Origin of the sequence: Gluconacetobacter asukensis (assembly GCF_014174375.1) — a bacterium.
GTDB classification, from domain to species: domain Bacteria; phylum Pseudomonadota; class Alphaproteobacteria; order Acetobacterales; family Acetobacteraceae; genus Gluconacetobacter; species Gluconacetobacter asukensis.
In genome coordinates, this window is record NZ_JABEQE010000012.1 from 1 (window position 1) to 57,671 (window position 57,671).

Sequence of the window (57,671 nt, forward strand, 5' to 3'; positions counted from 1 at the left end):
TCATCTCCGGGTCGAACTGACCCAGCATGTCCGCCGACATCGCCCGCAGCACGCGCGGATGCACGTTCACCGGGCCAGGCCCCATCAACAGCCGGTGCGGCGGGTCGATCTCTGCAAACATACTATCATTCCTCGTTATTTCGGCAGGTCTTCAGAGTGTGAAATTTACCCGCCCATAATAATATCCACCCGTCATCGGAACCTGGGACGAGAACGTATCATACGGGTTCCCGCCCAGCTGATTCAGCTCGCCCGGCAGCTTGCGTGGGCGGACGTTGAAAATATTGTTGGCACCGACTGCGATATGCCACCGCGGGCTGACACGGTAACCGATCTCCAGGTCGGTCAACCAACGGGGCGTATTCTTGAACTGCGCGAAACAGACACTCGACTGTTCCAACTGCCCACCGCCCGGACATGTGGCGGCCGAAGGCGTCCAGTCCTGATATGTCATCATGCCCGTCGTTTCGCCGTACCGGGTCTGGCGCAGATTGATATCCCACGCCCCCATGGTCCAGTAGGCATTCAGGATGATCTTGCTGCGCGGGAAACCCGTTGTCAGATAACCGATATTCTGCGCATTCAGCAGCGGCGAACCGGTGCTGGACAGACCGTTATGCGTCAGCCGGGTACGGTTCAGGTCCAGCGCCATCGACAGGGCAAGATTGCCGTACTGATGCATGTGCACCATGTAATCCGCCTTGATGTCCAGACCTTGCGTCCGAGTGCTGGCGCCATTCGTGAAATAATAGGTCTGAACCGCATTTTCCGACTGCTGCGTCAAGGCCGGCAGCGAGACTCCCATTTGTTCCAGCGCAGCGACAGCCGCCGGACCAGTAACGTTGCCACCCTGTACCACACGGTCCCGAATGTTGATCTGGTAGACGTCCGCCTCGACATGAAAGCCATCGACCGGTTCCAGAACGATACCACCGCTTGCACTCGTGGACCGTTCCGGCTTCAGGGGCGAAGCGCCCGTCGCCGCTGCCTCCGGCGACGAGACAGGCAGCAGCCCCAGAACGGAAGTCGGCCCGACATTGATCGCACTGTAATGCTGTTCGGCCATCGTGGGCGCACGAAAACCGTTGCTGATGGTCGCCCGCACCCCGACCCGGCGGGTGAAGTCGTAGCGCGTCGAAACCTTGCCGTTTTCGGTGTTGCCGACATCGGTATAATGTTCGAAACGTCCGGCGAAATCGAGATCCCATTTCGACGTGGGATGGAAATCGCCGTCCAAGTATGCCGCCCAGATATCGCGATTCCACTTCCCGGCATCCTGCGGCGTCAGCCCCGCCAGCGCAGACGTACCGCCATATTCATAAGATGCCGGTTCGCCCGCGACCACGGTGTACTGCTCCAGCCGGTGTTCGCCGCCAAATGCCAGCGTCATCGGCACGGCGTTGGCAATTCTGAAATTCCTTCGGAAATCCAGATTGTTCGTCCATTGCGCGAGCCGGAAATTCTCGTTGCGGACGGTCGTCGGCGTATAGCCCGTCGCGGCATACATATTAGGATTGGTGGTGTGCTTCGTGCTGATCTTGTCCAGGTCTTCCCCCCAGGTCGTACTCAGATCCCAATCGAAGCCGAACAGTCTCTTCCCTTTCAGACCCAGCGTGGCGGCATAGTCGTTCTCGTCGATCGTCTCCAACGGCGAATAGCCATTGGGAAACAGCGCCGGATTGCTGGCGCTGGTGCCGGAGGGCAGACGATAATTCTCATACGCTTCGGCATGACGGTGCCCGTACGTGACCTGTCCATAGAATTGGACATCATCCGTAATCGGCTTGCCGAAATCGATTCCGAGATTCTCGCGCGTCTCCTCCGGCGTGCTCATGATCTTGTTGGAATCACCAGGAACCTTCAAGGAGCCTGTATACAGTTCGTCCTGCACGCCGGTTGGTGTGTAGCCGGCCAGGCGATGATCAAGCGTCTTCGTTACGAAATGGTCGGTATGATAGACTTGGGCGGCAATATGCATATAGCCGTCCTGGCCCAGCTTGAACCCGCCGTCGGCATTGACCTGATACTGCCAGCCATCGCCATTATAGGCGTTCGCACCGGTCTGGGAACTGATGTCGAGACCATGATCCTGCTTCTTGGTGATGATATTCACCACGCCGGCGATCGCGTCGGACCCATACATCGCAGCGGCGCCGTCTTCCAATACCTCGATATGGTCGATCATGTTGGACGGAATCATGTTGAGATCGACCGGCGTCGAACCGAAATTCGGTCCCGCGTCGGCATTGATGTTGGCAGTCGTGTGGCGGCGCTTGCCATCGACCAGAACCAGGACCTCATTGGGGTTCAGCCCCCGCATGCGGATGGAGGCCGTCAGGGCTCCCGCATCGTTGCCCATCGTACTGACATTGATCGACGGATAGGTTCTGGTCAGGGCGTCCGACAGGTTCAGCATGCCCGAACGACGCAGCGTCGCAGCGGAAAGAACTGTGACGGGGCTCGTACTTTGGCGCGCATGGCGGTTGCTCGCATGCGTACCGGTCACGATCACGCTTTCTTCGCTGGCGGCCACATGGCGGGGGGCGGCCTTGGCCTTCTTCACATGCGCGGAACTTTTCGAATCCTGGGCACTCCCGTCTGCAGTCGCCGCGACGGCTCCCCCGTTCCAGAGACCAAAGGACAGAATCGTGGAATAAAGCGCAAGCTTCCTGATGTTCATGTCGACTCCATCGGTCCATTCCGTTCCGGAGGACCTGCGTTGCAGGCAAAAGGATGTTTTCAGATCGTTTTCGTTATGATTTGGTGCAGGGATGCCCCAGCAGCCGCCACAGGGCGATCGCCACCACTTTCGTCGCCCGGCGCATGTCTTCCAGCACCACATGTTCGTCCGCCCGGTGGCCATTCGCGTCCTGAAGGCGACGTGGCCCCGCCCCATACAGAACGGTCGGGCATCCGGCATTGCTGTAAAGGCGGGCGTCCGTGAACAGGGCCATGCCCTCTGCCGGAATCCGCTCGCCGATCACGGTCTCGGCCGCGTCCTGTAGCGCCGCGACCAGCGGTGCCTGCCGGCTTTCGGGCACCAGCGGAAGCGCCAGAAGATGACGGCGCACGGCGCAGGTCACGCCTTCTACCGTCGCGGCCCGGACGACGATGTCGCGCAGTTCGCGCTCCACCTCATCCGGATCCTCATGCGGCAGGATTCGCCGCTCCATTCGGAATGTCGCCTGTTCCGGCACGACATTCGCGGCCACGCCGCCGCCGACGGTGCCGATGACGAGCGTCGGCGCGCCGATACCGGGAATGGCAGACGACCGGGAGGCCAGCTCGTCCCGATGGGCATACAGCGCCGCCATTACGCCACACGCCGCCTGAATGGCGTCGCAGCCGGTATCGGGCCAGGCGGAATGCGCCGCCTTTCCCACGAATGTCACGTCAAGCTGCAGGCTTCCCTTATGCGCGATCATCACCCCGTAGGTGAAACCGGCGCTGATGACATAATCGGGACGCGTCAGCCCCTCTTCCAGCAACCGGCCCGGCCCCGCGCTGCCCCCCGTTTCCTCGTCGTAGGTGAAATGCAACTCCACCTGCCCCTGTAAGCCTTCGGCATGGGCGTTCAGGGCCCGCAGGGCAAAGGCGAAGGTTGCAAAATCGGATTTCGAAACCGCTGCCCCCCGCCCATACAGGCGCCCGCCTTCGATCACCCCGGCATAGGGATCGTGCGTCCATCCACCTCCCGGCGGCACCACATCGCCATGGGCGTTCAAGGCGACGACCGGGCCGTCCCCGTTTCCGAAGCGCTGCCGTATGATCAGGTTCGTGGCGCTGCGCAGGCCGCTCCGCGCCAGGACGTCCGCCGGCACCACGTCCCGCTCCACCACGAACCCCAGCGCCTCCAGGCGCTCGGCGGCAAAGCGGCCGTGCGGCGCGCAATCTCCCGGCGGATTGTCCGACGGCACGCGTACCAGTTCGCGCAGAAACGCGACCTGCAACGTGTCGAAATCACGGTCGACGGTGCATTCGATCCCGTCGCTCGGAATTTTCTCATCACTCAGGATCTCAGACATCGGCCGCCTTTCGCTCGGATACGCATCACGGTCTTCGTTCTATATGCGATTTGTATACCAATCGAATTCAATCGTAAAGCGGAACAATGGCCATTCGTTTTTTTGTGAATCTTCTGTTTGCGGCAGCCCTGCCGGAAAGCGCCCGGCAAGCGCCGGTTCAGCAAGCGCTGCTCAGGAACGCCTGCGCGCGCGGGCTGCACCGGCCGGCGAAGAAATCCCGCGACGAACAATCGTCGACGATCTCGCCCCGGTCCACGAACAGGATTCGGTCCGCGACCTGGCGGGCAAATCCCATTTCATGGGTCACGCACATCATGGTCATGCCCTCGCGCGCCAGTTCACCCATCACGGCCAGGACCTCGCCGACCATCTCGGGGTCGAGCGCCGAAGTCGGTTCGTCGAACAGCATGATCGAAGGACGCATCGCCAGCGCCCGCGCGATCGCCACGCGCTGCTGCTGTCCGCCGGACAGGGCGATCGGATATTTCATGGCATGCTGTGCCAACCCCACGCGTTCCAGCAGGCGCATGCTCTCCTCGCGCACCGACTGGGCAGGACGTTTCTGCACCAGACGCGGGGACAGCATGACATTGTCCAGAATCGTCAGGTGGGAAAAAAGCTCGAAGCTCTGGAACACCATGCCGGCCTTCGCGCGCAGGGCCTGCAGGCTGACATCCGACGACCGGACGGCCATGCCGTCGACCACGATCTGGCCGCCCTCGAAAGGTTCGAGCGCGTTGACACACTTGATCAGAGTCGATTTCCCCGACCCCGACGGCCCACAGATCACGACCACCTCGCCCCGCCGGATGGTCGCCGAACAGCCATTGAGGACGCGAAACCCACCATAGGATTTCGTCACATTGTCCAGAACGATCATGCGCAGCCTCCATGAAAGCGCCGGGGGGAAAAGATATCGAGGTCCGCGCGCCGCCCGGTGCCCAGCACCATGTCGGCGACGCTACGCCCCATGGCCGGCGCCAGCGTGACGCCATTGGCCGTGACGGCATTGTAGAATCCGGGCACGTCCGGGCTTTCGCCCAGGATCGGCGCCCCGTCGATATCGATGTTCATGGCCGCCCAGCTCCGTACCACGTGCACGCTGCCCAGCGCCGGCACCAGCTTTCGCGCGACCCACAGATTGCCTTCCAGACTGTCCCGCAACGGGCGCGGATGGCCATGCACGGCATCCAGCCCGGCGCTCCATCCTCCGCCGATCAGCAGCGTGCCGTTGGCCGCCTGCTTAAGCGTCAGGTGACGGCTGGCATGGGCCAGCAACGAACCGACCAGCGGGGCCACCGGTTCGGTCACCACCATCTGAAGCGGCGCACCGAAGACCGGCAGGCGCCGGCCGACCAGGCCCGCGACCTCACCGGCATACGCACCGGCCGCGTTCACCACCGCACCCGCCGACCAGGCCCGACCGTCCTGCGCGACGATGCGGAATCCGTTCGTCTCGCGCGTGATCGCCGCGACGGGGGACAGCGGCCGGATGGTGACGCCCACGTCCTTGGCGCGCGCCATCACCGCTAGCGTGGCCGCCATCGGATTGATCTTGCCTTCCTCGGAACAATAGGCGCCCCCCGGAAACCCCGCCCCCAGCGCCGGCTCGATCGCACGCAATTCCTGGCTGTCCACCATGCACGAGGCCACACCCAGCGACTGCTCGACGGCCACTTTCGCCCGCAGGCGCGCCATGTCGGCCTCGCTTTCGGCAACGGCCAGGCCGCCACACACCTTGATTTCCAGGTCCCGGTCGAAGAACGGCACCATGGATTGCCACATCCCGATCGATTCCCGCTGCAAGGCCAGCGTCCGCGCCGGCAGCGACGGACCATCCGCCCCGGCGCTGTCGTCGAAGGCCATGAGCTGGGCATGAAGGCTGCCGGCATTGCCGCCCGACGCCAGGGCACCGGGGCGTCCGCGTTCCAGCACCACGACCCGACGCCCGGCCTGCGCCAAGAACAGCGCGGTGAACAGGCCCACGATCCCGGCCCCGATCACCACCACATCCGTCACCTGCACGTTGCCCGATACCGGGGCCGAGACGCCGCCTTTCGGCAGGGCGGAGGGAATCTCCACCCGCCGGTGCCCGCGCCATTCGGGCTTTTCCACCGCCAGGGCGGCCAGCGGGATCGGGCGCAGCGGCATCTGCGGCGCGGCGAAATCCATCTCGCCGGTCGGGGCGGGCAGCATCGCGGCCAGCGCCGGCTGGCAGAACCGCCCCTGGCACCGCCCCATGCCCGATCGGGTCGCCCGCTTGAGCGTTGCGATATCCTGCACCTCGTCGCGCGCGCATTGCGCGCGGATACCGGCTGCCGACAGGCCCTCGCAACGGCACAGGATGGTATCGTCCGCCGGCACCGGCAGATCCGCGACAGGGGCATACAGCCGCCACAGCAGGTCCTGGAAACGCTCTGCGTGCCGGAAACGCCGCCGCGCCGCACGACTCTCCGCCGCCGGTCCCGTCTTCCCGAACAGGGACAGAAGGCGCCCGGCACACAGCGCGCCCTGCGCCTGCGCCAGGGCCGCGCCCCCGAACCGTCCGGCCTCACCGATGATCGAGACATCGGCCTGGTCGGTCGTCCCCTCCGCCAGCCGCCCCGCCTCGGGATGCGGCACCGGCCAGCCGGAGACGGAATGGGCGCAGCCAAGCAGGCGGGCCAGTTCGTTGGCAGGAACGAACCCATCTCCCAGGCAGACGGCATCCGCCTCCAGACGGCACTCACGCCCGTCCGGTTCCGCGACGATCGCTACCTGCGCCCGCCCCGCCCCCTCGATACGGACCAGGCGGCTTCCCCAAAGCACGGGTACGCGGGCGGCCCGCAGCCGGGACAGGTGCCGCCCGCCGGCCGCAGCCAGCAGGGGGGAGGCAACGCTCAGGCGCGCGGCCAGCGCGGGGCGCGTCCAGGGGGGCGCCGCCGCCTCGACCAGCGCCACGACCGATGCCCCCCGCCCGATCAGCTCGGCGGCCAGTTGCAGGTTCAGCGGCCCGTTCCCCGCGATCACGATCCTGCCCGGCAGGGGGGTATCATAGGCCCGCAGCATGGTCTGCGCCGCGCCGGTGGTCATCACGCCGGGCAAGGTCCAGCCGGGGCGCGGGCGCGGCATCTCCTGCGCCCCGGTCGCAATCACGACATGGCGCGGCACGATGTAGCCGGCCCGCCCGCGCCGCAGGATACCGACACGCAGTTCCGTCCCTTCGCGAAAAGCCCCCCAGACCAGCGTGTCGGTCCAGATCCGCGCGCCGCTGTCCTTCAGCGCCGCGACGGCCTTGCCACCCTGCCGCGCCTGCCCGTCGGGCGCCCGCCCGCTGACCGCGTCCTGCTTGAAATATTGCCCGCCGGGCCCGTGCCGTTCGTCCACCACCAGCACGTCCAGCCCGCCGGCCGCCATCAGGCGGCCCGCCACGATCCCCGCCGGCCCAGCTCCGACGACCAGCACGTCGCATCGTTCCACGCCGATCGCATCGGGCACGGCGCCCAGCGGCACGGCCTCCCCCGCATCCGGCAGGCTCCTGGCATGCCGGACCTCCATACCCGCGCACACCGTGGTCATGCAGCCGCGCTGGGACAACCGCCCGTCGATTTCCAGAAGACATTCGTGACAGGCGCCGATTCCGCACAATGGCCCGCGCCGCGTGCCATCGCGGACCGTGCGATGGGCGAGGACGCCATGCATCAGCAACGCCGCCGTCACGCTCTGCCCCGGCCGGGCCGCCAGGTCCTGCCCTTCGAAACGAAAGGCGATCCCGCCTTCCATCACCGTGCGTCCCTGCTTGCGGCGGCCAGGTCCGGCGGCAGGCCGGCGCCCCCAGCCGACGACAGACGGCGATACGGCCGTTCGGCACGGCGTTCGATACGGCGCTGCAGGAAATCCCACGCCGTCGTCATGAAGAGGTAATACAGGGCCGCGACCGAGAAGAGTTCCAACACCATGAACTGGTCCTGCACCAGGATCTGGCTGCGCTGCATCAGCTCTTCCATGGAAATGACCGACGTCACGCTAGTCGTCTTCAGCAAGCCATTCACCGAATTGCCCAGCGGCGGGATGATCAGGCGAAAGGCCTGCGGAAAGGCGATGCGGCTGGAAATCTGCCACTCATCCATGCCCAGGGCGCGCGCGGCCGCGATCTGGCCAGGCGGCACGGCGTTCAGCCCGGCCCGGATGATTTCGGCCAGGTAGGCGGCTTCGTTGAGGCTGAGGCCGATCACCGCGCAGGCCGTCACGCTCAGGCGGATATCCAGCTTCGGCAGGCCCGCATAGATCACGACGAGTTGCACCAGCAGCGGCGTGCCGCGAAACAGCCAGACATAGAACCGCGCCGGCACCGACAGCGCGCGATGGCGCGACCGCTTCATGACCGCCAGCGCCAGCCCCAGCAGACAGCCGAACACCATCGCCGCGAAGGTCATCCACAACGTGACCAGCGCGCCACGAAAGATGTAAGGGCTCGTAAGGTAAGTAAAGAAACCGTGCCAGTTCCAGACCTGCATGTCGGATGCCCTGTCGTTCAGTAGCGGTTTGAAAGGCGGCCAGGACCCGACGCCTCGATCCTGCCGGAAATCGCGGAAACGCCATACGGCGCCATGATCCGTTCGAGCGTACCATCGGCCCGCATCGCGCTCAGGGCGCCGGCGACCCGGTCCGCCAGCGCGGCGTCACGCAACGCCAGCGCCACCGGCGTGGGATAGAGGCCATGCAGGTCCCGCCGGACACCGCCCTGCGCCACCCCCCGCTGCGCCACGGCATCGATCGAGAAGACGGCGAACACCTGGTGCGCACGCAGCGCCGCGAAGGCGATGCCCACATTCTGGAACGTCTTGATATCCAGCCCCGGTTTTCCCGCCTCCCGCAGGACGCGGTCGATCTCGCGGGCATGGCGTTCCTCGATTCCGCCCATCTCGACGCCCAGCGACCGGCCCGCCAGGTCGTCGACGCCGCGCACGACCATGGGCGCGTCATCCGCCACGCTCAGGCTGATGGCCTGGATCTCGTACGGCACCATTTCCATCAGCGTCGCCCGCTGGGGGGTGTAGAACATGCCGGTGTCGATCACGTCCCATCGCTTTTCCAGCAACCCCAACGTCAGTTGCGCAAAGGAGGTGGAAAGAAAGGCGGGCTCCAGGCAGAGCCTGCGCGCGACTTCCCGCCCCAGCACGATCCGCATGCCCGACAGATCTCCGTCCACGCTCATATATTGCAGCGGCGGAAGGGTCGGGTTCGTCGCCATCGTCAAATGCCCCGGCGCGACAAGTCCGGGCACCACGGGGCACGGTGCCGCGCGGCAGGGGGCGATCGCCACCAGCAGCGACGCCGCCATCCAGACCTGGACACGGACCTGCCGCGTCGCCTTCATGCCGCGACGAAACGCAGTTCGAGATCGCGCACGATCTCGAACGCCTGCGCATCCTGCGCCGCCGGCAGCGGCAGGCGCGGCGGACGCGGCCCCCCCACGTCGAATCCCATATGCCTCAGCAGCGCCTTCGATCCCGCCACATACCCGCCGCCGCCCACGAAGCGGATCAGCGGCACATGCCGCCGATAGATCTCGCGCGCCGCGCCGATATCGCGGAACCCGTCGCACAGGGCGAAGATCTGGCTCATGGCATGGGGCGCGACGTTCGACGCCACGGCGACCCACCCGACAGCGCCTTCGAGAAAGCTTTCGAATCCCATGATGCCGCCGAACACGCTCATCCGGTCGCCGCACAGGCGGATGATGTCCCGCACGCGCGTGACATCCATCGTCGATTCCTTGATCAGGCGACAATTGTCGATGGTGCCCAGCCGCGCCACCAGTTCGGGCAGCAGGTCGACATTGGCGGTCGCGGGATTGTTGTAGAGCATGATCGGCAGGCCGATCGCATCCGAAACACGGCGATAATGGACGAACAGTTCATCCTCGGTCGGCGTCGAATAGAATGGCGGAATGATCATCACGCCGTCCGCCCCCAGCGATTCGGCCTCCCGGCTGTAGCGGATGACATCATCCGTGTTCTCGGCACCCGTTCCGATGAAAACCGGAACCCGCCCGGCAGCCTGTCCGATCACCGTCTCGGCGACCAGCGTGCGTTCATCGTCCGTCAGCGACAGGAATTCGCCCGTCGAGCCCAGGGGGATCAGCCCGCGAATGCCCTGCGCGATCTGCCAGTCGGTAAAACGCCGCAGCGCCGGCACGTCGATGCGACCCTGCCCGTCGAAGGGCGTGATCATGACGGTGTAGGTTCCTCGAAATTCCACGATATTTCCTTTCCTGCCCAGCCAGGGCGACATCCTAGCGATGGGCGTTCATGAAGGCCGCGATCGACGGCTCGGCCGCGGCCCGCGCCCCGGCACCGACGGCGCGGACCCGCCCGTCTTCCAGCAGAACGATGCGATCGGACAGGGCGGCGACGGATTCCATGCCGTGCGAAACCTGGATGATCGTCATCCCCGCCCTCGCCAGATCCCGCAGCAGCGCCGTCACCTCGGACACCAGGCGGGGATCGAGGGCCGATGTCGGCTCGTCCAGCAGCAGCAGGTCCGGCTGGGTCATCAGCGCGCGCGCTATCGCCACGCGCTGCTTCTGCCCGCCGGACAGGCGCGATGGCCGGATTTCGGCCTTGTCCGCCAGGCCCAGCATGCGCAACCGGTGCCGCGCCGCCTCCTCCACCTCGGCGCGGGGACGCCCGGCGACGACGGTCGGCGCCAGCGTCAGGTTGCGCAGGACCGACATATGGTCGAACAGCCCGAACTGCTGGAAGACGATCGCCGCGCGGGCGCGCAATGCACGGGGGGCGGACGCGGCGGTCATGTCGATCGCGACGCCATCCAGCGTCAGGGACCCGCTGACGACGGGCTGCAGCCCGATCAGCGTCCGCAGCAACGTGCTCTTCCCCGAGCCGGACGGACCGATCAGGCTGACGATCTCCCCCCGCCCGACCTGCAGGCCGACGTCGCGCAGGATCTCGTGCGTGTCTTGACGAACCGTCACGCCTCGCAGGTCAAGATAGGGCAAGGCGTTTCTCCAGCATGCGGCTGAGGCGGGTCAGCGGGTAGGACAGGGCGAAATACAGGCCGAGCACGGCCAGGAAGACCTGCATCGTCGGCAGCCCGCGATTCGACAGGATGACCCCCGCCTGGTTCAGTTCCAGCACGCCCACCTGTGACGCCAGGGCCGTATCCTTGATGAAGAGCACCAGGTAGCCGACCGTCGGCGGCACGATCACCGGCAGCGCCTGCGGCACGATCACATGGCGCCATCGCGCCAGCAGCGGCAGATTCAGCGTGACGGCGGCCTCGATCTGGTCGGCCGGAACGGAACGGAGCCCTCCATGGACGATCTCCGCGATATATCCCGCCGCGATCAGCCCAATGGCCCAGATCGCGACCGTCACTTCCGAAACGTCCAGCCCCGCCATGCCGGTCAGGAAGAACACGATATAAAGCGTCACGATGAACGGGACACGCCGCACCACCTGCACATATCCCGCAGCCAGAAAGCGCAGGGGCGCGAACAGCCGCCCCCGTGCCATCCGCAGGCACGCCAGCGCGGTGCCGCCGGCCAGCCCGGCCAGCCCGCCCGCGACGGACAGCACCACCGTCATCCACAGGGCACGCGCCAGCAGCGCGGCGTCGTAATGGGAAAAGGCGATCATGCCGCGCCCTCGAACAGCCTGCGCCCCAGGGCGAACAGCCCCGTCAGGGCGATGGACAGCAGCGCATACAGCACCCCGGTCACCAGCATCACCTCCAGAATGCGGAAGGTGGTCGACCCGACATCGTAGGCGCGCCCCGTCAGGTCCTCGACCCCGAAGATGGACGCCATCGAACTGCCCAGGATCATGATCTGGAAATGATTGGCCAGCGCCGGAGCCATCGTCTGTAGCGCATGGGGGAAGATGACGCGCATATAGGCCTGCCGCCGCGTCAGCCCCAGCGACGCCGCCGCGTCGTGATAAAGCGGCGGCACCCGACCCAGCCCCGTCGTCAGGATATCCGCCAGATAGGCCGCTGCGTTCAGTGCCATGCCGATGAAGACCGACGCGAACGGGGACACTATGACCCCCAACAGCGGCAGGCAGTAGAAGATCGCGAAGATCTGCGAAAGCTGCGGCGTATTGGTCATGATCGTGCTGTAGATCGTACCGAACCGCCGCCCCGCCTTCGGCCCCTCGGCGCGCAGGACCGCAAGGCCGCCCGCCAGAAAAAGGCCGGCGCCAAAGGACGCGACGGACAGAAGAACCGTCGTCGCGACGCCGCCCAGCAGGAACGGCAGACGTTGCAGGACCGGCTGGAAATGCAGCGCCGTCATGGACGCCTCTCCACCGGCGCGACCATGGAGACGCCGAACCAGCGGCGATAGGCGGCCTGGATCGTTCCATCCCGCGTCAGGCCGGCCAACATCCCATCGACCGCGCGCAGCAGATCGGTATCGGACCGGGCCACACCTACGCAATCCTCACCGGCGGCGGGCGCGAAGCCGCGCCGGATCGTCCAGCCGGCCTGGGGTTCGGCCGCCAGGAACCGGCCGACATATTCGATGACGTCCACCATGGCGTCGCCTCGCCCCTGGGCCAGGGCGCGCACGGCGTCCGGATAGCTGCCCAGCAGAAGGATCGGTGCCTTCGGCGCGTGCTCCCGCAGGAAAGGCACCGCCGTGGACCCCCGGACCTCGACCATCCGCACCCGTCCGGACGCCAGGTCGTCCAGGCCACCCACCCGGGCCGCCGCCGGGGCGATGATGGCGAATTCCTCGACATAGAGCGGCACCGAGAACGCGATGACGGCCGCGCGTTCAGGCGTGCGGGTCAGCCCGCCCAGCACCACGTCCGCCTTGCCGGCCATCAGATAGGGAATGCGCCCACTCGAGGACACCGGGACGAAACGCGGCACCACCCCCAGCCGCGCCGCCAACGCGGTTCCGACATCCACATCGAATCCTTCGATCACGTTGCGCGAATCATACGCCGCCAGCGGCGGAAGCGCCGGGTTGACGCCGATATTCAGATGGCCGCTGGCGCGGATGTCGGCCAGCGCCCGCGCCTGGACCGCCGGGCCGGCGCAGACCGGCAAGGCCGACAGGACACAGGCGGCCACCCCCCTGCCCACTTTCCGCACACCAGAACGCAACGCACCGAAAGGGCCGCCATGCGCCCTGGAACCCCGAAGCGGAACGCCCCCCGGCCATGGCGTGCGGAAAACGCGCATCGGGCCGCCGGCACTGCGCATTTTCAGACAGGCTCTCAAGATTCAGGCCCCCTCCATATTGGATATTGCGGTCCAGGCATCAGTGTCCTAAAGAATATATACGCTTTGTATACGATTAAAACACCGTTCAAGGAAGAGTTTCTTGCCCGAACCGATTCCGCCGGGGAACGAAAACCGTTCCGTCCCCTTTTCCTTCGAAGGACGCGCCATGCAGGGGCCGGAAGGCGAACCTCTGGCCGCCGTCCTGCGGCGGGCGGGAATCGTGGCCCTGGGCGTTTCCCCGCGCGACGGCACGCCGCGCGGGGCCTTCTGCTTCATGGGCAGTTGCCAGGAATGCCGCGTCCTGATCGACGGCACCCTTGCCTATGCCTGCCGCGCCACGGTGCGGCAGGACATGCAGGTCACATCCTATGTCGCCTCCTGAGCGCGGCGCACTGGTCGTAGTCGGCGGCGGCGTGGCCGGCGCCACCGCGGCCCTGACCATCAGCCGCCACGGCCTGCCCGTCACCCTGGTCGACGAGCAGCCGCAGGCGGGCGGACAGATCTTTCGCGCGCCGACACCCCATGCCCGGCGGCAGGTGCCACCGAACCATGAATTCTCCGACGGCGACCGCCTGCGCGCGCTGCTGGCGGCATCCCGAGTCGAAACCCGCCCCGCCACCCGTGTCTGGGGCGTGTCTCCCCGGATGGAGCTGGATGTCCTGGGACCTGACGGCATCGACCAGCTCCCCGCACGGGCCCTGGTCGTGGCGAACGGCGCGACGGAACGCCTCCTGCCCTTCCCAGGCTGGACCGATCCGCGCGTCATCGGGCTGGCAGGGGCCAGCATCCTCCTGCGCAACGCCGGAACCCTGCCCGGCCGGCGCGTCGTGGTCGCGGGTGCCGGCCCCCTGCTCTTTTCCGTCGCCCATCAGGTGATGGAACCGGGCGGCCATGTCGTCGCGGTGATCGATGCCGGCCGGCGCGGCGACTGGCTCCGGCTGGGGGCCACCCTGATGCGGGACCCGGCACGGCTGCGCATGGCCGCACAATGGATGACGCGCCTGCGCCTGGCCGGCATTCCGATCCATCACCAGACCCACATCGCCGCCGTCCATGCCGCCCCGCACGGCCTGTCCGTCGCGGTCGCGAAAACCGGGCGGCCGGGCGTGGCATACCAGTACGATGATGTGGACGCCGTGGCCTGCGGTCATGGCCTGAAACCCACCACCCTGCTGACCCGCACGCTAGGCGCGCGCCACCGTTTCGACAGCGCGGGCGGCTATTGGGAGCCGGAGACGGATTCGTCCGGCCGCACCAGCCGGGCCGGCCTCTATGCGACCGGGGATGCCGCGGGCATCCGCGGTGCCGCCGTCGCGCGGCTGCGGGGCCTGATCACCGGCCACGCCGTCGCCCTGGACCAGGGGGCCATCACCGCTCGGGATTTCGCACGGCTGACGCGGCGTCCCCGCATGCTGCTGCGCCGGCTGGACCACGTGTCGCGAACCATGCTGCCTCTCCTCAACGCCTCCGCACCGCTGTTCCGCGCCATCCCGGACGACGCCATCGTCTGTCGCTGCGAACGGGTGCGGGCTGCAACACTCCGCGAGACCGCAGCCACGGGCGCGCGCGACCTCAACCAGATCAAGGCCTGGACCCGCTGTGGCATGGGGCCCTGCCAGGGCCGCATGTGCGAGGACGGCGCTCGGGGCGTGCTGGCCGCATCCTGCGACCTGCCGCCCGAAGAGGCCGGCAGCTTCACACCGCGCACGCCCTTCTTCCCCCTGCCCCTCGCGGCGCTGACCGGGACGTTCGCCTATTCGGACATCCCACTCCCGAAGGCCGCCCCGCTATGACCATGAAACCGGCATGGCCCGACGCGCCCGTCGATGTCGCCGTCATCGGCGGCGGCGTCATGGGGGCGACCGCCGCGCTGTTCCTGGCGCGCGGCGGCATGCGCGTCGCCCTTCTCGACCGGCAGGACCTGTTCCGGTCGGCCTCCGGCGTCAATGCCGGCACGCTGACCCTGCATATGACGCGTGCGCAGTTGATCCCCCACGCCATGCGCGGCCGCGAAATGTGGCTGACGAGCAGGGAATGGCTGGGGACGGATGTCGGCGCCCTGGCCACGCCAGGCCTGTCCCTGGCCTTCACGGAAGGCGAGGAAGCATTGCTGCGCGAGCGCGCCAGGGTCCGGCAGCAGGCGGGCGCGCCCATCGAAATCGTCCCGCCCGCCCGCGCGATCGCGATCGAACCCGGCCTCAACCCCTCGATCCGCGCCGCCGCCTATTGCGCACTGGACGGACATATCCCCGCCTACCGCGTCGGCCGGGCCTACGCACGGGCCCTGGCCGGGGCTGGCGTGAGCCTGTTCGAACATTGCGCGGTAACGGCGATCCACCCCTCCGGCAATGGATACGACATAAGCTGCGCGGAACAGGCGCGCCCGCTGGCGGCCCGGCGCGTGGTGCTGGCCGCCGGCGTATGGCTGGAAAAGATGCTGGGCTGGTTCGGCCATACCATTCCCATCCGCTGCCTGATCAACCAGCTCGTGGTGACGGAAACGATGCCCCAGGTCATGGGCAGCGTCGTCAGCATCGCCAACGGCCTTCTGTCGCTCAAGCAGTTCGCGAACGGCAGCGTCCTGATCGGTGGCGGCTGGCAGGGCGAAGGCAATATCCATGACGGCGGCACCCGCGTCATTCCCGAAAACCTGCGCGGCAACGTGCGCCTGGCGCAGCATGTCATCCCGCGCCTGTCCCAGGCGCAGATCCTTCGGGTATGGCTCGGCCTCGAATCCGAAACGCCCGATGCCATGCCCCTGATCGGCGCCCTGACCCCGCGCGACGACGCGTTCGTGATCGGGTGCGCCCATTCCGGCTTCACCAGCGGCCCGTATATGGGCCGCCTGCTGGCGGAACGCATCCTGGGCGGCACCCCGGACCTGAGCGCATTCGACCCCCACCGTTTTTCTCCGTCCAGCACCCCGGAACCCTCGCCATGATCCCTGCTTCCGCCACCCCTTTCCGGGGCGTCTACGCCGCGACGCTGCTTCCCCTGCACGAAGACGGGACGATCGACGTACCCAACCTCGCCCGTCACCTGAGGGACTGCACCTCCAGCGCGGACATCGTGGGCATCCTCTGCAACGGCCATGCCGGCGAGAACCACCTGCTGAACCGCGAGGAAAAACGACTCGTCGTCGAAACCGCCCGCGGCCAGATCGGCGCGGAGAAGATCATCGTCTCGGGGGTACTGTCGGAAGATGTCGAGGATGCCTGCCTGCAGGCCCGGGACGCGGTCGATGCCGGGGCGGACGCCCTTCTGATCTTCCCGTCCTTCTCCTGGGCCGTGTCGCAGGATGCCGAAGCCATCGTCGCGCATCATCGCGCCATCTGCGAGGCGACGGATGCGCCGATCATGCTCTACCAGTCGTCGATCGGCACCGCCGGCATGGCCTATTCCCTTCCGATCCTGGAACGGTTGCTGGCGCTTCCCCGGATCGTGGCGATCAAGGAAGGAAGCTGGGAGACCAACGCCTATGACCGTCATCGCAGGCTGGCGGCGCGCGTCGCCCCCCATGTCGAGGTCATGGCCTCGGGCGACGAGCACCTGCTGGCCTGCTTCGCCATCGGAACCACCGGCAGCCTCGTCAGCCTCGCGGCCATCCTGCCCCGCAGCATCGGCGGGCTGTGGAACGCCATCCAGGCCGGAGACCTGAACACCGCCCGCCGGATCCACGCCACCATCCAGCCCCTGGCGAACCTGATCTACGGCCGCGCCCCGGCCGGCCGCGCCACGCTGCGCCTGAAAGCCTGCCTGGTCATGCAGAAGAAATGGTCGTCCTGCCGCACCAGGAAGGCGTCGGAAGTTCTTTCGCCGGAGGAATGGCGGGAATTGTCACAGGCTCTACAATACCCGCTGGCAATGGAACTGGAACGTGACTGACACCATGACGGTCGACCGCGAACTCAATCTTGCCGAACATGCCTACGGGCAGATTCGGCGCATGATCTTGGAACGGGAACTGCCCGGCGGCATGTCGGTCGTCGAAGGCCGTCTGGCGGACCATCTGGAAATCTCCCGCACCCCGGTCCGCGAAGCCGTGATGCGCCTGGCCGCCGAGGGACTCCTGACCAAGCAGGGGTCGCGGTCGTTCGCCGTCCGCCGCGTCTCGGCGGCAGAATTCTTTCAATGCATGCATATTCGCGAGGTCCTGGAAAGCGAGGCAATCCAGTTGGCCTTCGGCAAAATCGACCGCAGCCGTATTGCCGACTTACGCGAGAGGGTCATCGCACTGGGCCAATCTCCCGAGCAGACCGCCGCTCACTGGCAGCTGGACGACCAGATCCATCTGATGTTCGCTCGGGCGTCGGGCAATATCGTTCTGACCAAGACCATAGACGATCTGCGAACGCTGACGCGGCTGTGTGAGATCACGTATCCGCTCGGGCGCGTGCCCGCTTCGACCATCGAACACCTGGCCATTCTGGACATGCTGCTCGATGGCGACGCCGAAGCCACGAAGACGGCCATGCTGACGCACCTGCGCAACGTCGCGACAGACTGCATGGACATCCTTCGCGGCGGTTAGCCCCTGCCAGACCTTATCCAACGTCAGGAACCTTCCAATGACATTCGACGTGGTCATCCGCAACGGTACCATCGTGACCGCCAGCGACATGTTCACCGCCGATATCGGCATCACCGGAGAAACGATCGACACGATCGGGCACGATTTGACCGGCCACCGCGTCATCGACGCCACCGGCCTGCTGGTCATGCCGGGAGGCATCGATGGCCATTGCCATATCGAGCAGGAAGAGGCGGACGGCACCGTGCATGAAGACGATTTCGCTTCGGCCAGTGCGTCCGCCCTGTTGGGCGGAACGACGAGCGTGGTCTGTTTCGCGTCCCACGTGCCAGGGCGCGACATCGTCGCACAGTTCGAGGATTATCTCCGGCGCGGGCAGCGTTCGCGCGTCGATTTCGCCATTCACCAGATCGTCACCCGCACCGACGCCGACACGATCGAAAAGGGCATTCCCGAAATCGCCCACCGGGGCGCGGCGGGGCTGAAGGTCTTCATGACCTACGACGATTTCCATCTGACGGACGGACAATTCCTGCGCGTTCTCGACGCGGCGAAAGCCAGCGGCCTCGTGGTTTCGGTTCATTGCGAAAATTACGATGCGATCCGCCACATGATAGAAGCCCATCTCGCCGCCGGGCGAACCGACGCCCACGCCCACGCCACCTCACGCCCCTCCTGCCTGGAGCGCGAAGCCACCTATCGCGCCATGACCCTGGCGGAACTCGCCGGCCACGACATCCAGATCTTCCATGTCTCCTGCCCGGACGTCGCGGAGGAAATCGCACGGGCCCGTCATCGTGGGGTCAGAGTCTCCGCGGAAACCTGCCCCCATTATCTCACCCTCACGGAATCCGACCTGAAACGGGATGGATTCGAGGGCGCGAAATATATCTGTAGTCCTCCGCTGCGTACCCAGGCCGACAGGGACGGCATGTGGCCGTATCTGCGCGACGGCGTGATCGGCATCGTCTCGTCCGACCATTGCGGTTACACGTTCGAAGGATCGTCCGGCAAGGCGCGACACGGGCGCGATGCCGATTTCTCCCTGATTCCCAACGGCATGCCCGGTCTGGGAACGCGCCTGCCCGTCCTGTTCGATGCCGGCGTGAACGGCGGCGAGATCGGCCTGACGGATTTCGTCCGCCTGACCGCCACGGCACCGGCCAGGCGATACGGCCTCTACCCCCGCAAGGGCACGATTGCCCCGGGCAGCGACGCGGACCTGGTCCTCTGGGACCCGGCAAGACAGGTCACGATCACCAATGACCTGTTTCAGGGCAATATCGATTATACGCCATACGAAGGGCGTCTCGTCACCGGCTGGCCCACCATCGTGCTTGCACGCGGCAAGATAGCGGTCGAGAATGGTCAGGTATTGCGCGAACCCACGATGGGCCGTTTCATCAGGCCGGAATGCTCATGATGTGACACCATAAAGATGATTCGATATAAAATTCGAACGCTTTTCGATGTGCCAATGAGGGACGTGCCGGCGAGCCCTCAACCAGCAAGGCCCCTCATCGGATGAGCGAGACGACCCTTCCCGCGACACATGCTGGCCGGACCGGACGCCCCGGCATGTTCCTCCAGGTCGTCATCGCCACCCTGCTGGGCCTGGCGCTGGGCGTCTTCGCACCCGACCTCGCAGCGCAGACACGCTGGGCGACCGACCTGTTCCTCCATCTGATCGTGATGGCGGTCGGCCCCCTGCTGTTCTGCATCGTGGTAACGGGGATCGTCGGCGCCGGGTCCTTGCGCACCGTCGGGCGGCTGGGCGCCAAGGCGCTTCTCTATTTCGAGGCGATGACCACGCTGGTCCTCCTCTTCGCCGTCGGCATCGCGCTGCTCCTCCAGCCGGGCCGGGGCATCGTGTTCGCCCCCACGTCCGACGATACCCGCATGATCGCGTCCTACGCCCACAACGCCCATGTGATGCATGAGGGCGGCATCACGGACTTCCTGCTGGCATTGATCCCCCGCACCCCGGCCGATGCCTTCGCGCAGGGCAATGTGCTGCAGATTCTCTTCTTCGCCATCCTGTTCGGCTGCTGCCTCAGCCAGATCGGCGAGACCGGCGCACCGATCGTCCGCCTGATCGACGCGCTGTCCGCCCTGTTCTCGCGCATGATGCGCTTCATCATCGCGCTGGCACCGCTCGGCGTGTTCGGCGCCATGGCCACCACCACCGCACGCTATGGCCTCAACGCGATCGGACATCTAGCCGCCTTCGTTCTCCTGTATTTCGTGGTCATCACCCTGTTCGTCGTCGGCGGGCTGGGGCTCTGCCTGCGCCTGTCGGGGGTCAGCCCGATACGGTTCTTCCGCTATTTCCGCACGGAATTCGCAATCACCTTCGCAACGACCGCCTCGGATGCAGTGCTGCCCAGCGTCATGACCAAGCTGGAACAGATGGGCGTGGACCGTCAGGTGGTAGGGCTGGTGGTACCGGCAGGCTATTCCTTCAACCTCGACGCCCTGTCGATCTATCTGGGCCTCGCCGTCATCTTCCTGGCCCAGGCGACGGGCACGGTCTTGAGCGCGTGGCAGATCCTGATCATGCTGGCGACTGCGTTGGTGACCTCCAAGGGCGCCCATGGCGTACCCGGCATCGCCATTGTCGTGCTGGCCGCCACCTTGTCCGCCATCCCCTCGATCCCCGTCGCCAGCCTGGTCATGCTGCTGGCGGTGGACTGGTTCGTCGGCATCGCACGCGCGGTGGGCAATCTGGCCGGCAACTGCGTGGCGCCGGTCGTGATCGGCGCCTGGGAAGGCAAGCTGGACCGCAAACGCGCGGCCGAGATCCTGGGGCGGCCATGACCGACACCATCCTCGTCGACACCGAAACGCTGGCATCCCGCGTCACGGCCGCATTGCTGACCGCCGGCGCCTCGCCCGACTCCGCCGCCGCGGCTACCGAGGCGCTGATGCATGCCTCACGGACCGGCATCGACAGCCACGGGGTCAGACTGGCCGCACATTACGCCACCATGCTGCGGCATGGACGGCTGAATCGCACACCGCGCCTGACGATCCGGCGCACCGCCCCGGCCACGGCCATGCTGGATGCCGATGACGGGCTGGGCCATTACGGCTGCTACCGTGCGATGGACCTGGCCGTCGAGATCGCAGCCGAAACGGGGGTGGGCGCGGTCGGCATCGTCCGCTCATCGCATTGCGGCGCGGCCGGCGCCTATGCCCTGAAGGCCGCCGAGGCCGGCATGATAGGCATCGTGACCAGCAATTCCGACGCGAATGTCACGCTCTTCGGCGGCAGTCTGCCGTTCCACGGCACCAACCCGATCGCCATAGCCGCCCCCGTCGCCGGACAGGCTCCGTGGCTGCTAGACATCGCGACCTCGTCCATTCCCTTCAATCGCGTTCGGCTCTACCGGTCGCTGAACCGCCCCCTGCCCGCCGGCGTGGCAGCCGACATGCATGGCCATGAGACGACCAGCGCGCATGACGCGCACATGCTGCTGCCGCTGGGCGGCCCGGATTACGGGTTCAAGGGCGCGGCACTGGCCGGAATGGTCACCATCCTGTCGGCCGTTCTGACCGGGGCCGCGACCGATCCCGCCATGATCCCGATGACGGACACGGACGACCGGACGACGGCGCGCAACGTGGGCCAGTTCTGCCTGGCGATCGACCCCGCGCGCTTCGTGGGTCGCGCCGCCTACGACCGGGCGATGGCCGACTATCTGCGCCGACTCCGCGCCGTCCCGCCCACGGATGCCGAACACCCCGTCATGGCGCCGGGCGACCGCGAATGGACGACGGCCCGGCACCGGGCCACTAAAGGCATACCGATCGACCCCGACACACGGCGCTTCCTCGGCCTTTGATCCCGCCCGCGAACGGGCGGCCGGATCAGGCCGCCTCTTCCTCGTGGCGGGCATTGATCCGCAGCAGCGCCGTCAGGGCCGAGACCATCTCGTCCATCATCTCGTCCGTATGGTGCGGCCCCGGCGTCAGGCGCAGCCGCTCGGTCCCGCGCGCAACAGTGGGATAGTTGATCGGCGTGGCATACAGCCCGAAATCCGACAGCAGACGCCGGCTGATCTCGTTGCAGCGATCGGCATCCCCGACCGGGATCGGCACGATATGGCTGGGCGTCGACATGAACGGGATTCCAGCCTTGGTCAGCTTGGCGCGGAACGTCGCCACCCGCTCGAACATCTTCTCGCGCCGCCAGCCCTCGCGCCGCACCATGCGCACACTGGCCAGCGCTGCCGCCACCACCGACGGCGGCAGCGCGGTGGTGAAGATGAAGCCCGACGCGGCACAGCGCAGGTAGTCGATCAGTTCCGCCGACCCGGTGACGTAACCGCCATGGACGCCGAACCCCTTGGCCAGCGTGCCCTCGATGACGTCGACCTGGTCGGCCACCCCGTCACGCTCGGCCACCCCGCCGCCCTGCGGGCCATACAGCCCCACGGCATGCACCTCGTCCAGATAGGTCATGGCGCCATATTTGCGCGCCAGCGCACAGGTGGCGCCGATATCCGAGACGTCGCCATCCATCGAATAGACGCTCTCGAACGCCACCAGCTTGGGCGCGTCCTTGGGCGCCGCCGCCAGCTTGGCCTCCAGATCCGCCAGGTCGTTATGCTCGTAGATCACGCAGGACGAACCCCGCGCGCCCTTGATGCCGGCGATCATCGAGGCATGGTTCTGCCGGTCGGAGAAGCAGATCCAGCCCGGCATGCTGGTCAGGATCGTCTGCAGGCTGGCCTGGTTCGAGACATAGCCGGACACGAACAGCAGCCCGGCCTCCTTGCCATGCAGGTCGGCCATCTCGGCCTCCAGCTCCGCGTGCAGCGGGCTGGTGCCGGCAATGTTGCGGGTGCCGCCGGCACCGGCCCCATGTTCGCGGATCGCGGCAATCGCGGCCTCGGCCACCGCCGGCTCGACCCCCATGCCCAGATAATCGTTGGCCGACCACACCACCACCTCGCGCCCCACGGGCGGCTCGGCGGCAGGCGCGGTCACATGATCATAGACGGGGTACCGATCGGCCTGGCGTGCCAGCGGCGTGAAGCGGCGATATCGTCCCTGCTCGCGGATACCGTCCAGAGATTCCCGGCAAAAACGGTAGAAGGGATGCCGATCCACGTCGATACTGGGCACTCTGTCATTCTCCCGCGACGCCGATGCGGGCCCGCCGGCCCGCACGGCCGTCGCCGTTACGGTCTGTCCACCTACAACGCGGGCCACCGACAGCGCGGGGACCACGATCCTGTTTCATCGCACATACACCCGCACGGCGCCGGTGGTCATCGACGAATCCGACATAGCCGCCATTTCCACCTGTTCGGGCCGCGCGCCGGCGGCGACGATGGCAGCCGCCACCGCCTGGCCATCCGTGGTCACGGCATGCCGCATGGCCAGGGCCTCCTGCTCCGGCGTCGGGCCGGCCGGCACCACGACCCGGACCACGAACAGCACGTTCGGCTTGCGCGCCAGCGCCCGCCTGACGGCGCCTTCCAGCGCCGGCCGCCACGCATTGTCCGGCGTGCCGGCACGGATATCCACCAGCGGCGGCACCGGGCGCGGCGCGGGGGGCGCAGGCGGATAATGCGGCACCGGCGGCCGGCTGGCGCGCGGATCGAAGGTCCGCTGGTCCACCAGGTTGCAGCCGGCCAGCCCGGTCACGCACAGGGCGGACACGGCCATCAGGGTCGAAACGGAACGAATACGATGCAGCATGGCCCGCCACGGTTACAGCATCCACGCCATGGAGCAAGAGTACCGGCCCCGAACAGCCGCTGCTCCCCCCGCCGATCGCATCGCGCTTGCGGAGCATCCGGCACGATCCTATAGCCAACAGCAATAGTTTTGCCGCTGCCGGCACAACCGACCGGCCTTCAGGACGCCCTGCCCCCATGTTCTGCGCGCAGACCGATATCGCCCCCGAGCTGGAGGCGCCCCTCGACCAGGCCCCGCCCTCCGACGCCCTGGCCGAACCGGCAACGCGCGAGACGATCCACGCCCTGCGCGACGCGGTCAGCACCTTCATCGAGGCCCGGCTGGGCAACCCGGCGGACACCGCCCAGGCCGGGGCCATGGCGGTCCCCGCCTGCGTGCTGTGGAACCAGTTCCTGCGCTTCGACCCCGCAAGCCCCGACTGGCCCGACCGCGACCGCTTCGTCGTCTCGTCCACCCGGCACCGGCCGCTGCTGGATGCGCTGATGCGCCTGGCCGGCCAGACTGTGGCGCCCGACAGCGTGGTCGAATATGGCGTCCATCCGGCGGTGGAAATGGCCTTCGGCCCCAGCGGCCAGGGGCTGGGGGCCGCAATCGGCATGGCGTTGGCCGAACGGCAGCTCGCGGCGCGGTTCGGCCGCTCGATCGTCAATCACCGCATATGGGCCCTGTCCTGCGGCACCGAACTGGCCACCGGCGTGGCGATGGAAGCCGCGTCCCTGGCCGCGCGGATGCGGCTGGACCGCGTCACCGTCCTGTTCGAGATCGCCCCGCATGAGGAGGACGAGGCCGAGGACACGCTGGCCCGCTACGCCGCGACCGGATGGATGGTGCGCAAGGTCGCCGCCGACGACCACGACGCCGTGCAGGCCGCGCTGTCGGCGGCGATCCGCTCGCGCAAGCCCTCGGTCCTCGCCTGCTCCATCACGCCCCGATCCGCTCCGCCCCGCCCCGTCGCATCTGCCACCGGGCCGGCGCCCGATCATTCGACGCTGCTATGGGCCCGGGCGGCCCGCCGTGGGGCATCGGCCCGGCGCTCCTGGCTGCGCCGGCTGGTCAAGCACCGGCTCCGCGCGGAATTCGAACGTATCGCGGCACGGCGCCTCCCCTCCTTCTGGCGCGAGGACTGGCTCCGCGCATGGCACACGGCCACACTATCCGCGATCCTGCCCGACCCCGACACGATTCAGGCCGATACAACCCTGGGCTACGGCCGCCAGGGGCTGGACATCCTGCGCGACCTGGTGCCGGAAATGCTCTGCCTGTCCTCCCGTCGCGGGCGCGAGCGGACCGAGGCCATGCCGGCCGACCAGACGCTGCCCGATTGCGGCACCCTGGTCCACGGGCTGGCCGCCCTGCTGAACGGAATCGCGGTGCATGGCGGAATGGTGCCGTGCGGGGCGATCACCTTCGTCGCCATCGACCGCATGCGCCCGGCCCTGCGTTTCGCGGCCATGATGCGCCAGCAGGTGATCTACCTGCTGACCGATGACGGGCTGGCCCTCAGCGAAGACGGCGCGGGCTGGCTGCCGGTGGAACAGCTTGCCAGCCTGCGCGCCATGCCCAACGTCCTGGTCTTCCGCCCCGCCGACCGGCGGGAGACGATGGAATGCTGGGAACTGGCCCTGCGCCGCGCCGACGGCCCCAGCCTGATCACCCTGTCGCCGATGGCGACCGACGCCAACGCCCCGCCCGACCTCCGCCAGCGCCGCCCGCGCGACGGCAGCGCGCGCGGTGGTTATGTGATGGAAGACGCCCGCGGCCCGCGCCAGGTCACGCTGATCGCCACCGGCAGCGAGATGGTCATCGCCCGGCAGGCCCAGCACCTGCTGGTGCGCGACGGCATCAGCGCCGCCCTGGTGTCGCTGCCCTGCTGGGAGCTGTTCGCCCGGCAGGACGCCGCCTATCGCGCGCAGGTGCTGGGGGATGCGCCGCGCATCGGCATCGAAGCCGCCTCGGGTTTCGGCTGGGACCGGTGGCTCGGCCCGGATGGCGCCTTCATCGGCATGGAGGATTTCGGCGAAGCCGCACCGTCGAGCGAACTGTATCGCCGCCTGGGCATTACAGCCGAACGCATACACGAAACGGCGATCCGCCTTGTCAACGAGACGGGACGTGACTTTCAATCGCCTTCCGGGCAGAAAGCGGATGGCCCTCGCGCACGATCCGTTGCCGGAGGCACCACGTAGCCCCGGTCGATCTTTCGACCGAGAGGCTGATATCGGGAGAGAAATAGAATGACTGTCAAAGTCGCAATCAATGGCTTCGGGCGCATCGGTCGCCTCGTTCTCCGCGGCATCATCGAAAGCGGGCGCACCGACGTCGTGCCCGTGGCGATCAACGATCTGGGCAGCGTGGCCGACAACGCCCACCTGCTGACCTATGACAGCATTCACGGCCGCTTCCCCGGCGAAGTCCGCGTCGAAGGCAACAATATCGTCATCACGGCCAACGGCCGCACCTATGCGCCTATCGCCGTCTCGGCCGAAGCCAATCCGACCAAGGTGCCCTTCGAGGGCGTGGACGTGGCAATGGAATGCACCGGCCGCTTCACGAACAAGGAGAAGGCCGCCCATCTGATCGAGGCCGGCGCGCGCAAGGTCATCATCTCCGCCCCCGCCAGCCACGTGGATGCCACCATCGTCTTCGGCGTGAACCAGGACACGCTGACCAGCGACATGACGGTGATCTCCAACGCCTCCTGCACCACCAACTGCCTGGCGCCGGTCGCCAAGGTGCTGGACGAGGCGTTCGGCATCGAGCGCGGCTACATGGTCACCATCCACTCCTACACCGGCGACCAGCGTACGGTGGACACGCTGCACAGCGACCCGCGCCGCGCCCGCGCGGCGGCGATGAACATCATCCCGACCTCGACCGGCGCCGCCCGCGCGGTCGGCCTGGTGCTGCCGCACCTCAAGGGCAAGCTGGACGGCACCGCCATCCGCGTGCCCACGCCCAACGTCTCGCTGGTGTCGCTCGATTTCGTGCCGACGCGCATCCCCGCCTCGGTCGAGGTGGTGAACGAGGCGATGCTGAAGGCGGCGTCCGAAGGGCCGCTGAAGGGCATCCTGGCCTATAACACCGCGCCGCTGGTCAGCTCCGACTTCAACCACTCCATCGCCTCCTCGACCTTCGACGCGACCGAAACCGCGCTGATCGACGGCGGCAAGCTGGTGCGGATCTGCAGCTGGTACGACAATGAGTGGGGCTTCTCGAACCGCATGTCCGACACGGCAGCGGTCTTCGGCGCGCTCTGATGGCCGCGCTGTCCTTCAAGACGCTGGACGCCTTGCAGCCCAAAGGGCGCAAGGTGCTCCTGCGCGCCGATCTGAACGTCCCGGTGCGCGACGGTCAGATCACCGACCTCACCCGTATCGAGCGCCTGGCGCCCACCATCCGCGAACTCGCGGACAAGGGCGCGCGGGTGATCGTGGTCAGCCATTTCGACCGTCCCAAGGGCCAGCGCGTGCCCGCCATGTCGCTGGAACCGATCGCGACCGCCCTGGGCACCATCCTGGGCCGTCCGGTGCGCTTCGCCGAGGACTGCATCGGCCCGGTGGCCGAACAGGCCGTGGCCAGCCTGCAGGACGGCGACGTGCTGGTGCTGGAGAACACGCGCTTCCACGCGGGCGAGGAAAAGAACGACCCCGAATTGTCGAAGGCGCTGGCCGCGCTGGCCGACGATTACGTCAATGACGCGTTCTCCGCCGCCCATCGCGCCCACGCCTCGACCGAAGGCGTAGCCCGCTTCCTGCCCTCCTTCGCCGGAAGGCTGATGGAAGCGGAGCTGAACGCCCTGAACGTCGCGCTGGAAAACCCGGTCCGCCCGGTCGGCGCGATCGTCGGCGGCGCCAAGATCTCGACCAAGCTGGACCTGATCGGCAACCTGCTGGACCGGGTGGATGTGCTGATCATCGGCGGCGCGATGGCCAACACCTTCCTGGCCGCCAAGGGCGTCGCCGTCGGCAAGTCGCTGCAGGAAGCCGACATGCACGACACGGCCCGCGCCATCATGGCAAAGGCCGCCGGCAAGGGCTGCGAGATCATCCTGCCCGTCGACGCGGTGACGGCCACGGAATTCCGTGCCGACCCGCCGACCAAGACGGTGCCGGTCGATGCCGTTCCCGCCGACGCGATGATCCTGGATGCGGGGCCGGAAACGGTGCGCCTGCTGACGGAAAAGATCGTCGGGCTGAAGACGCTGGTGTGGAACGGCCCGCTGGGCGCGTTCGAACTGCACCCGTTCGATACCGCCACCAACCTGGTCGCGGCCGAAGTGGCGCGGCGCACCCAGGCCGGCCAGCTGACCAGCGTGGCCGGCGGCGGCGACACCGTCTCGGCCCTGCGCCATGCCGGCGTGGCGGACGAGATGACCTACACCTCGACCGCCGGCGGCGCATTCCTGGAATGGCTTGAGGGCAAGACCCTTCCCGGCATCCAGGCGCTCAGCGAACTGTCCGAGCGGATTCTCCCGCTCTGATCATGGGGCGGCGGCCCGGCCTCAGGCCGGGTCGCCCTCGCCATCCTTCTTCTCTTCGCCTTCCGGCGAAGACAGCTTGATCGACGGCCCGACCAGCCCGTTGGCAAAGGCCTCGGCCGAGAACGGCCGCAGATCCTCGGCCTGCTCGCCCACACCCACCGCATGCACCGGCAGGCCGAACGTATCAGCCAGCGCGACGACAATGCCGCCGCGCGCCGAGCCGTCCAGCTTGGTCACGATCAGCCCGGTGACATTCACCAGTTCCTTGAACACCCGCACCTGCTCGATCGCGTTCTGGCCGGTCGTCGCGTCCAGCACCAGCAGCACCGAATGCGGCGCGGTTTCATCGAACTTGCGCATCACGCGGATGATCTTGGCCAGCTCCTCCATCAGCGCGCCCTTGTTGTGCAGGCGGCCGGCGGTATCGATCAGCAGCAGATCCGCGCCTTCGGCCCGCGCGCGCTTCAGCGCATCGAACGCCAGCCCGGCAGCATCGGCATTGGGCGGCCCGGAAATCACCGGCGCACCAACCCTGTCGCCCCAGACCTGAAGCTGTTCGACGGCGGCGGCGCGGAACGTATCCCCCGCCACCATCATCACCTTCAGCCCCTGCTCGCCATAGAAGCGCGCCATCTTGCCGATGGTCGTGGTCTTGCCGTTGCCGTTCACGCCGACCACCAGCGCCACATGCGGCTTCAGGGTCGGGTCGGGCACGAACGGCACCGCCACCGGCTCCAGGACCTGGGCAATCTCCGCCGCCAGCGCGGTGCGGATTTCCTCGTCCGTCACCTCGGTGCCGAAGCGCGAACTGCGGAAGGATTCGATCACCCGTGCCGCGACATTGGGGCCGAGATCCGCTGCGATCAGCAGATCCTCCAGTTCCTCCAGCGCGGCGTCGTCCAGCTTGCGGCGGGTAAAGACCGCGGCGATCCCGCCACCCAGTTTCTGGGTCGACCGGGACAGGCCCGCCTTCAGGCGGGAAAAGAAGCCAAGTGCCATGTCAGAGGATTTCCGCCACCAGACCGTTTTCGTCAACCGCCGTGGCCCGCACGGCCACGATGCGCCCGGCTTCGGCCTCGCCCGCCGCCAGGCGGACAGGCGCGAATTCCTCGGAATGCCCGCTGGTCGCGGTCTCCAGCAGCACGTTCAGCGTCCGCCCCAGCAGCCTGGTATGATAGGCCCGCGCCGCCTCCTGCCCCGCCGCGCGCAGCCGCGCCGCGCGCTCGCGCCGGGTCGCCACCGGCACGGCGGGCATCTTTGCCGCCGGCGTCCCCGGCCGCTCGCTATAGGGAAAGACATGCAGGTAGGGCAGCCCCTGCCCCCGCACGAAGTCCAGCGTCTCGTCGAACAATTCGTCGCTCTCGGTCGGAAAGCCCGCGATCACATCCGCGCCAATGCCCAGATCCGGCCGGCAGGCCCGCGCCCGCGCGATCACACCCGCCACATCGGCCACCAGATGCCGCCGCTTCATCCGCTTCAGCACCATGTCCGACCCGGCCTGCAGCGACAGATGCAGATAGGGCATGAAACGCCGCTCGCTTTCCAGCAGGCGCCACAGATCCTCGTCGATCTCCACCGGATCGACCGACGACAGGCGCAGCCGCTCCAGTTCCGGCACCAACACCAGCAGCCGGCGGCAGAGCTGCCCCAGCGCCGGCTGCCCCGGCAGGTCGCCACCCCACGAGGTAATATCCACCCCCGTCAGCACCACCTCGCGATAGCCCGAGGCGACCAGCGCGCGCACCTGCTCCACCACGGCGCCCACCGGCACCGAGCGCGACGGCCCCCGCCCGAACGGGATGATGCAGAAGGTGCAGCGATGGTCACACCCCTGCTGCACCTCGACGAAGGCGCGGGTCCGGCCGGCGAATTCCGTCACCAGATGCGGCACCGTCTCGGTCGCCGCCATGATGTCCGATACCGCGCGCCCTTCCCCCAGCGCCGCCGGGGTCCAGCTCGCGGCCTCCAGCTTCTCGCGATTGCCCAGCACGCGGGCCACGCCGGGCAGCGCCTCCCATCGGGCCGGGTCGATCTGCGCCGCGCAGCCGGTGACGACGATCCGCGCGTCCGGCCGGTCCCGATGCGCCCGGCGGATCGCCTGCCGCGCCTGGCGCTCGGCCTCGGCGGTCACGGCACAGGTATTGACGATGATCACATCGTCCAGCCCCGCCGCATGGCCGCGCATCACCTCGCTCTCATAGGTGTTCAGCCGGCAGCCGAAGGTCAGGATCTCGGGCGGCTTGCTCATGACGGATAGGCCTCGGGGTCGAAGGTCCCGACAAAACTGGTGGTCGCCGGCCCCGTCATCAGCACGTGCCCGTCCGCTTCCCGCCAGGTGATCGACAAGGCACCGCCATCCATTTCCACCCGGCAGGTGCGTTCCACCAGCCCGCGCCGCACGGCATTCACCACCGCCGCACAGGCGCCCGACCCGCAGGCCAGCGTCAGCCCGCTGCCCCGCTCCCACACGCGCAGCCGCATGGCCTCGCGTGAGAGGATCTGCGCAAAGCCGATATTGGCCCGTTCGGGAAACAGCGGATCATGTTCCAGCAGCGGCCCGGCCACGACCGGGTCGAGGTCCAGAATATCGGCCAGGAAGAAGGTGGCATGCGGATTGCCCATCGAGGCCGCCGCCGGATCGCCCGCCAGCGGCAGATGCAGCGTATCGACCGGCTCCGCCAGCGGCACATCGCGCCACTCCAGCGCCGGCGCGCCCATATCGACCGTCACCAGCCCGGTCTCACCCACCCAGGCCGGCAGCAGCCCGGCCCGGGTCTGCAACACGCTCTCCCGCCGCCCATCGCCCCGCCACAGCAGGTCGGCCACACAGCGCGACGCGTTGCCGCAGGCCCCGGACTCGCTGCCATCCGCATTGAAAAAGCGCACGAAAACATCCGCCCCATCGCGGCAGGCCGGGCGCAGCACCACAAACTGGTCGCACCCGATCCCGCGATGGCGGTCGGCCAGGGCGGCGATGCGTGCGGGCGTCAGCCCATGGCGCTCCACGCGCTCGTCCACCACGACGAAATCGTTGCCCAGACCGTGCATCTTGCTGAAGGGGATCATCATGCGCGCCTTATAGGCCACGCGCCCCGCTTATATCAAAGGAAACGACCGGGCGCGCCGCGCTGCAGCACCTCGATCCTGTACCCGTCCGGATCGACGACGAAGAAGAAGCGGCCAACCACCCGATCCTCCAGCGCCAGTTGCTTCACCGGCAGCGGCGACAGATCCTCGCTGACGAAACGGGCATGTTCGGCATCGACATCCTCGACCGACACCGCCAGATGCCCATACCCGTCCCCCAGTTCATAGGGCCGGTCGCGATCGTGATTGACCGTCAGTTCCAGCTCGAAGGTCTGCTCGGCGTTGGACAGATAGATCAGGGTGAACCCGTCGAACACCAGCCGGTCGGCCACGGTCAGGCCGAAGGCCCGCTCGTAGAAGGCCAGCGACGCCACCTCGTCCCGCACCCGGATCATGGAATGGATCAGCTTCGCCATCGTTTCGGGCTCCTTCCCCGCATGTCTTTCCATGCGCGACATATCGGCCCCGGCGGCATACGGTCCAGCCCGCATTTCCAGACAGGCTTCGGGTCTCCGATGCCGCCACCGGCCGCACGGAAACGGGATCTGACATCAATTAATTCTAAAAATGAATATATTACATTCAATAAATTTCATAATGAAACAAAACTAAAAGAATTTATTATTTACCTTTTCTGAGAAATCTTTTGACATACTCGCAGAAACTTCATCAGCCCTCTTGCGATTGTCCCGAATGCCATTGCCCTCCCTGCCCATAAAGCGGCCCTTCCCGCTGTTCCTGCTCTGCTGCTCCACGCTCGTACCGGCCGCCGCCCATGCCCAGGGCCAGGGGCCGGAGGAAGCCGAAGCGATCGAGGCGATGGAGAACCAGATCTCCCGCATCCAGGAGCAGCAGCTCGAATTGCAAAAGGACCTGATGGCGATGCGCCGCGAACTGGCGCAGCATCGGGCCCATCTGCACCTGGCCCACACGGCCACCGCGAACGAGTCCGTGACGCACGACCATCCCTCTTCCGGGCACGGCCCGGCGGGGTCGCGCCAACTGGCCCGCACGATCGGAAAACCCGCCCCCGGCCCGGCAAGCCATCCCCATCTCTATCCCGGCGAAGTCCCCACGCCCACGATCGGCGAAGACACGCCAACCTACGCCGCCGTGGTCCGCCACCGCGACGAAGACATGGTCAACCGCGTCGCCGACAATAATGTCGGCCCCCACCCGCGCGAAACCGCCGGCGCGCAGGCCGCCGGCGCGCTGGGCGATCACGGCGTGTTCCATGTCGGGCCGGTCACGGTCATCCTCGGCGGCTTCTTCGACACTTCGGCCGTTCTGGAAAATCGCCATATCGCATCGGGCACGTTCAATTACTGGACGGCCATGCCGTTCCCCCGCAGCGCCAATTATCACGAGAACAGCTTCGAAGGCAGCCCGCGCTACAGCCGGTTCTCGCTCATGGCCCGCGCCAATATCGATTCCCACACCACCGTGTCCGGCTTCGTCGAAACCGATTTCGGCGCCGGCGCGGAAACGACCAACCCGTACGAAAGCAATGCCTATGTGCCGCGCCTGCGCCAGGCCTATCTGAGCTATGACGACACGCAGGATGGCAATCACCTGCTGGTCGGCCAGGCCTGGAGCCTGCTGACCCCCGGCCGCGTCGGCATCGTCGCCCGGCAGGAAAGCCTGCCCGAGACCATCGAATCCTCCATGCTGGCCGGCCAGACCTGGACCCGGCAATGGCAGGCCCGCTTCGTCCACGACATGCTGCACCACCGGCTGTGGCTCGGCCTGTCGATCGAAAATCCCGCGACGATCTACGACACCACGGGCTTCGACAATGATAACGGCTCGGTCGCGCTGCCCAATGGCGGCACGGCCACCATCGGCGCCAACGGCACCGGCCTGACCGAATTCACCACCATTTATTCCGACGAAATCGCGCCCGACGTCATCGGCAAGGTCGCGTGGGACCCGGCCTGGGGCCATTACGAGGCCGAAGGAATCGTCCGCTTCCCCCATGATCGCGTCTTCGCGAACGGCACGGGCCACAACAACACAGCCATCGCCGGCGGCGGCGGCGCCTCGGCAGTGCTGCCGGTCATCCCCCACAGGGTCGAAATCCACCTGTCCGGGCTCGCGGGAGTCGGGGTCGGCCGCTACGGGTCGGTCCTGCTGCCGGACGTCACGCTGAATGCCCAGGGCAAGCCGAAACCCCTGCCCGATGCGCAGGCAACAGCAGGCATCGTCGCCCATCCGAATCAGCGAATCGACGTCTATGGCTATTACGGCATGCAGCGTTCGGGCCGGAGCTATTTCTCCTCCGGCGGCTCGGCCTACGGTTACGGCAACCCCATGTCTTCCAACGCGGGGTGCGAGGTGGAAATGTCGCCGCTGGCCTGCACGGCCAGCATCCGCTCGGTGCAGGAATTCACCGTCGGCGCCTGGTGGCGCTTCCTCCAGGGCCGGTATGGCACGGTCGAGGTCGGAACCCAGCTCGCCTATTCGCGCCTGCAGACCTGGAAAGGCATCGGCGGCGCCCCCTCCACCAGCGTCAGCCAGATCTTCTTCGATTTCCGCTACCTGCCCTTCCAGTAACACTGCCGGTTAACACTGCCGGTTGCGCCGGAGAGAAAAACGGAGGATGTTCCCGCCGACCGGACCACAGGACGCCGGACCACAGGACGAAGGAGGATACGGTCATGCAGGACAGAACACTGCGTATTCTGGCGGTATCCCTCTGCCTCGCCGCTACGGGCGCGCCGGCGCTGGCGCTCGCGCAGGAAGATGACGAGGCCAAGGGCCCGTCGATGCATCAGCTGGCCACCCGCCCGCCGGTGCCCAGCGCGCACAAGGATTTCAGCCAGTTCCATTTTCGCCCCGCCGGCGACAGGGTGGTCGAACAGTCCGACGCCAACCGCCTGCTGTTCTGGACGCCGCAGGGCACGCCGGACGGCTATGCCGAACGGCGCGGCAACGCGATCTTCTATTACGACCGCACCGGCAAGGCCGTGCGGGTGCAGGAACTGCCCGTCGAGGAAAACTGACGCGCCCCGCCTAGCCGCGCGCCTGCTGCCGCAGATAGTACCATCGGGTCAGATGCGACCACACGATCATGACCGGCAGGCACAGGCGCAGGAAAACCGGCGACCATAGGAACAGCGGGGGAAATATCCTGTCGATGAGCGACGGGAAATGCTCCTCCTTCCCGCCCCGCGCCGACCCCAGAATCCAGGCCGCCGCCCGCTCGGGCGCCAGCGGCCAGGACATGAAGTTCAGCAGCGACCCACCCTGCTCCATTTCCTCGCGGAACATGGCCGTATCCACGCTCCCGGGAAACACCGACGTGACACGGATGCGCCGGGGCCTGAGTTCCAGCGCCAGGGCCCGCGCGAAACCGCGCAACCCGAATTTCGACGCGGTATAGACGGCACTGCCCGCCAGCGGAAACACGCCCGCCATCGAATTGACGAACAGCACCCGCCCACCAGCCACGATGTTCGGCAGCACCTCATTGGTCAGCAGGATCACCCCGGTCAGATTGGTGTCCACCTGCCGCCGGACATCCTCGCCATCCAGGGTGCCAGCGGGCTGGGGAGAGATCGTGCCCGCACAGGAAATGAACAGGTCGATCGTCGGACACGCGTCACGAATGGCCCGCCCCGCCGCTGTGATCGAGCCCGCATCCATCAGGTCACAGCACACGGCCAGATCGGCCTCGATATCGGGCGGCATACCCGCGCGACGCGACAGGATGATGATCCGATAACCGTCCTGGCGCAGCCGGCGGCACAGAAACTGCCCGATTCCACCGGTCGCTCCGCTGACGATGACGGTTTTCTGACGGGACAATCCATTTTCCTGGGGCAAGGCAGCCGCTCTTCACGCTGTGATGGTCGGCCCGTGGCAGTCCTGCTTGCCACGGAATGACGGCCCGCCCGTATACCAGTTCCCCCCCGGCGGCGCGAGGGCCGCCGCCCACCCACCGGCGAGAGCATCCGTCGAAACCCGTTCTTTCCTTTTAATGTCACACTCTTTTAAAAATCGCTCCGACAGCCCGATCACATCCCCGATACCCGCTTGCAGGGCGACCCGGCACGCGCCACGTCATCTTCCGACATCCGTCGGATACAGGAGGCGGACATGCGGACCCTGCACAAACTGATACCGGTCGAGGCGATCGAACTGGTGGACCATCACGGCTCCCACGCCCTGCTGATCGCGCGCACCCATCTCGCCCAGGCGCGCGATGCCGGCGACGAGGTCCGTGCCGCACGCTGGCAGACCGTGAGCGAGGCCATCATCACGATCATCGAGGAACAGAAATGTAACGCCACGCCCCGGGAAAAACTGACGACGGAAGAAGGATAACGCCTGACCCGGTCCTGTCGCACCGACCATCGGTCGCAAGACCGGGGCCCCTCCCATACGATCATGAGTCCTGGAGGGATAACCGCCTTGTGACCGTGACCTATTCACCTAACATATATTTGTTATTGTTCCTTTCTATAAAAAAGACGAGAAAAATCCCAACGGTCACAGCGTTTCGGGCTGGTCGGACAGCCCCTGTGGCCGATGGAGTTTCCCGTCATGAAACCTCTCGCCAATCCAGCACCCCTCGGTCTCGCCGGCTTCGGGATGACGACTATCCTGCTCAATCTCTGCAATGCCGGTTTCCTGCCGCTCAATTCGTCGGTCCTGGCCATGGGGATCATCTTCGGCGGATGGGCCCAGATCCTGGCCGGGCTGCTTGAATATCCCAAGGGCAACACGTTCGGGCTGACGGCCTTCACGGCCTACGGCGCGTTCTGGATCTCCCTCGTCCTGCTCGTCATCCTGCCGAAATTCGGCCTGATCCCGGCGGCAACCGCCCCGGCCATGGGGGCCTATCTCGCGCTCTGGGGCGTTTTCACGGGCTTCATGTTCATCGGCACGCTGCGCGGCAACCGCGTGCTGCAGTTCGTGTTCTCCTCACTGACGCTCCTGTTCTTCCTGCTCGCGCTGGGCGAATGGACAGGCAATCTCATGATCACCCGCATCGCGGGATATGAGGGGCTGCTGTGCGGCGCCTCCGCCCTGTATCTCGCCATGGCGGAAGTGATCGAGGCCCAGTTCGGCCACCCCGTCCTGCCGGCTGGCCTTCCCGCCCCGCAGGCACCCCGGCACGTAACGGGCGTTCCCGCCTGAACGGTTCGCCGACTGTCCCTGCCTTGCGCCCTTCCGGGGGCAAGGGGCAGGGCCCTTTCCCCGAACGGGTCAACAGAGCAGGTGAGTCCCTTACGGACCGGCCGCTTCCGGCCTACACTGCCTCACCATGACCGACCGACCGCACAGCGCCCTGCTCACCGTCGATACGCATATCGACATCCCCTGGCCCGACCGGGGCGATTTCACGCAGGACACCGATTATCGCCATGTCGACCTGCCCAAGCTGCGCCGGGGCGGAATCGCCGCCGCCTGCCTGGTGGCCTATGTCGGACAGGGCGCCACCGACCCGGCTACCCACGCCGCCATCTCCCGCCAGGCCCTGGCGATGCTGGATGCGATCAACCGGGGGGTCGAAGGCGGTCCGGCACGGATCTGCCCCCTCGCGGCGGATATCGAGGCCGCGTTCCACGAGGACATCACCGCCATCGTCCCGGCGGTCGAGAACGGCTATGCGATGGGCGAGGATCTGTCGCTGCTGGCACAGTTCCGCGCGCGCGGCGCCCGCTACATGACACTGACGCATAACGGCCACAACGCGCTGGCCGATTCCGCCCGCCCGATGGCCGCGCTGAACGATCCCGAAATCCGCCATGGCGGCCTGTCCGGCCTGGGGCGCGAGGCCATCGCCGAAATGAACCGGCTGGGCCTGATGGTGGACATCTCCCACACCGCGCGCAGCACCATGATGCAGGCGGTGCGCCTGTCGCGCAGCCCGGTCCTGGCCACCCATTCCTGCGTCCGCGCACTCTGCGACCATCCGCGCAACCTGGATGACGAACAGCTCGACGCGCTGCGCGATTGCGATGGCGTGGTCCACATCACGGCCGTCGATGCCTTTCTCCGCCCGCGCGAGGTCCGGGCCCAGCGCCCGGTCAGCGTGGCCGATTATGTCGATCATATCGACTATGTGGCGGCCCGGATCGGCGTGCGCCATGTTGGTATCTCGTCCGATTTCGACGGCGGCGGCACCATCGAGGGCTGGCGCGACGCCGCCCAGAGCCGGTCACTGACGGCAGAGCTGCACCGTCGCGGCTACGACCACGACCAGATCGCCGCGATCTGGGGCGGCAATTTCCTGCGCGTGCTGCGCGCGGCCGAGGCCATCGCCACGGCCTGAGGGCTTCGGGGTCGGAGCCCGCGCTAGCCCTCGCGCGCCCGAGCGTCTATACCCGCCGGGATTCTGCATCAACCAAACAGGACCGAACATGACCGCCAGCACGGACTATAAGGTACGCGACATCGCTCTCGCGGAATGGGGCCGCAAGGAAATCGCGATCGCCGAGGGCGAAATGCCCGGCCTGATGGCTCTGCGCGAGGAATTCGGCGCCAGCCAGCCGCTGAAGGGCGCGCGCATCGCCGGCTGCCTGCACATGACGATCCAGACCGCCGTGCTGATCGAGACCCTGACCGCGCTGGGCGCCACGGTCCGCTGGTCCTCGTGCAACATCTTCTCGACCCAGGACCACGCCGCCGCCGCCATCGCCGCAACGGGCGTGCCGGTCTTCGCCTGGAAGGGCCTGACCGAGGAAGAGTTCTGGTGGTGCATCGAGCAGACCATCACCGGTCCGGACGGCTGGACGCCGAACATGATCCTCGACGATGGCGGCGACCTGACCGTGCTGATGCACGACAAGTATCCCGAGATGCTGAAGGACGTGCGCGGCCTGTCCGAGGAGACGACCACCGGCGTGCATCGCCTGTGGGAAATGGCCAAGAAGGGCACGCTGGCCGTGCCGGCCATCAACGTCAATGACAGCGTCACCAAGTCGAAGTTCGACAATCTGTACGGCTGCCGCGAAAGCCTGGTCGACGCGATCCGTCGCGGCACCGACGTCATGATGGCCGGCAAGGTCGCGGTCGTCGCCGGTTACGGCGATGTCGGCAAGGGCTCCGCCGCCTCGCTGCGCAATGCCGGCTGCCGCGTGCTGGTCACCGAGGTCGACCCGATCTGCGCCCTGCAGGCCGCCATGGAAGGCTACGAGGTCGTGACGATGGAAGCCGGCGCCCCGCGCGGCGACATCTTCGTCACCTGCACCGGCAATGTCGACATCATCACCGTCGACCACATGCGCGCGATGAAGCACCGCGCCATCGTCTGCAATATCGGGCATTTCGATTCCGAGATCCAGGTCGAGGCGCTGCGCAACTTCACCTGGGACAACATCAAGCCGCAGGTCGACGAGGTCGTGTTCCCCGACGGCAAGCGCCTGATCCTGCTGTCCGAGGGCCGTCTGGTGAACCTGGGCAACGCCACGGGCCACCCGTCCTTCGTCATGTCGGCGTCCTTCACCAACCAGACGCTGGCGCAGATCGAGCTGTGGACCGCCCCCGAGGGCAAGTACGAGCGTCAGGTCTACACCCTGCCCAAGCATCTCGACGAGAAGGTCGCGGCCCTGCACCTGGCCAAGGTCGGCGCCGAACTGTCGAAGATGTCGGCGAAACAGGCCGACTATATCGGCGTTCCGGTCAACGGGCCGTTCAAGAACGACCTGTACCGCTACTAAGGCGCAGCGCCGCCCGGGGATACCACGTGCCCCGGGCGGCCCCGCCGCAAGGAGAATCCGCGCATGAGCATCTTCGGCACCATCCTGTCCACGATCTTCGGCCATGCCGGAGCCGCCCCCCCGGCGGCCACTCCCGCCACCACGACACCGGCTACGCCCCCGGCGGGGCAGACCCCGGCACCGGTCGCGACCCCCGCGCCATCCGCCCCGGTGGATGTCGCCGCCATCCTGACCGACCTGGCCGCCAAGGCACCGCAGAAGCTCAACTGGCAGCAATCGATCGTCGATCTGATGAAGCTGCTGGGCCTGGACAATTCGCTGGCCGCGCGCAAGCAACTGGCTGAGGAACTGCATTATACCGGCGACACCAACGACAGCGCGTCGATGAATGTCTGGCTGCACCGGCAGGTTATGCAGAAACTGGCCGAAAATGGCGGCAAGGTCCCCGACGATCTGAAATGATCCACGGCACGGGGCAGCCCCGCCCCGTCCACGCTTTTCCGGCAGGGTACGACAATGCATGACGCCCCCTTCCCCCAGAACGCCACACCGATGGACCTCGACATGCTGCGCCAGGCCATCGCGCTGTCGGCGGAAGCCCGGGCAGCCGGCCGGCACCCGTTCGCAGCCCTCGTCGCCGATGCGGACGGGCGGGTGGTCAGCCAGGCCATCAACAATTCCATGCCGCCCGAGGGCGATCCGACCCAGCATGCCGAACTGCAGGCGGTGGCCGAGGCCGCCCGCATCCTCCCGCCCGAAACCCTGGCCGACTGCACGCTCTATACCAGCGCCGAACCCTGCTGCATGTGCGCAGGGGCCGTCTACTGGACCAACATCCGCCGCGTGGTGTACGGATTGTCGGAACACGCCCTGCTGGGCCTGACAGGCGCGCACCCGGAAAACCCCACCTTCTCCCTGCCCTGCCGCGAGGTCTTCGCGCGCGGACAGCACATGGTCACGGTTCTGGGCCCCCTGCTGGAGGACGAGGCCGCCGGGCCGCATCTCGGCTTCTGGTGCGACGCCACGCCGGCCGGCTGAACCCGCCGTCCCTCATCGGCACGCGTGGGATTGCAACGAACGGGCACCCATGCCAAGTGTGCGCTTGAATTCCGAGCGGTCCCGGATATCACGATGCCCGATACGATAGCCCAGACCGAAATGTCCCTTGCCGATACGCCGCAGAGCGATGCGGCGGATGGCCTGGTCTGGGCGGTCTCGTGCATACCCGGCCAACGGCCGGTCCAGCTCTCGCCCCAGCAGGCGGCCGAGTATCTCAACAGCCGCCCCGCGCATTCCGACGATGCCGAGGCGCTCCCCACCACGGCCGAGGAGCGGCCCGCCGGCTGGGTCTGGCTCCATTACGACGTGGTGCATACCGCCAGCCGGGCTCGGGTCGAGGCGATCGCCTGCCTGCCCGAGGAAGCCCGCACCACCCTGTCCGGCACCGACCGGGGCACAAGGCTCGAAGCCGAAGGCGACATCGTCTACGGCGCCCTGCCCGGCTTCGACGACGGCATGACCGACGACGATACCAGCGTCTCGGCCTGGCGTTTCGCGGTGCTGCCCGACCTGCTGATCACCACCCGTCGCCACCCGGTGCCCGCGCTGGGCGCCGCCTATCGCTGGCTGCAGCGTGATGAGGTCCCGCGCACCCCGGCCGAAATCGTGGACCGGACGCTGCTGGAATTCGCCGACAGCGTGCGGCGCAACATCGCCATGCTGGACGACCAGCTCGACCGGGCCGAGGACCTGCTGCTGACCCTGGACCAGCATACCGATTTCGGCCGCATCAGCGGCCTGATCGGCAAGGTGCGGCGCCGTTCGACCGAACTGCGCCGCGTGATCTCGCCGGTGGACCGGATCTTCCATAACGAGGATCTGGAACTGCCGGACTGGGCCGAGGACGATATCCGCGACCGCTCGCAGCGCCAGATCCACGCGTCGCTGGACGATCTGATGGCATTGCAGGATCGCGCGCGATCGTTGCAGGATGAGCTGGCCTCGGGCCAGGCGGAAGAAACCAACCGGCGCCTGTACACGGTTTCGGTCCTGACCACCCTGATGCTGCCGGCGACCTTCGTGACCGGATTCTTCGGCATGAATACCGGCGGCATGTTCCTGGCCACCGGCCCTCTGGGCACCGTCGAAGCCGGCGGCGTATGCTTTCTGTTCATGGTCATCGCCTGGCTGCTACTGAAATTCACCAAGCTGCTCTGATCCGTCCGCCGCCGGACCCCGATAATCAATTCACGCGCCAATTCAAGCGAAGGACCCCGTCATGGACAGCCAAGCCGAAACCCAGACGCACGCCGGGGACCTGGACGGCTTCCCCGTCGCCGCGAAATCCCTGCTGTCGGAACGCCGCCTCCATACGCTCAAGCAGGGCGACATGTTCGGGGTCTTCGATCAGACAGGCGATATCCTGTACGGCGACGGCATCGCGGACGGGCTGTATTTCCACGACACACGCTACCTGTCCGGCCTGTCCATGAGCCTCCAGGGCACCCGGCCCATCCTGCTGTCCTCGACGGTGCGCGAGAACAACGTGATGCTGTCGGTCGACCTGACCAACACCGACATCGAAGGCCCCGAGGGGCAGCGCATGATCCACGACCTGCTGCATGTGCGGCGGTCGCGCTTCCTGTGGAACCGGGTCTGCTACGAACGGGTCGAGATCCGCAATTTCGATGTCGAGCCCCGTACCGCGGTGCTCGACATCCGCTTCCTGGCCGATTTCGCCGACCTGTTCGAGGCACGCGGTTCCACCCGCCCCCGCCGCGGCACGATGCGCGCGCCCGAAATCAGCGATGCCGAGGTGAAATTGTCCTATGACGGGCTGGACGCCCGCCGGCGCACCACCCAGCTGCGCTTCTGGCCGCCGCCGGCCGAGCTGACGGCCCAGCATGCCGCCTACCGCTTCGATCTGCCGCCGGGCCAGCGGGTGCTGATCCATTACGAGGTCGAATGCGACCCCACCGAACAACACGACACCCAGCCGAACCGCCGCTTCCTGCGCGGCGCGGTCGAGGCGCGGCGGGCGCTGCGCCTGTCCTCCTCGCGTGCGGCGGCGATCGCGACCTCGAACGAGATTTTCAACGAGGCCATCCGCCGCTGCGTCTGCGACATCTACATGCTGCTGACGGACAAGAAGACCGGCCCCTACCCCTATGCCGGCGTCCCCTGGTTCAGCACCGCCTTCGGCCGAGACGCGCTGATTACCGCCATGCTGACCCTGTGGCTGGACCCCGAGATCGCGCGCGGGGTGCTGGCCTATCTGGCCCGCCACCAGGCCCAGACCGAAGACCCGGTCGCCGATGCCGAGCCAGGCAAAATCCTGCATGAGGTCCGCCACGGCGAAATGGCCGAACTGGGCGAGGTCCCGTTCCGCCATTATTACGGCTCGATCGATTCCACGCCGCTGTTCGTCATGCTGGCGGGCCAGTATCTAGAGCGCACCGGCGACGTGGCGCTGATGACCACGATCTGGCCGAACATCGAACGCGCCGTCGAATGGATCGACCGCTATGGCGATCGCGACGGCGATGGATTCGTCGAATATGGCCGCCGCAACAAGGACGGGCTGATCAACCAGGGCTGGAAAGACAGTTACGACAGCATCTTCCACGCCGACGGCACCCTGGCCGAAGGGCCGATCGCACTGTGCGAGGTCCAGGCCTATGTCTATGCCGCGCGCCGCGCCGCCGCGACCATCGGCCGCCGCCTGGGCAGGACCGCTTATGCCGACCGGCAGGACCACCTGGCCGAAACATTGCGCGTCGCCTTCAACGCCCGGTTCTGGATCGAGGAACTGGGCACCTTCGCCCTGGCGCTGGACGGCCACAAGAAGCCCTGCCGCGTCCGCTCGTCCAATGCGGGCCATATCCTGCTGACCGACATCGCGACGCCGGACCGCGTGCCCCGGCTGGTCGCGGGGCTGATGCACCGGTCGTCCTTCTCGGGCTGGGGCATCCGCACCATCCCCGAGGGCGAGGCCCGCTACAATCCCATGGCCTATCACAACGGCTCGGTCTGGCCGCACGACAACGCCCTGATCGGTCTGGGCCTGGCCCACCACGGCTATCGCGACGAGGCCGCGCGCCTGTTCCGGGGCATGTTCGACGCCGCGTTCCATACCGACCTGCGGCGCCTGCCGGAACTGTTCTGCGGCTTCACCCGCAACCGTGCGGAAGGGCCGGTGCGCTACCCGGTCGCCTGTTCGCCGCAGGCCTGGGCGGCGGCGACGCTGCCGGCGCTAATCCAGTCCACCCTGGGGCTGAGCTTCGATCCGGCAGCGGTCGCAGTGCATTTCCAGCGCCCGCGCCTGCCCGATTTCCTGGACCAGATGACGCTGTACAATCTGGAAGTCGGCGGCGACAAGGTGACGGTGCGCCTGGTGCGCGTGGAGGACGAAGTCGCCATCAACGTCGTCCAGCGCACCCAGTCCATCCAGGTCCAGATCACCAACTGACAACCACCCACGACGCCGCGCCCGCACCCTGCGGGCGCAATCGCTGCGACAGCGTGATCATGTTGCAAGGAAGTACGTCGTTCTATAAAGATTTACGGCAGATTCCTCCTCTCTGACCTGAACTTCCGCCCAGGACCGGGATGCGATCATGATGCCGAAGGCCAATCCGACGTACGAAACCGGGCCGGGTCCCTACTTTCGCCATAATCGGCGCCAAATTTCTGCCTTTGCCCCGGCGCCTCCCTCACGGGTCGGGCGCCCGTCCCGGATGAACGCCCGATGACCCGACAGAAGCAGGCCCGCCCCCCTCGTCCGTCCCGGCGCAGGACGGAGCGCGCATGCGATCTGCCGCAATCGCCCCCCGGCCGGATTACGGCCCGCGTCGCCGGCGCGGTCGGGCTGGCCAGCCTGCTGGCAGCCTGCGCCACCGAGCCCGGCCAGCACGCCCCGGTCATGCAGGAAGCCGCGGAATACCGGGCCCACGCCAAATCCTTCTACGCCCCGCCAGGCCCGCCCGACGATCCCTGGGGCCCCTATATCATGGAAGCCTCGAAGCGATTCGACGTGCCCGATACGTGGATTCGCTCGGTCATGCAGCGCGAATCCGGCGGCCAGCTCTTCCGCAACGGTCAGTTCGTCACCTCGGCTCCGGGCGCGATGGGCCTGATGCAGCTCATGCCGCCGACCTATGACGAAATGAAGGGCGAATACGGGCTCGGCGACGATCCGTTCAACCCCCGCGACAACATCATGGCCGGCACCGCCTATATCCGGCAGATGTACGATATCTACGGCTCCCCCGGCTTCCTGGCCGCCTACAATACGGGGCCCGGACGGCTGGACGATTTCCTGCTGCACAACCGGTCGCTGCCCCGCGAGACCCGCAATTACGTCGCCGCGATCGGGCCGCAGATCGCCGGCATCACCCCCAATGTCCGCTCGCAGACCGACCTGATGGTCGAAGCCCATGACGTCGCGCGCGGACGCGTCTACGCCGCCGCGCAGAGCAGCACCGAAACCCGTTCCGTGCGGGCGGCCTGGGCCCACCGCACCGACCATCAGGACAGCAACGACAGCCAGCCGATCCAGGTGGCCGAAGCCCCGGCGGAAGCCAGTCCCACCCCGGCACCGGCCTATACGGCATGGAAGAATGTCGCCCCCGCCGGCCAGGGCACGTCGGCCGACGCGGTCCGCGCCGCCTGGGCCGCCCGGGCACGACCGGACGACGCCGACAGCACCCGGCCTTCAGCACCCGTCGCCATCGCATCCGCGGCCCCGCCTCCACCATCCGCGCCGGCAGCCGGCCACGGCTTCCAGCTCGTTCCCCCTGCCATGGCGGAGCCCGCGCCCTTACTGCGACGCGGCAGCCTCGCCCCGGCCCAGCATGATTGGGCAATCCAGGTGGGGGCCTTCGGCACGGCATCGCTGGCATCGCAGGCGGCCGGCCATGCGCGCAGCCGCGCCGCCGCCGTGCTGGGCAGCGCCCACCCGCTGGTCGCCGGCGTGCATGCCCCCCATGGCATGCTCTATCGGGCCCGGCTGACCGGCCTGTCGCATGATGCGGCGGTCGAGGCCTGCCATCGCCTGTCGACGGGATCGGACAATTGCGTCATCATTTCACCTGACTCGCGGTCCTGATCGCGCGCTTCCGGTCGAAAGGTTCGCCAATGCTCCGTTCCAATATCCTTCGTCGCTTCACCAGGCTGAGCATGGTGCTGCCCGTAGCCGCGACCCTGGCGGGGGTGACGCTGGTTTCCTTCTCATCGGCCCGGGCGGCACTGCCGCTGGGCAGCACGGCACCCTTGTTCGACGCACCGGCCAGCCTGGGCGGCAAGCAGTTCAGCTTCTCGCTGGCCGAGGCCCTGCACAAGGGGCCGGTGGTCCTGTATTTCTACCCGGCAGCCTTCACGCGCGGCTGCACGATCGAAGCCCATGATTTCGCCGACGCGATGGACCAGTTCAAGGCGCTGGGCGCCACGGTCATCGGCGTGTCGATGGACAAGATCGAAACGCTGGACCGCTTTTCGGTCAGCGAGTGCCGCAGCCGCTTCCCCGTCGCATCCGACCCGGCAGGCAAGATCGCCAGCTCCTACGATTCAAGGATGCCATTGCTGCACTACGCCAACCGGACCTCATACGTGATCGCCCCGGACGGCCATATTCTCTATGCCTACAGCGCCATGGCGCCCGAAGGCCATATCAGCGGCACCCTCGCCGCCCTGCGCGCCTGGAAATCAGTCGCGACACCCGCCCAGCACTGACCCCGGCAGGCGCTCAGGGGACCGACTTCGCCGTCCCCAGCGCCGCCAGGCACCGATCCCGCACCCCACGCAACCCCTCGTCACGCACCCCGCGCAGGGCGGCACGGGTGCGCCGGACATATCCTTTCAGGTCCGGCACTTCATCATGCATGAAAGGATGGGCGCAGACCCGGGCCGGGTCCAGCGCCGGCGTCGCGGCATCCAGCAGCGGCAGGACCAGGCGCGGCTTTTGCGGCAGCGCCAGGGCCAGCGCCGCCGCCACTGCCGGGCCGCTGTCGGAATCCAGCCCCGGCCCCATGGCCGGCACCAGCGCCAGCCAGGCCGGATCGGCCGCCGCGATTCCATCGGTCACCGTATCGAACGTATCGGCGTCATCCAGCGCCCCCAGCGCCTGCGCCGCCCCATCCGCCTGGATCGCCGCCGCGACACTGGCGGGAGTCGGCGCCCCCTGAGCCGCCGATGCCGCCCGGGCTGGAGAAAGCACCAGCAAGGCCGGCAGGGCAAGGCAAGGGAACAATCCGGATTTTCTCATCACATGATCATGAGCGAAGCCGGACGCTTTGAAAAGCAATACGCAGCGGACGGATGCCGTCAGGTCATGCCCTCGCCGGGCGAGGAATCCACCACCACCATCGCATCCCCCGCGATCGGCGAGGGCGTGCGGTCATGCGGCAGCAGGGCACGGAAGCGGCCATCATAGCTGGCCGCCTGCTCATATTGCGCGTCCAGCAACCCATGACGATCCATGAACCGGTTCAGCGCCGCCGGAATGCGCACACAGCCCTCCGAGGCCGGACGACCCAGCCGCGCCTCCAGAAAATCCGGGTCGGTGGCATGGATTTCCAGCCGGATCTGCCCCTGCTCGCGGTCGGACCGCCAGCCCTTCACAGCCCACTGCCAGCCCATGTCCCACACCCGCATCCCCCGCGCGCCCAGGCCGCGAATACCATGCTCATTGCGCGTGCCCTCGGCACGATAGCCCAGCCGGTCGGGCGAATTGATGAACACGCCCGTCGGGGTCAGGTAATAATATTTGCGCCCGGCCTGCCCGGTCGAAACCCGGGTCCCGCCCAGCACCAGCCATTCCTCATTGTCCGGCAACGCCAGCACGAAGCACACACGCTGCACCCGCGGATTGCGATCGACCACCATCAGCACCTGCGCGCGGTCGATCGTGATATTGGCGCGGGCCAGTTGCGCATGCGCCAACATGATCCAGCGGGCCGCATCCTCGGGCGAGGCCACCTGAAAATGCGGCACCTCACGCTGCATGGCCTGGAGCAGATGGCGGGCCTCGCTCCTGGCGGCATCGTCATCCAGCGCCGGCAATGGCGGAATATCAAGGGCAGGACTGGCCTGATCGGCAGACGCCCCCACCGGCGCTGGCGGAGGCATCACGGCCTCCGGAAGCAGCGGCATCGGATCGGCCCAAGCGGCATCGGCTACAGACAGAAGGAAAAGGAACGCCAGAGCACCGGCTCCCATCCCCGGAACCGCCGCCGGAAAAACTGTCCGCATGCTCCCCTCTCCGCCACGGCCACCGATCCCAACCGCCACAGGTCTAGACGCAAGGGCCACCCCGCCGTTCCCTCCCGAAGGTAGGAGAATGACGGATCGGCGCCCGATAGCGGTCAGTTTTTCCAAATCATATCAAGCGCGCCCCTTGTCCGCCATGCAGTTCCCCCTATCCTGCCCTCAGCGAGGAAGCCGGCGGATCGGCCGCCGCCTTGGCGGATTGTCCAATCACGGTCAGCAGCGCGATCAGCGCCGCGCCGCCCGCCGCAATCACGAACGGCCACGGTGTCAGCGCAATCCGCTGATCGAACCCCGACAGCCACCGGCTCATGAACACCCACGCGACCGGCCACGCGATCAGGTTCGCGATCAGCACGGGCCGGAGAAACTGACCGGCCAGCAGGGCCAGGACCTGGCGACGATCCGCCCCCAGCACCTTGCGCACCCCGATCTCATGCCGGCGGCGCGACACGTTGAACGACGACAGGCCGAACAGCCCCAGGCATGCAATACCGATTGCAACAGCGGAGCCAATGCCGAACAGCGCACCATAATTCTGGTCGCTGCGAAAATCGTCGGCAAAAATATCGCTTACACCCTGGGCCGAGAACGGAATATCCGGCGCGATACTCGCCCAGGCCGACCGCAGACGCGCCATTTCCTCAGCCTGCGACGCCCCCTCATAACGGATGATCGCGCCTGCCTCGTCAAACGATCCCGAGCGGCCGTAATACAGCAATGGACGCATCGGCTCGTGCGCGCCGCCGAACCGGATGTCGTCGATCACCCCGATGATGCGATAGGTTTGCGCGACACCATCTTCCCGCAATTCATGCCCCACCGCCGCCTCCGGCGACGCAAAGCCGAACCGTTCCGCCGTCAGGCGCGAAATGACGATGCTGGTACCCGCCACCTCCTTCTCCCGGGCGACGTGATAATCATTACCCTGATGCGCGTCGAACAGGCGTCCCGCGACCAGCCTCGCCCCGATCGCCTCGAAATATCCGGGCGTGGCATAGCCCCACCAGACGGAGATCAGACTATCGCCACCCGGAGGGCGAAAATTGTCGCTGTCGATGGTATGGTGAGGATACATGTCCGATCGCGTGGCGATCCGTACCCCCGGCACCTCGCCCAGCCGGCGCACAATCTCATCCTGCCGCGCCGCCAGGCTGGAGTTCGCCAGCGCATCGATGACGATCACGCCCTCCTTGCTGATTCCGCGATCGAGCACGCGAACGAACGCCGCCTGATCGGTCATCACGATCGTGCAGACCGCCAGCACGATGGCAAAACCGAATTGCAGCACCACAAGCACGCTGCGCAGCGCACTCTCGATCCGCCCGCCCGCCGGCATCCGGCTCGCCGCCAGCACAGAAGCCGGACGGAACGACGACAGGACCAGCGCGGGATAGATCCCGGCAACGATCCCCACCACCAGCACGACCAGCACCGACACCGGCAGCACGAAGCCCCAGTCGAAGGCGACATTCCATCCGCCCAGCATGTTGACCCACCGCAGCGAGAGTTCCGTCAGCGCCAGCCCGACCAGCACCGACACCCCGACCAGCATGATCGCATCGCCCATGAAGCGCACGATCAGCGCCGGACGGGTCGCCCCCAGCACCTTGCGCATCGCAACCTCACGCGCCCGCAGCCCCGATCGCGCGGTGGCGAGATTGACGTAATTCACGATCGCGGTCGCCAGCGCCGCCAACCCGACCAGCCCGAGGATATCGATCAGCCGGCGGCTGGCCCCTCCCTCGCCGATCGACGCATTATGGAAATGCACCGCGCGCAGCGGCACCAGCATCAACCCGCCATCGCCATATGTAAAACGGATCAGGCTCTCCTTCCAGTTTCCCGGATGCCGATACGGAAATCCGCGCAATCCGGCGACGATGCGCGGCACGGCCCGGGCATCGTCAATCCTTACCCACACATGCCCCCACAGGCTCCCCCAGTTGCGAAATGGCCATTTATCCATCCAGGAACTGGGAAAAACGGTGATGATCCTGAAGTCGCCGGTGGAATTGGGCGGCGGGTCGGCCACAATGGCCGACACCACATTATCGTCACCGCTATTGTCGATCCGCAGCCGGCGGCCGACCGCATGGACGGTGCCGAAATACTTCCGCGCCATCGTGGCCGACAGCACCACCTTGCCGGGTCCATCGAGCGCCGTCGCCTTGTTTCCTTCCAGAAGGGGCAGGTCGAAGACGGAGAAAAAATTCCGGTCGGTCAGTGTTACCACGTCGCGTCCCAGCACCTCTCCGGCCCGTACGGGCACCGGATTTTCGAAAACGCGAACCGCCTGGCTGATTTCGGGAAAATCCTGCTCCATGAAAGGAACGGGCACGAAACTGATATAACTCGATTGATAGGGCGCCCGCCCGGCCGGGCGAAAATCATCATCGACCTGATAGATATGCGACGCACCGGGCAGGTAGCTGTCATACCCGTATTCGTACCGCACGATCAGCATCATCATCAGGAAGACGGCAACCCCCAGCCCCAGCCCAAGCAGGTTGATCGCACCATAAGGCCCATGCCGGGGCAGGATTCTGAAACCGGACGCAAACATCATTCGCCCTCCCGTATCTGCCATCTCTACCAGCCCGCCCGGTCAAGGGCGGCAATCGGCGTCTGCAGCGGCTCCCACCCTCTGGTCCGCGCGCGATGCAACGCGGCCTCGCTGTCATAATGCTGGGTGCCCGGCAGCAAATCGCGGGCCTGCAACCGCCCGATCGAGGCCAGCAGCTTCGCTTCCGCGACGATCGTGTCATGGCGGCTGCCCGCCAGATCCACCTGAGCGGCGCGCAAATTCTGGTCGGCATACAGCACGTCGGTGGTGCTGCGCAGCCCATAGCCATATTCGACCTGATAACCCTTCAGCGTCGTCTCGCCCGATTGCACTTCCGCCAGGCTGGCCTGGATCGCCTGCTGGCCGTTCTCGACCGCCCGCCAGTTGGTCACCACGTCCTGCAACGCCGCCCGCCGGGCCTGCTCCAGATTCTGCCGGGCCTGCTCGTCCTTGTCGCGCGCCTGCCGGATCTGCGAATTATACAGGTCACCATTATAAAGCGGCTGCACCAGCGACACGGTGCCGCTGACCTGTTCCGAATATTCATGCCCCCGAAACGGCGCCGCCGGCCCCACGGTGCCAAACAGCCCCTGCACCTGAATCTGCGGCCCCCATTGCGACCGCGCGGTATCGATATCGGCCTCGGTGGCCGATTTCATCTCGCGCGTCTGCGCCAGTTGGGGATTGGCCGCAATCGCCTGCCGCACAGCCTGCTCGATCGAGGGCGGCAGGCCCGGCAACCCGTCCGGCATGGTCAGTTGCGCCGGCATGACACCGATGACGGCCCGGAAATTCGCCTCCGACGCCGCCAGCGTCGCCCGCGCCTGCGTCAAGGCCACCTCGGCCGAACGGCGGCGCGTCTCGGCCTGCTCCACATCGGTGCGCGTCACCTGCTCGCCCGGCGCGCCGCCCAGAGTGTAGCGCGAGGTGATCAGCCGCACCTGCCGCACCAGCATCTCCAGATCGGCCACGCGCACATCCAGCACGTATCGGTCGCGCAGCACATCCATGTAGGCGCTGATGGCACTGGTGAAGACCTGCGATTCGGTCAGCCGCACCGCCTGCCCCTCGGCCCGCGACCGCGCATCCGCCGCCCGCACCTGGTTGGCGACATGGCCGAACGAATACAGCGTCTGCTTGGCCGAGACATATCCTTCCGCATAATTCGACGTGAAGGTCCCCAGCGCAAAGGCGCTGGTATAGGGCCCCTGCTGGTAGTTCGCATCCATGTTGACCGACACGGTCGGCCGCCAGCCACTGCGCGCCTGCGCCGAATTCTCGGTCACGGCCCGCTGGTTCGCCTGCTCGCCCAGCAATGTCGGATTGCCGCGATAGGCCAGCGCCAGCGATTCCTGAAGCGTCTGCGCGGCGGCGGGCGACACGGCGGCAAGCGAAAGCCCAAACGCCGCTGAAAGCCTGGCCGAAAACGCGCGTCGGATGACCGCCCGCGCATATTTTCGGTCAGGTTCTGAAAGAATACGCACGGCGATCACTCCGCCCGCAAGGCCCGCGCCGGCTCGGCACGCGCAAGATGAAAGGTCTGTCCAAGGACGGTGAGAATGGCGATGGCGACGGCGCCAGCCACCGCGATCAGGAAATGCGCCGGCGTCAGCGCGATACGCTCGTCGAACCCCGCCAGCCAGCGCCGCATGACGACCCAGGCAATGGGACAGGCCAACAGGCAGGCCACCACCACGGGCCGGAGAAAGTCCCCCAGCAGCAGCGTCACGATCTGGCGTCCGGTCGCGCCCAGCGTCTTGCGAATACCGATCTCATGCACCCGCCGCGCGGCCGCGAAGGCCGCAAGCCCATACAGCCCCATGCAGGCAATCAGCAGCGCCGCCACGGCACCCAGCGTAAAGATCCGCCCGCGCCGCTCATCGCCGCTGTAATAAGCCGCCATCCGCGCATCGACGGCCGAAAAATCGCTGGCAACGTCGGGCAGAACCCCCGCCCAGGCCCGGTTCAGCCGCCGCGCCATGTCGGACTCCACCACACCTTGAAACCGAACGGCCGGTATAGGATCGACGAAAGGCCGTTTCGAGAGCGTGTCGAAGAATATGATTTCCGGATAGATGGCCTGCCGGGGTGATTCGAAGCGCACATCGTCGATCACGCCGATGATCCGGGCCGTAATCCCACCGGTCCCGATAACCTTGCCAAGCGCCTCAGCCGGCGAAGCAAAACCGAACCGGGATACAGCACTCGCATTGAGAACGGCGCCGGCCGTGCGGGTCCGCGTTTCATCGCGCGCCGGCATGTCATCCAGCCCACGGGCTGTGTCGAACCAACGCCCCGCCAGCAGGCGCGGCCTATACACCTCGAAATAGCTGGTGCTCACGATGTCCTGTAGCAGATGCACATGCACCGGCCCGGACGGCCCGTCATATGTATAGGTCGAACGGGTCTTGTTATCCGGGCTCGGCGCCAGTTCGCCGAAGCCCGCCGCCACGACGCCGGGCACCGCACGCAACGCATCCAGCATCCTGCGCTGGGCGGCAAGGTCATTGCCCGGCATCGCCGACCCGATCAACAACCCGGAACGCACATAGCCGGGGTCGGCCGTGCGCATGAAGTCCGTCTGATGGTTGATCACCAGCATGCAGATAACGATCGTGACCGCGATACCGAACTGCCCCGTCACCAGCGCGTCGCGCAGCCGCGCAGCCCCTCGTCCGCCAGACGGCATCCGTGCGGCAGCCAGCACGGCAGCCGGCCGATAACCGGACAACACCATGGAAGGATAAACCCCGCTTGCAAACCCGCAGGCGACGACGATCAGCGGCAGCAGAACGCCGACCAGCCCATAGCGGACGACAAGCGCCTCCCCCGTCAGGCTCGCCACCTCGGGCACCAGGATTTCGCACAAGGCAAGACCAAGCACGCCGGCAATGACGGCCACCAGCATCGCCTCACCCATGAACTGGACGAACAACACCTTCCGCGAGGCGCCAAGCGTCTTGCGGATCGCCACCTCGCGGGCACGGAGCCCGGCCCGCGCCGTGGCAAGATTGATCGCATTGGCACAAGCCAGCGCCAGCGCCAGCAGCCCCATCAGTCCGATACTGTTGATGACGGTACGGTCCACCCCGTCATCGGCATACAGAACATGGAAATCACGGAACCGCGCCCCCCGCAACGGCGCCAGCGAGAGCCCGAACACCTTCTCAGGATGCATGCCCAGCGCATTGGCGTCGCTATCCGCTCCTGCGGCATGACGGATGACGAAATCACGCATCCGCGCATTCACGGAAACGATGTCGCCCGGCCGGCGCAGTTTCAGATAAAGCCTGCCGCAATCACTCCCCCAGGCAACAAAACAGGACCGGGTCAGATCCGACGACGCAAATGGGGCCAGCATCTCGATGTCGGAGAGAAAATCCGGCGTCGTCTTTCTCGCCAGCACGCCCGTAACCGTATGGTTCACCGTAACCCCGTCGCGATTGACCGGCACCGTGCGTCCCATCACGTCCGTCGTGCCGAACAGCCGGATCGCGGCCCGCTCCGAAAGCACCAGCCCGTCGGGTCGCGCAAGCGCCTCATCTGGCGCCCCATGCAGCAGTTTCAGCCCGAAGACACGAAAGAAGGACGGATCGGTCAGGCCGGAAACGAACGCGGTAAAATTCCCCTCCCGCACCGTGCTCAACCCGGTATTCTCCAATCGGGCGGCCGTCTCGATTTCCGGAAAATCTTCGCGCAGAAAAGACAGGGCATGGAAGGTGCTGCCTGCATATTCCCCCGGCGCGGTGCCAGGCAGCGACCAGCGCGTGTCCACCCGCACCAGCCTGTCCACGTCCGGCAACGCGGCGTTGAAGCCATATTCGTAGCGCACCAGCAGCGCCAGCGTCAGGAACACGCCGATCCCCAGCGCCAGCCCGAACACATTGAGCCCGACATAGAGCGGATGCCGCCGAATCTGGCGCACAACGCTTTTCAGGATGGTAGCAAGCACGCGATGCCTCCCCAGGCCGCCACAGGGCGAAAGGCCACCCTCCCCGCCAGGGCGGGAAGCACGACCGGAATGAAAACGGATGCCGTCATGTCGCCTACTGCGCCCGCAGCGCCCGCGCCGGCTCGGCACGCGCGACACGCACCGTCTGCCCCAGCACCGTCAGCGCCGCGATCAGCAGCGCCGCCGCGACCGCGACCAGGAAATGCAGCGGGCTCAGCGGCACGCGCTGTTCGAACCCCGACAGCCAGCCCCGCATCACGACCCACGCCACCGGGCAGGCCAGCACGCAGGCCAGCGCCACCGGCCGCAGGAAATCGCGCAGCAGCAGAATGGTGATCTGCCCGCCGGAAGCCCCCAGCGTCTTGCGGATACCGATCTCATGCACCCGCCGGATCGCAGAGAACGCCGCCAGGCTGTACAGCCCCATGCAGGCGATCAGCAGCGCCACCACCGCGCCGACAGTAAAGATATGCCCCCGTCGCTCGTCGCCCACGAACAGTTCGGCCATCCGCTCGTCGGCCGGCTGGAAATTGCTGGCCAGCTCCGGCCGGACGGAGGCCCAGGCCCGGTCGAGGCGCCGCGCCATCTCCGCCCGCGCCACACCCTGAAAGCGCACGGCCGGAATAGGATCGACGAACGGCACCCGGGCCAACGTGTCGAAGAAGATGATCTCCGGCGCCACCTCCTCCCGTGGCGAGACGAAGCGCATGTCGTCCATCACGCCGATGATCCGCGCTCTCAGCCCATCCGCCGTAAGGACCTGGCCAATCGCCTGCCGGGGCGTGGCGAAGCCCAATGTCGTCGTCGCCTTGACATTGACGACGACATTGAAACTGCCTTTGCTCTTCAGAAGATCGTCGGCATCCGGCCCCTCGTCCTGCCCGCGTTCCGGGTCGAACCAGCGCCCCGCCAGCAGGCGTGGACGATAGACCTCGAAATAACCGGGCCCCACCCGGTCGAACAGCATCTGGATCGAAACCTGGCCGTTCGGCCCGGCATATTTATAATCCGAGCGCGACATCGCATGGGGCGCGGGCTCCAGTTCGCCAAACCCGACGGCGGAGACACCCGGCACCGCCCGCAGGGTATCGAGCATCCTGCGCTCCTGCTCCAGGTCGCCGCCGAGCACCTGCTGGCCGATCAGCAGGCCGGATTTGCTGTATCCCCGGTCGGCATCGCGCATGAACGCGGTCTGCCGGTCGATCACCAGCGTGCAGATGACGATGGCGATCGCGATCGCGAACTGCCCCGCGACCAGCGCATTACGCAGCCGCGCGGCACCCCGCCCGCCCGAGGGCATGCGCGCCGCCGCCAGCACGGCCGCCGGCCGATAGCCGGACAGGATCGTGGCCGGATGAAACCCGCTGGCCAGGCCGGCCACCACGACCACCACCGGCAGCACCGCCAGCACGAACCCGTATGAAACCGTCACCCCTTCCCCGGTCAGGCTCGCGATCTCGGGCGTCAGGATCTCGCACAGCACCAGGCCGACAATCCCCGCGACGGCGGTGACGACCAGCGCCTCGCCCATGAACTGGACGAACAGCACCCGGCGCGTGGCACCCAGCGTCTTCCGCACCGCGACCTCCCGCGCCCGCAGCCCGGCCCGCGCGGTGGCCAGATTGACCGTATTGGCACACGCCAGCACCAGCGCCAGGAATCCGATCAGCCCGATCGCGTTGACCACATTGCGGTCCACGCCGTCATCGCTATCCACCACGCCCACATCGTAAAAATTCAGGCGACGCAGCGGCACCAGCCGCATTTCATAGATCTTCTCCGGATGCGGGCCGATGGCGACACGATCGTCATCGGCGCCCGAGGCATGGCGGATGACGAAATCACGCAGCCGCGCGCGCATGGCACCGATATCCTCCGGCGTCCTCAGACGCAGGACGATCGCGCCGCACGCCGATCCCCAATACAGAAAGCACGATCGCGTCCGCGCTTCCTCGCCGGGAATGGGCACGATCATCTCGGCACGGGCAAGAAGATTCGGTCCATGAATGGGCGCCATGACACCGGTCACGACATGAACCGACCGCACGCCCGCTTTGTTGAGTTCAACGCGCCGGCCCAGGATATCGCGCGTCCCGAATGCCTTCATCGCGGCCGCTTCCGACAGCACCAGCCCGTCCGGCCGCGACAGCGCATCGTCCACCACCCCGCGCGACAAAGCGATTCCAAAGACACGAAAGAACGACGGATCCGTTTCATAACCGTCGAATTTCGTAAAGGCGCCACCCTGCTCGGTACGGAATGCCGACGGCAGAAGCCGCGCGGCATCCTCGATTTCCGGAAAATCCTGGCGTAGAAACGGCAGGGCGAGAAAACTGATATCCGCTTCCTCCATCGGCGCGATCCCGGCCAGCGTCCAATGTTCGTCCACCCGCACCAGCCGTTCGACACCCGGCAGCCCGGCATTGAAGCTGGATTCATACCGCACCAGCAACGCCAGGCTCAGGAACACGCCGATCCCCAGCGCCAGACCCAGAAGGTCGAGCCCGACATAGACCGGATGGCGCCGCGCCTGCCGCAGGGCACCGCGCAGGATGGTCGTCAGCATCGCCGCCGCTCCCTATATGGCATTGCGGACCGAGATCACGACCTGCCCGTCCAGCATGTCCACGCGGCGCTTCGCCAGGTCGGCATGGCTGGGCGAATGGGTCACCATCACGATGGTCGCCCCCTCGTCATTCAGGCGCTGGAGAATATCCATCACCTGCGCGCCGTTTTCGGTATCGAGGTTGCCGGTCGGTTCGTCCGCCAGGATCAGGCGCGGTTCACCGACAATGGCGCGGGCGATCGCCGCTCGCTGCTGCTGCCCGCCCGAAAGCTGCGACGGATAATGGCGCGCCCGATGGGCAATCCCCACATGATCCATGGCATGGGCCACCCGGTGCCGCCGTTCGGCCTTGGGCATCCGGCGATAGATCAGGGCAAGCTCGATATTCTCCTCGATCGTCAATTCGTCGATCAGATTGAAACTCTGAAAGACATAACCCAGATTTTCCCGACGAAACGCCGCCAGCGCAGCCTCCCCCAGCTCGGTCAGCTCCTGCCCGCCGAAGGAATAGGAGCCGGAGGTCGGCCGGTCGATGGTGCCGAGAATGTTCAGCAGCGTGGATTTGCCGCAGCCCGAAGGGCCCATGATGGCGACGAATTCACCCGCCTCGATACCAAGGTGAATATCGAGCAGCGCCGTCGTCTCAACCTCGTCGGAGCGATAGAGGCGCTGGATGTGGGAAAGGTCGATCAGCATGTCCGTTGCATTCCGTTCGTTCTGTGGTCGTGGTTCAGTGGATCGAGAGATGATTGAAATTCTTGTAGGAATTATATGACGAGACGACCACGCGATCCCCCGCGTGCAGCCCGCCCGTAATTTCGACCTGCTCCGGATTGCGCCGCCCGGACGTGATCGCCGCCCGGTCGGCACCATGCCCGTCCGGCGTCATGACGAAGGCCGCCGCCCCGCCGCCGGCTTCCAGCCACGCGCCGTTGGACAGAACCAGCGCCGGATGCGTCTCGCCCAGCGTGATCCGCACATCCACGCTCTCGCCCCGGCGCAGCCCGGCGGGCATCGCCCCGTCAAAGGTCAGTTCGGCGCGGAACTGCCCGTTGGTCACCTGCGGATGCACGCGCGCCACCGTCATCGCGACCTTCGCATCCCCCATTTCGGCATCCGCCCGCTGCCCGACCGAGACCCGGCCGAGATAGAATTCGTCGATATCGGCATCCAGCCGATACTGGCCCTCGCTGTCGATCTGCCCGATCCGGTCGCCCGCCTTCAGCGACTGCCCCGGCTGAAGGTCGAAATTCGTCAGCCGCCCCGCCACCGGCGCGCGCAGCACCAGCGCGTTCAGACTGTCCTCCACCACTTCCAGATTGCTGCGCAGCCGCTGCGCCTCACGGTCGATTTCGTCGCTCTGCCGCGCCGCCACCGCCAGATCCTGCGCCCGCGCCGCATCCAGCCGGGCCACGCGACTGGCATCATACTCCGCCTCGTCGCGATAGCTTTGCAGATTGGCGTCGGATTCGAACCCCTGCCCGTGGAGCTGTTCGTGAATCTCCAGTTCCCGCCGCGCCTTCAGCAGATTGTAGCGCGCCTCGCCAAGCTGGCTTTCCTCGCTGGTCCGCGTCTGCTGCAACGCCAGCCGC

Annotated in this window: 49 protein-coding genes (1 of these 49 running past the window's edge); 23 read left to right on the forward strand and 26 right to left on the reverse strand. The window is 66.8% G+C overall.

The genetic code is table 11. From position 1 onward, the window contains the following. Positions 1-151 precede the first annotated feature (151 nt). The 11 genes from HLH35_RS13525 to HLH35_RS13575 all read right to left on the reverse strand — a co-directional run bounded on the left by HLH35_RS13525 (position 152) and on the right by HLH35_RS13575 (position 13,106). Complete coding sequence (locus HLH35_RS13525; protein WP_182979642.1) at positions 152-2,680, reverse strand: TonB-dependent receptor plug domain-containing protein; 2,529 nt, start codon at positions 2,678-2,680, stop codon at positions 152-154. 73 nt (positions 2,681-2,753) lie between these two features. Beyond that, positions 2,754-4,025 (reverse strand): ArgE/DapE family deacylase, encoded by a 1,272-nt coding sequence (locus HLH35_RS13530; RefSeq protein ID WP_182979643.1) that lies wholly within the window; start codon positions 4,023-4,025, stop codon positions 2,754-2,756. Positions 4,026-4,182: 157 nt separating this feature from the next. Further along, positions 4,183-4,905, reverse strand: a complete 723-nt coding sequence (locus HLH35_RS13535; RefSeq protein ID WP_182979644.1) for an amino acid ABC transporter ATP-binding protein — start codon at positions 4,903-4,905, stop codon at positions 4,183-4,185. Then, positions 4,902-7,787 (reverse strand): FAD-dependent oxidoreductase, encoded by a 2,886-nt coding sequence (locus HLH35_RS13540; RefSeq protein WP_182979645.1) that lies wholly within the window; start codon positions 7,785-7,787, stop codon positions 4,902-4,904. The genes HLH35_RS13535 and HLH35_RS13540 overlap by 4 nt, the downstream gene beginning before the upstream one ends. Continuing rightward, complete coding sequence (locus tag HLH35_RS13545) at positions 7,787-8,521, reverse strand: amino acid ABC transporter permease (protein ID WP_182979646.1); 735 nt, start codon at positions 8,519-8,521, stop codon at positions 7,787-7,789. Before HLH35_RS13545 ends, HLH35_RS13540 begins: the two co-directional genes overlap by 1 nt. 17 nt (positions 8,522-8,538) lie before the next feature. Beyond that, entirely contained in the window at positions 8,539-9,384 is an 846-nt protein-coding gene (locus HLH35_RS13550) for a transporter substrate-binding domain-containing protein (protein ID WP_182979647.1), read from the reverse strand. Next, positions 9,381-10,268, reverse strand: coding sequence for a dihydrodipicolinate synthase family protein (locus HLH35_RS13555; RefSeq protein WP_338029352.1), 888 nt, complete (start codon positions 10,266-10,268; stop codon positions 9,381-9,383). The genes HLH35_RS13550 and HLH35_RS13555 overlap by 4 nt, the downstream gene beginning before the upstream one ends. A gap of 34 nt (positions 10,269-10,302) precedes the next feature. Then, complete coding sequence (locus HLH35_RS13560; protein WP_182979649.1) at positions 10,303-11,025, reverse strand: amino acid ABC transporter ATP-binding protein; 723 nt, start codon at positions 11,023-11,025, stop codon at positions 10,303-10,305. Next, complete coding sequence (locus HLH35_RS13565) at positions 11,012-11,665, reverse strand: amino acid ABC transporter permease (RefSeq protein ID WP_182979650.1); 654 nt, start codon at positions 11,663-11,665, stop codon at positions 11,012-11,014. Before HLH35_RS13565 ends, HLH35_RS13560 begins: the two co-directional genes overlap by 14 nt. Beyond that, the gene (locus HLH35_RS13570; protein ID WP_182979651.1) at positions 11,662-12,321 is read right to left on the reverse strand and encodes an amino acid ABC transporter permease; all 660 of its coding nucleotides are present in this window, start codon (positions 12,319-12,321) and stop codon (positions 11,662-11,664) included. The genes HLH35_RS13565 and HLH35_RS13570 overlap by 4 nt, the downstream gene beginning before the upstream one ends. Further along, positions 12,318-13,106, reverse strand: coding sequence for a transporter substrate-binding domain-containing protein (locus HLH35_RS13575; RefSeq protein WP_338029353.1), 789 nt, complete (start codon positions 13,104-13,106; stop codon positions 12,318-12,320). Before HLH35_RS13575 ends, HLH35_RS13570 begins: the two co-directional genes overlap by 4 nt. A gap of 253 nt (positions 13,107-13,359) precedes the next feature. Between HLH35_RS13575 and HLH35_RS13580 the strand changes: the two genes are divergently transcribed. The 8 genes from HLH35_RS13580 (at position 13,360) to HLH35_RS13615 (ending at position 21,635) form a co-directional block, all read left to right on the forward strand. Continuing rightward, a complete protein-coding gene (locus HLH35_RS13580; protein WP_182979653.1) occupies positions 13,360-13,641 on the forward strand; it encodes a 2Fe-2S iron-sulfur cluster-binding protein in 282 nt (93 codons plus the stop codon). After that, on the forward strand, positions 13,628-15,052 hold the full coding sequence (locus tag HLH35_RS13585; RefSeq protein WP_182979654.1) for an FAD/NAD(P)-dependent oxidoreductase: 1,425 nt from the start codon (positions 13,628-13,630) through the stop codon (positions 15,050-15,052). Before HLH35_RS13580 ends, HLH35_RS13585 begins: the two co-directional genes overlap by 14 nt. Further along, complete coding sequence (locus HLH35_RS13590; RefSeq protein ID WP_182979655.1) at positions 15,049-16,200, forward strand: NAD(P)/FAD-dependent oxidoreductase; 1,152 nt, start codon at positions 15,049-15,051, stop codon at positions 16,198-16,200. Before HLH35_RS13585 ends, HLH35_RS13590 begins: the two co-directional genes overlap by 4 nt. After that, positions 16,197-17,144: a dihydrodipicolinate synthase family protein gene (locus tag HLH35_RS13595; protein WP_182979656.1), complete on the forward strand. Its 948-nt coding sequence runs from the start codon at positions 16,197-16,199 to the stop codon at positions 17,142-17,144. Before HLH35_RS13590 ends, HLH35_RS13595 begins: the two co-directional genes overlap by 4 nt. A 4-nt stretch (positions 17,145-17,148) precedes the next feature. Next, the gene (locus HLH35_RS13600) at positions 17,149-17,790 is read left to right on the forward strand and encodes a GntR family transcriptional regulator (protein ID WP_182979657.1); all 642 of its coding nucleotides are present in this window, start codon (positions 17,149-17,151) and stop codon (positions 17,788-17,790) included. Positions 17,791-17,827: 37 nt separating this feature from the next. After that, positions 17,828-19,213: a dihydropyrimidinase gene (gene hydA, locus HLH35_RS13605; RefSeq protein ID WP_182979658.1), complete on the forward strand. Its 1,386-nt coding sequence runs from the start codon at positions 17,828-17,830 to the stop codon at positions 19,211-19,213. A gap of 101 nt (positions 19,214-19,314) precedes the next feature. Continuing rightward, the gene (locus HLH35_RS13610) at positions 19,315-20,607 is read left to right on the forward strand and encodes a cation:dicarboxylate symporter family transporter (protein ID WP_246385092.1); all 1,293 of its coding nucleotides are present in this window, start codon (positions 19,315-19,317) and stop codon (positions 20,605-20,607) included. Further along, positions 20,604-21,635: an Ldh family oxidoreductase gene (locus HLH35_RS13615; RefSeq protein WP_182979659.1), complete on the forward strand. Its 1,032-nt coding sequence runs from the start codon at positions 20,604-20,606 to the stop codon at positions 21,633-21,635. Before HLH35_RS13610 ends, HLH35_RS13615 begins: the two co-directional genes overlap by 4 nt. Before the next feature lie 25 nt (positions 21,636-21,660). Here HLH35_RS13615 and hemA read toward each other — a convergent pair whose 3' ends face one another. Both hemA and HLH35_RS13625 read right to left on the reverse strand, forming a co-directional pair. Next, positions 21,661-22,920 carry a 5-aminolevulinate synthase gene (gene hemA / locus HLH35_RS13620; protein ID WP_338029354.1) on the reverse strand — a complete coding sequence of 420 codons (1,260 nt, stop codon included), beginning with the start codon at positions 22,918-22,920 and terminating at the stop codon, positions 21,661-21,663. Between the two features lie 114 nt (positions 22,921-23,034). Further along, positions 23,035-23,499, reverse strand: coding sequence for a hypothetical protein (locus HLH35_RS13625; RefSeq protein ID WP_182979660.1), 465 nt, complete (start codon positions 23,497-23,499; stop codon positions 23,035-23,037). A gap of 176 nt (positions 23,500-23,675) precedes the next feature. Between HLH35_RS13625 and HLH35_RS13630 the strand changes: the two genes are divergently transcribed. Genes HLH35_RS13630 through HLH35_RS13640 form a run of 3 tightly spaced genes read left to right on the forward strand, consistent with a single transcriptional unit; the run spans position 23,676 to position 27,979 of the window. Next, on the forward strand, positions 23,676-25,685 hold the full coding sequence (locus HLH35_RS13630) for a transketolase-like TK C-terminal-containing protein (RefSeq protein WP_182979661.1): 2,010 nt from the start codon (positions 23,676-23,678) through the stop codon (positions 25,683-25,685). 48 nt (positions 25,686-25,733) lie between these two features. Next, positions 25,734-26,756: a type I glyceraldehyde-3-phosphate dehydrogenase gene (gene gap, locus HLH35_RS13635; RefSeq protein ID WP_182979662.1), complete on the forward strand. Its 1,023-nt coding sequence runs from the start codon at positions 25,734-25,736 to the stop codon at positions 26,754-26,756. Further along, positions 26,756-27,979, forward strand: coding sequence for a phosphoglycerate kinase (locus tag HLH35_RS13640; RefSeq protein WP_182979663.1), 1,224 nt, complete (start codon positions 26,756-26,758; stop codon positions 27,977-27,979). The genes gap and HLH35_RS13640 overlap by 1 nt, the downstream gene beginning before the upstream one ends. Before the next feature lie 21 nt (positions 27,980-28,000). Here the strand turns inward: HLH35_RS13640 and ftsY are convergent, their stop codons facing one another. The 4 genes from ftsY to HLH35_RS13660 are packed head-to-tail and all read right to left on the reverse strand — an operon-like array spanning position 28,001 to position 31,482. Then, complete coding sequence (gene ftsY / locus HLH35_RS13645; RefSeq protein ID WP_182979664.1) at positions 28,001-28,978, reverse strand: signal recognition particle-docking protein FtsY; 978 nt, start codon at positions 28,976-28,978, stop codon at positions 28,001-28,003. Between the two features lies 1 nt (position 28,979). Further along, on the reverse strand, positions 28,980-30,227 hold the full coding sequence (gene mtaB, locus HLH35_RS13650; RefSeq protein ID WP_182979665.1) for a tRNA (N(6)-L-threonylcarbamoyladenosine(37)-C(2))-methylthiotransferase MtaB: 1,248 nt from the start codon (positions 30,225-30,227) through the stop codon (positions 28,980-28,982). Further along, positions 30,224-31,048, reverse strand: coding sequence for a diaminopimelate epimerase (gene dapF, locus HLH35_RS13655; RefSeq protein WP_182979666.1), 825 nt, complete (start codon positions 31,046-31,048; stop codon positions 30,224-30,226). The genes mtaB and dapF overlap by 4 nt, the downstream gene beginning before the upstream one ends. A 32-nt stretch (positions 31,049-31,080) precedes the next feature. Continuing rightward, positions 31,081-31,482: a VOC family protein gene (locus tag HLH35_RS13660; protein WP_182979667.1), complete on the reverse strand. Its 402-nt coding sequence runs from the start codon at positions 31,480-31,482 to the stop codon at positions 31,081-31,083. A 277-nt stretch (positions 31,483-31,759) separates the two neighbouring features. Between HLH35_RS13660 and HLH35_RS13665 the strand changes: the two genes are divergently transcribed. After that, complete coding sequence (locus HLH35_RS13665) at positions 31,760-33,619, forward strand: hypothetical protein (protein ID WP_182979668.1); 1,860 nt, start codon at positions 31,760-31,762, stop codon at positions 33,617-33,619. 104 nt (positions 33,620-33,723) lie between these two features. Next, entirely contained in the window at positions 33,724-34,068 is a 345-nt protein-coding gene (locus HLH35_RS13670; RefSeq protein WP_182979669.1) for a hypothetical protein, read from the forward strand. 10 nt (positions 34,069-34,078) lie between these two features. Here the strand turns inward: HLH35_RS13670 and HLH35_RS13675 are convergent, their stop codons facing one another. Further along, complete coding sequence (locus HLH35_RS13675; protein WP_182979670.1) at positions 34,079-34,873, reverse strand: SDR family NAD(P)-dependent oxidoreductase; 795 nt, start codon at positions 34,871-34,873, stop codon at positions 34,079-34,081. A 291-nt stretch (positions 34,874-35,164) separates the two neighbouring features. Here HLH35_RS13675 and HLH35_RS13680 point away from each other — a divergent pair, with 291 nt between their 5' ends. From HLH35_RS13680 to HLH35_RS13725, 10 genes are all read left to right on the forward strand, one after another. Next, positions 35,165-35,392, forward strand: a complete 228-nt coding sequence (locus tag HLH35_RS13680) for a hypothetical protein (RefSeq protein WP_182979671.1) — start codon at positions 35,165-35,167, stop codon at positions 35,390-35,392. A 219-nt stretch (positions 35,393-35,611) separates the two neighbouring features. Continuing rightward, positions 35,612-36,208, forward strand: coding sequence for an acetate uptake transporter (locus HLH35_RS13685; RefSeq protein ID WP_182979672.1), 597 nt, complete (start codon positions 35,612-35,614; stop codon positions 36,206-36,208). Positions 36,209-36,335: 127 nt separating this feature from the next. Then, positions 36,336-37,346, forward strand: coding sequence for a dipeptidase (locus HLH35_RS13690; RefSeq protein WP_182979673.1), 1,011 nt, complete (start codon positions 36,336-36,338; stop codon positions 37,344-37,346). Between the two features lie 88 nt (positions 37,347-37,434). Beyond that, positions 37,435-38,733, forward strand: a complete 1,299-nt coding sequence (gene ahcY, locus HLH35_RS13695) for an adenosylhomocysteinase (protein ID WP_182979674.1) — start codon at positions 37,435-37,437, stop codon at positions 38,731-38,733. A 63-nt stretch (positions 38,734-38,796) separates the two neighbouring features. Then, on the forward strand, positions 38,797-39,195 hold the full coding sequence (locus tag HLH35_RS13700) for a DUF3597 domain-containing protein (RefSeq protein WP_182979675.1): 399 nt from the start codon (positions 38,797-38,799) through the stop codon (positions 39,193-39,195). 54 nt (positions 39,196-39,249) lie between these two features. Beyond that, positions 39,250-39,771, forward strand: a complete 522-nt coding sequence (locus HLH35_RS13705) for a nucleoside deaminase (protein ID WP_182979676.1) — start codon at positions 39,250-39,252, stop codon at positions 39,769-39,771. A 93-nt stretch (positions 39,772-39,864) separates the two neighbouring features. Beyond that, on the forward strand, positions 39,865-40,950 hold the full coding sequence (locus tag HLH35_RS13710; protein ID WP_182979677.1) for a CorA family divalent cation transporter: 1,086 nt from the start codon (positions 39,865-39,867) through the stop codon (positions 40,948-40,950). Between the two features lie 61 nt (positions 40,951-41,011). Further along, entirely contained in the window at positions 41,012-43,201 is a 2,190-nt protein-coding gene (locus HLH35_RS13715; protein ID WP_182979678.1) for an amylo-alpha-1,6-glucosidase, read from the forward strand. Positions 43,202-43,480: 279 nt separating this feature from the next. Then, positions 43,481-44,839, forward strand: a complete 1,359-nt coding sequence (locus HLH35_RS13720) for a lytic transglycosylase domain-containing protein (RefSeq protein WP_182979679.1) — start codon at positions 43,481-43,483, stop codon at positions 44,837-44,839. Between the two features lie 29 nt (positions 44,840-44,868). Continuing rightward, a complete protein-coding gene (locus HLH35_RS13725; protein ID WP_182979680.1) occupies positions 44,869-45,462 on the forward strand; it encodes a peroxiredoxin in 594 nt (197 codons plus the stop codon). Between the two features lie 13 nt (positions 45,463-45,475). Here HLH35_RS13725 and HLH35_RS13730 read toward each other — a convergent pair whose 3' ends face one another. The 8 genes from HLH35_RS13730 to HLH35_RS13765 form a co-directional block, all read right to left on the reverse strand. Continuing rightward, positions 45,476-45,979, reverse strand: a complete 504-nt coding sequence (locus HLH35_RS13730; protein ID WP_182979681.1) for a hypothetical protein — start codon at positions 45,977-45,979, stop codon at positions 45,476-45,478. A gap of 74 nt (positions 45,980-46,053) precedes the next feature. Continuing rightward, complete coding sequence (locus tag HLH35_RS13735; RefSeq protein ID WP_246385093.1) at positions 46,054-46,857, reverse strand: L,D-transpeptidase; 804 nt, start codon at positions 46,855-46,857, stop codon at positions 46,054-46,056. 289 nt (positions 46,858-47,146) lie between these two features. Next, positions 47,147-49,564 carry an ABC transporter permease gene (locus tag HLH35_RS13740; protein ID WP_246385094.1) on the reverse strand — a complete coding sequence of 806 codons (2,418 nt, stop codon included), beginning with the start codon at positions 49,562-49,564 and terminating at the stop codon, positions 47,147-47,149. A gap of 23 nt (positions 49,565-49,587) precedes the next feature. Beyond that, a complete protein-coding gene (locus tag HLH35_RS13745) occupies positions 49,588-51,045 on the reverse strand; it encodes a TolC family outer membrane protein (RefSeq protein ID WP_338029355.1) in 1,458 nt (485 codons plus the stop codon). 5 nt (positions 51,046-51,050) lie between these two features. Next, entirely contained in the window at positions 51,051-53,513 is a 2,463-nt protein-coding gene (locus HLH35_RS20320) for an ABC transporter permease (protein WP_182979682.1), read from the reverse strand. Between the two features lie 94 nt (positions 53,514-53,607). After that, the gene (locus HLH35_RS13755) at positions 53,608-56,079 is read right to left on the reverse strand and encodes an ABC transporter permease (RefSeq protein WP_182979683.1); all 2,472 of its coding nucleotides are present in this window, start codon (positions 56,077-56,079) and stop codon (positions 53,608-53,610) included. 12 nt (positions 56,080-56,091) lie between these two features. Beyond that, entirely contained in the window at positions 56,092-56,775 is a 684-nt protein-coding gene (locus tag HLH35_RS13760; RefSeq protein WP_182979684.1) for an ABC transporter ATP-binding protein, read from the reverse strand. Between the two features lie 34 nt (positions 56,776-56,809). Then, positions 56,810-57,671 carry the 3' portion of an efflux RND transporter periplasmic adaptor subunit gene (locus HLH35_RS13765; protein ID WP_246385095.1) on the reverse strand. The gene runs 461 nt beyond the window's last position, so 862 of the gene's 1,323 nt are visible here — the last part of the coding sequence; its start codon lies off the right edge, out of view — the gene reads right to left on this strand; the stop codon is at positions 56,810-56,812.

Coding starts and splice junctions, on each gene's coding strand:
- HLH35_RS13525 (WP_182979642.1), bottom strand. CDS start 2,680: ATGAACATCAGGAAGCTTGCGCTTTATTCCACGATTCTGTCCTTTGGT.
- HLH35_RS13530 (WP_182979643.1), bottom strand. CDS start 4,025: ATGTCTGAGATCCTGAGTGATGAGAAAATTCCGAGCGACGGGATCGAA.
- HLH35_RS13535 (WP_182979644.1), bottom strand. CDS start 4,905: ATGATCGTTCTGGACAATGTGACGAAATCCTATGGTGGGTTTCGCGTC.
- HLH35_RS13540 (WP_182979645.1), bottom strand. CDS start 7,787: ATGGAAGGCGGGATCGCCTTTCGTTTCGAAGGGCAGGACCTGGCGGCC.
- HLH35_RS13545 (WP_182979646.1), bottom strand. CDS start 8,521: ATGCAGGTCTGGAACTGGCACGGTTTCTTTACTTACCTTACGAGCCCT.
- HLH35_RS13550 (WP_182979647.1), bottom strand. CDS start 9,384: ATGAAGGCGACGCGGCAGGTCCGTGTCCAGGTCTGGATGGCGGCGTCG.
- HLH35_RS13565 (WP_182979650.1), bottom strand. CDS start 11,665: ATGATCGCCTTTTCCCATTACGACGCCGCGCTGCTGGCGCGTGCCCTG.
- HLH35_RS13570 (WP_182979651.1), bottom strand. CDS start 12,321: ATGACGGCGCTGCATTTCCAGCCGGTCCTGCAACGTCTGCCGTTCCTG.
- HLH35_RS13585 (WP_182979654.1), top strand. CDS start 13,628: ATGTCGCCTCCTGAGCGCGGCGCACTGGTCGTAGTCGGCGGCGGCGTG.
- HLH35_RS13590 (WP_182979655.1), top strand. CDS start 15,049: ATGACCATGAAACCGGCATGGCCCGACGCGCCCGTCGATGTCGCCGTC.
- HLH35_RS13595 (WP_182979656.1), top strand. CDS start 16,197: ATGATCCCTGCTTCCGCCACCCCTTTCCGGGGCGTCTACGCCGCGACG.
- HLH35_RS13600 (WP_182979657.1), top strand. CDS start 17,149: ATGACGGTCGACCGCGAACTCAATCTTGCCGAACATGCCTACGGGCAG.
- hydA (WP_182979658.1), top strand. CDS start 17,828: ATGACATTCGACGTGGTCATCCGCAACGGTACCATCGTGACCGCCAGC.
- HLH35_RS13610 (WP_246385092.1), top strand. CDS start 19,315: ATGAGCGAGACGACCCTTCCCGCGACACATGCTGGCCGGACCGGACGC.
- HLH35_RS13615 (WP_182979659.1), top strand. CDS start 20,604: ATGACCGACACCATCCTCGTCGACACCGAAACGCTGGCATCCCGCGTC.
- HLH35_RS13625 (WP_182979660.1), bottom strand. CDS start 23,499: ATGCTGCATCGTATTCGTTCCGTTTCGACCCTGATGGCCGTGTCCGCC.
- HLH35_RS13630 (WP_182979661.1), top strand. CDS start 23,676: ATGTTCTGCGCGCAGACCGATATCGCCCCCGAGCTGGAGGCGCCCCTC.
- gap (WP_182979662.1), top strand. CDS start 25,734: ATGACTGTCAAAGTCGCAATCAATGGCTTCGGGCGCATCGGTCGCCTC.
- HLH35_RS13640 (WP_182979663.1), top strand. CDS start 26,756: ATGGCCGCGCTGTCCTTCAAGACGCTGGACGCCTTGCAGCCCAAAGGG.
- ftsY (WP_182979664.1), bottom strand. CDS start 28,978: ATGGCACTTGGCTTCTTTTCCCGCCTGAAGGCGGGCCTGTCCCGGTCG.
- mtaB (WP_182979665.1), bottom strand. CDS start 30,227: ATGAGCAAGCCGCCCGAGATCCTGACCTTCGGCTGCCGGCTGAACACC.
- dapF (WP_182979666.1), bottom strand. CDS start 31,048: ATGATGATCCCCTTCAGCAAGATGCACGGTCTGGGCAACGATTTCGTC.
- HLH35_RS13660 (WP_182979667.1), bottom strand. CDS start 31,482: ATGGCGAAGCTGATCCATTCCATGATCCGGGTGCGGGACGAGGTGGCG.
- HLH35_RS13665 (WP_182979668.1), top strand. CDS start 31,760: ATGCCATTGCCCTCCCTGCCCATAAAGCGGCCCTTCCCGCTGTTCCTG.
- HLH35_RS13670 (WP_182979669.1), top strand. CDS start 33,724: ATGCAGGACAGAACACTGCGTATTCTGGCGGTATCCCTCTGCCTCGCC.
- HLH35_RS13680 (WP_182979671.1), top strand. CDS start 35,165: ATGCGGACCCTGCACAAACTGATACCGGTCGAGGCGATCGAACTGGTG.
- HLH35_RS13685 (WP_182979672.1), top strand. CDS start 35,612: ATGAAACCTCTCGCCAATCCAGCACCCCTCGGTCTCGCCGGCTTCGGG.
- HLH35_RS13690 (WP_182979673.1), top strand. CDS start 36,336: ATGACCGACCGACCGCACAGCGCCCTGCTCACCGTCGATACGCATATC.
- ahcY (WP_182979674.1), top strand. CDS start 37,435: ATGACCGCCAGCACGGACTATAAGGTACGCGACATCGCTCTCGCGGAA.
- HLH35_RS13700 (WP_182979675.1), top strand. CDS start 38,797: ATGAGCATCTTCGGCACCATCCTGTCCACGATCTTCGGCCATGCCGGA.
- HLH35_RS13705 (WP_182979676.1), top strand. CDS start 39,250: ATGCATGACGCCCCCTTCCCCCAGAACGCCACACCGATGGACCTCGAC.
- HLH35_RS13710 (WP_182979677.1), top strand. CDS start 39,865: ATGCCCGATACGATAGCCCAGACCGAAATGTCCCTTGCCGATACGCCG.
- HLH35_RS13715 (WP_182979678.1), top strand. CDS start 41,012: ATGGACAGCCAAGCCGAAACCCAGACGCACGCCGGGGACCTGGACGGC.
- HLH35_RS13720 (WP_182979679.1), top strand. CDS start 43,481: ATGACCCGACAGAAGCAGGCCCGCCCCCCTCGTCCGTCCCGGCGCAGG.
- HLH35_RS13725 (WP_182979680.1), top strand. CDS start 44,869: ATGCTCCGTTCCAATATCCTTCGTCGCTTCACCAGGCTGAGCATGGTG.
- HLH35_RS13735 (WP_246385093.1), bottom strand. CDS start 46,857: ATGCCTCCGCCAGCGCCGGTGGGGGCGTCTGCCGATCAGGCCAGTCCT.
- HLH35_RS13740 (WP_246385094.1), bottom strand. CDS start 49,564: ATGATGTTTGCGTCCGGTTTCAGAATCCTGCCCCGGCATGGGCCTTAT.
- HLH35_RS13755 (WP_182979683.1), bottom strand. CDS start 56,079: ATGCTGACGACCATCCTGCGCGGTGCCCTGCGGCAGGCGCGGCGCCAT.
- HLH35_RS13760 (WP_182979684.1), bottom strand. CDS start 56,775: ATGCTGATCGACCTTTCCCACATCCAGCGCCTCTATCGCTCCGACGAG.